The sequence below is a fragment of the Stenotrophomonas sp. GD03958 genome (assembly GCF_029839005.1).
GTDB lineage: Bacteria > Pseudomonadota > Gammaproteobacteria > Xanthomonadales > Xanthomonadaceae > Stenotrophomonas > Stenotrophomonas hibiscicola.
In genome coordinates this window covers 57346-108885 of sequence record NZ_JAOBZT010000006.1, presented here as the reverse complement: position 1 = coordinate 108885, position 51540 = coordinate 57346, and the positions used below count along the sequence as shown (strand labels likewise).

The window sequence follows — 51540 nt, the reverse complement described above, 5'->3', positions numbered from 1 at the left end:
CAGCCAACGGTTCCGCGTGCGCGGGCCGCTGCAGCAATGCATCGAGCGCCGGCGGCACCGCCACGGGTTCGCCGATCAACGGTTCGACCACAGCCTCGAACTTGGCCGGATGGGCGGTAGCCACCACCGCCCAGTCACCCTTGGCACCACGCGCGCGCAGGTCCTGCAGCACCTTCACCGCCGTGGCCGTGTGCGGGCAGAACAGTTCGCCGCGGCTCGCATGCGCTGCGGCAATCGTGGCGCGGATGGTCACGTCGTCCACCGCGAACGCACGGAACGCAGCGCGCAGTTCGGCATCATCTCCGTGGTAAAGCCAGCGCAGGCGTTCGAAGTTGCTTGGCGCCCCCACATCCATTGCGTTGGCAACCGTGGCCACACTGGCCTGCGGCTGGTAGTCGCCACCGTTGAAGTACGCCGGCAGTACCGCATTGGCATTGGTGGCCAGCACGATCTGCCCGATCGGCACGCCCAGCGCGCGCGCCAGTACTGCGGCCATCGCATTGCCCAGATTGCCCGTCGGCACCACCAGGTTGAGCCGGCGACGATGCAACGCGTAATGGGACAACGCCGCATGCGCGTAATAACTCATCTGCGGCAGCAGGCGGCCGAGGCTGATGCTGTTGGCCGAACTCAGCGGCACCTGCGCCTGCAGTTCGCGGTCAGCCAGTGCCTGCTTGACCATCGCTTGGCAATCGTCGAAGGCGCCGGCCACGCGCAGCGCCTGGATGTTGTCGCCGAAACAACCGAGCTGATGCGCCTGCCGCGGTGACACGCGGCCATCCGGATACAGCACCACCACGCGTACGCCGGGCTGGCGATGGAAGGCCGCGGCAACGGCGGCGCCGGTATCGCCGGAGGTGGCGACGACGATGGTCAGATCACGGTCCTTGCCGGCCTGCAGCCGCGACAGCGTACCGGCCAGGAAGCGCGCACCGATATCCTTGAACGCCGCCGTCGGCCCATGGAACAGCTCCAGCACATGGTCACCGCCGCCCAGTGGACGCAGCGGCACCTGAAAGTCGTACGCCTCGCGGCAGATCGATGGCAACGCAGACTCCAGCGTGTCGCCAGAAAAGAACGGCGCCAGCAGATCGGCGGCGGTATCGGCCAGCGTTGCGCCGGCTCGCAGCTCACGTGGCGCCGGCAGCACCTGCGGAACATACAGCCCTCCATCGGGCGCCAATCCTGCAGCGATCGCCGCACTGAGGCCAACGGCCGGGGGCTGACCCCGGGTCGAAACAAATTGCATGGGTTCGGTATCCAGTAAAGGGGAAGGATTCAGCACAAGCGGGCTCCCGGTGCATCCAGCGGCGACACCCAGGCATCGCTGTCGAAACCGGCGGCGGCAAATGCGGCCTGCACCGGTGCGGCAGCGGCGCGGGCCTGGTCGGCGTCCTCGAACCAGGCGAACACGCTGGGGCCAGCGCCCGAAATGCCCGCGCCCATCGCATGCGCAGACAGCGCCGCATCGCGTGCGGCCTCGAAGCCCGCAATCAGGCCGGCGCGGCGAGGCTCCACCAGCACATCACGCAGGCCTGCGCGGACCAGCGCGGCGTCGCTGCGATGGCAGCCACTGAGTACCAGCGCAAGGTTCGCACTCTGTGCCACGAATTCACCCAGCGCATAGCTGCCCTGCAGCGCCTGGCGTGCGCGGCGTGTTTCCAGGACCGCGTGCGGATGCACCAGCAGGCTGTGCCAGGTAGCCGGTACCGGAATCGGCAGCAGGCGGTCGGCCGTGCACAGTGCAAGCCCGCCCAGCAGCAATGGCCCCACGTTGTCACCGTGACGGCCACCACTGGCCACCGCCTCGCCATCCAGCGCAAATGGATACAGCGCCTCGCGCGTCAGCGGCGCATCCAGCAGCGCATTGGCGGCGACCAGCGCCGCGACACTCGACGCTGCCGAACCGCCCATGCCGGAACCGAACGGGATGCCCTTGTCGATCTCGACTGCGAAACCGAAATCCAGGCCCAGGCCTTCGCGCAGCGACATCAGCGCAGCCCCGGCGGTGTTGCCGGCTGCGTCCAGTGGCAGCGCGACAGCACTGCCACGGATCGCATCGATCCGCACCGCCGGCTCGTCGATGCGGCGCACGCTCACGGTATCGCCGATACCGGCAATGGCATGGCCGAGAATGTCGAAGCCCACCGCCACGTTGGCCACCGAGGCCGGCGCGAACGCACGTGCGATCACAGGCGCGCTCCTTCACCGGCCGCGACCCGCAGCAGGTCGGCGAACACACCGGCGGCGGTGACTTCCGGGCCGGCCCCCGGACCCTGCACCACCAACGGGTTGTCGCAGTAGCGACGGGTACGGAACTGCACCACGTTGTCGGTCAACCGAAGGTTGGCGAAGGCGTGGTCGGCGGGCAGTTCCTGCAGGCCCACCGAGGCACCGTCAGCGCCCAGCTGTGCCACGTAGCGCAGCACCGCGCCACGCGCCCGCGCGTCCTGCAACCGCTGCAACAGGCTGGCATCGGAATCGCCCAGCCTCGCCATGAAGTCATCCACGCTGCCGTCGCGCAGCAGCGCCGGCACCAGGCTTTCCACCTGTACCTGTTCCAGGCTGAGCGCGTGGCCGGCCTCGCGGGCGAGGATCACCAGCTTGCGCGCCACGTCCACGCCCGAAAGATCGTCACGCGGGTCCGGCTCGGTGTAGCCCATCGACCGCGCCTGCGCGACCAGCTGCGAGAACGGCTGGCTGCCATCGAAGCGGTTGAACAGCCAGGCCAGCGTGCCGGAGAAGATGCCTTCGATCGCCAGCACCTCGTCGCCCGTATCGACCAGATCACGCAGCGTGGTGATCACCGGCAGGCCCGCGCCCACCGTGGCTTCGTAGCGGAAGCGCGCACCACTGGCCGCCGCAGCAGCGCGGATGCGCTGGTAGCGCGGCAGTGGGCCAGCACCGGCTTGCTTGTTCGGGGTCACCACGTGGATGCCGGCTGCCAGCCAGCCCTCGTAGCGCTCGGCCACCTCGGCGCTGCCACTGCAGTCGATCACCACCGCATGCGGCAGGTGCGCGGCCAGCAGGTGTTCGGTGAAGCGATCCAGGTCGCTGGGCTCGCCCGCGTCCTGCAATGCCTCCCGCCAATCGGCGTGCAGGCCATCCACTTCCAGCCGCATGCGCGAACGCGAGGCCAGCGCGCGCAGGCGAAGATCCACATTGGCCTTGGCCAGCAGCTGCGGGCGGGCCGCCAGCAGCTGGTCCAGCAGTGCCGCGCCGACGTTGCCCGGCCCGATCACACCGACCGCGAACGTCTGCGGCGACAGCCAGAAGCCCGCATGTACGGCCCGCAATGCGCGGGTGGCATCGGCACTGTCCACCGCCACAGAAATATTGCGCTCCGACGAGCCCTGCGCGATCGCCAGGATGTTCACCTGCGCGCGTCCCAGCGCCTCGAACAGGCGCGCCGCCACACCGGGCTGGCCGGCCATGCCGTCGCCCACTGCCGCCAGCACGCTGACGCCCTCGCTGACCTGCACGCGCTGCACCTGCCCTACCGACAGTTCATGCGCGAACGCATGCAGCAGTGCCTCACGGCCACGCGCCGCTTCGGCGGCGCGAACCACGCAGCAGATCGAATGCTCTGACGAACCCTGCGAGATCATCACCACCGACACCTGCGCCTGGCGCAGCGCCGCGAACACGCGCTCGGCGGTACCGGGCACGCCGATCAGGCCGGTGCCCTCCAGGTTCAACAGGGCCAAGCCGGGGCTCAGGGTCAGGCCCTTCACCGGCCCGCGCGGCGAGCGCTCGGCGCTGATGCGCGTCCCCGGATGCGCCGGCTGGAAGGTATTGCGGATGAAGATCGGCAGGCCGAGGCGGATGGCCGGCGACATCGTCTGCGGGTGCACCACCTTGGCGCCGAAATAAGCCAGCTCGCAGGCCTCGTCGTAGCTCAGTGACTCCAGCTGCACCGCCTCGGGCACCAGCCGCGGGTCGGCCGACAGCACGCCGTCGACGTCGGTCCAGATGTGCAGTTCATCGGCATTGAACAACGCGGCGAAGATCGCGCCGGAATAGTCGCTGCCGTTGCGGCCTAGCGTGGTGATGCGGTCATGGCGGTCACGGGCAACGAAACCGGTGGCGACCAGGCGCATCTGCGGATGCCGCAGGCGCCACTTGGCCAGGCGGTCCGCGCTGGACTCCCAGTCGACATCCACACCCAGTTCGCCATGCCCGACCACCAGCACGTCGCGTGCATCGAGTACCGCACAGTCTTCGCCCAGGGCACGCAGGTGGCTGCCGAGCAGCTGTGCGGAAAACACTTCGCCCAGGCCCTGCACACGGTCGAGCACTTCGCGCGGCAGCTCGCCGATCACCGCCAGCGCCGCCAGCACTTCGGCCAGCTGATCGAAGCGGGCGTCGATCCATTCGACCGTCTCGCCGACCTGCTCGCCCAGCAGCGCCACGGCGGCGCCGCGATGGCGCGCGCGCAGGGCATGCCACGCCTCGCGCCAACCTTCGTCGCCCTTGGCCGCCAGCTGCGCCAGATCAATCAGCGCGTCAGTGACGCCCTTCATCGCCGAGACGACAGTGACCTGCAGCGGTTCGGGGCGGGCCAGCAGCAGGCCGGCAACATGGCGATAGCGTTCGGCATTGGCCACCGAGGTGCCGCCGAACTTGTGCACGACAGTGGACGGCGCAGCCAGATCGGCCGGGGCAACGGGATGGGCGGGGGCGTGGGAAGACATGCAGACCTCGGCAGGAGGCCCCGTCGCATGCAGGTGTCGAGTTTCCCCGCCACCTGTATGGTGCGGGGCCGTGGTTTTCGGGAGTTACACGAAGACGACGGGCCGCACCAGGGCAGTGGTGACGGTGGTGGTGGTAATGGTGGTGGTGGCGACCGGCGCAGTCGAACGGCCCGCAGTGGCGGGGGCGATCAGGCTGGCGTGGGCGGCATCAAGAACCATGACGCACAGAAAACACTGTGCGCCGGCCCGCTGTCAAGTGCTGCGATGCAAAAAACCATTGCGGCGATCATCGGCTAACGTGCGTACATTTGGTTGCAACTGAGACCAAGCGCGCATCAGCACGCTTGTCGACCGGATTCAGCCGGCATGTTCGGCGATCGCCCGCGGCGTGCGATGGGCATGCGCGCACAGCATCACGCCGGCCATCAGCAACACGATGGCCAGCGCTTCCAGCAGCGACGGCCAACGCTGTTGCCAGGCGAAGGCATACAGCAGTGCGAACAGCGTTTCGAACACGATCATCTGGCCAGTCAGGGTCAGCGGCAGCAGGCGGCTGGCGCGGTTCCAGAATGCGTTGCCGAGGATCGAGGCCACCACTGCCACACCGGCGCTGATCGCCCAGAACCCACTCCACTGCGCCGCCGAATGGCTGCCGGTGTGACCGATGAAGGCCATCGGCACCAGCAGCAGGGCCAGGCCGCCAGTCGTCACGCCGGTCAGCAGCGACCAGTCGTGGCTGGACAGATCCGGTCGGCGCGCCAGCCAGCGGCTGTTGCCGATCGAGTACAACGCCCACGAGAACAGCGCGCCGAACGCGCACAGCAGGCCGATCAGGCGCTGCCGCCACGGGGTGGCCAGGTGCTCGGACATCAGCGCTTCCCAGCCAACCAGTCCCACGCCGAGCACGCACAGGCCCAGCGCCGACAGCAGCTGCCTCAGCGGCACCGCCCCCTGCTCGCGCACGCCAACGAGGGTGACCACCACCGGGATCAGGCCGACAATCAAGGAGGCTGCAGCGCCACCAGCCCACTGCACCGCCACGGCCAGCAGCAGGAAATAGACCAGGTTGCCTGCCAGGCTCAGCCACAGCAGGCCGATCCATTCGGCACGGCCCAGCCGGGGCGCCAGCCGCTTCCATCGCGGCAGCAGCAGGGCTACGGCGATCAGGCCGTAGACCAGATAGCGACCGGCCGACAGTTGCAGGGCGTTGAACGACTGCAGCACGGCGGGCGCGAGGAAAACCACGCCCCACAGTGCGCCGGCGGCAACGCCATTGGCGATGCCCAGGGCCATCGGGTTGTTGCGCATTCGGGTTCTTCGGGGGAGAGAACGGGCCGCGCAGTGTAAGCGCTGGCCGGTAGGGGCTCTTGACCCAGGCTATTGCCTTGTCATCTCTGTAGAGCCGAGCCACTGCTCGGCTGCGATTGGCCGCTGTGCAGATAAGGGCAGCCGAGCGTGGGCTCGGCTCTATAGATCAGCCGGCGCTCCTGCGCCACGCAGCCGGGGTCTGGCCACACTCGCGGCGCAGCGCACGAGTCAGTGCGCTCTGCTCGGAATAGCCTGCGGCCAGCGCGATATCGCTGATCGGCGCCGTACTGGTGCGAAGCTGGTGCTTGGCCCAGCGCAGCCGGCACGCGCTGAGCCAGGCCTGCGGGCTCAGCCCGAACTCGCGCTGGAACAATGCGTGCAACCGGCTCTCGCTGACACCGACAAATCCGGCCATCCGGGCAACCGGCCAGGCCCGGCCGGGATCGGCCTGGACCGCCGCACACAGGCCCTGCATGCGCGCGCCACTGCCCGCCGGTGCAAACACCTGCAGCAGCTGCGGCAGCAGCGCCGGCATCGGCTGCCCTGTCTGCACGTCGGCCAGGCACCGGCGCAACGCCAGCGGCAGATGCAGCCAGCGCTGCCGGCACAGATGCTCCTGCGTGCCGTCATCAAGCACGCCTGGAGGACAATCAACGATCACGAAACCATTGGGGCCGTCCGCCATCTGGTCATGCGCTTCGCCGGCAGCAACAAATGCCCCCTGCAGCAGGTCCAGCCGACCGCCGCGCCCTTCCATCTCGAACTGCAGCTCGCCCTGCAGCGGCAGAACCCACTGCGCGTAGTCATGGCGGTCCAGGCCGGTGGCCTGCCCGTAGTGCCGCAGATGGAAGATGGCGCCCATCCGGGCAGTGTGCGCGTGTAACAACGGCCGTGCAAACCGCTGCTATAGTCGGTCCGTCATCCAACGCAGGGAGTGCAGGTCATGACCCATCAGCAGCTGTCCCTGGTGCTTGCCACCAGCCTCGGCCTGGCGCTTACCGCCCCGGCCTCCGCTCAGGAACGTACCCCACCGGCGCCGCACTGCATGGACGCGGTCGGCGTCCAGGAAGTGGAGCAGGCGTCACCGCGTTCAATCGCCCTGCGAGCCGCCTCGGGCCAGGCTTATCGGATCGACTTCAGCGAGGAGTGCCCCGGCGTCCGCGGTGCCACCACGCTGAAACTTGAGGCGCCCGCTGGCTGGGCCTGCGGGCGCCCCAGCGAGCGTGTGGTGGTCGATGGCCGCACCTGCGCGATCAGCGCGGTGACCCCCGTGCAGGATCGCGACTACGCCAACGTGGCCCGCGACAGCGACCGCCTGCGCATGGCCACCCTGCCCGCCCTGACCATCCGCGAGCGCAGGGACATCCGCCGCAGTTTCGGTGGTTCGCCGTCGTACTGCTTTGCCACGCGCAACGTGCGCGCGTGGTCGTCCGACCCGCAGGGCATGCTGGTGGAGACCAATCCGCATCGCAATGGTGGTCACCGCTACTATCGCGTGGAGCTTGGCAGCCACTGCCGCCAGCTCGACCGTGCGCCACAGCTGAGCTTCCACTCCGGGATGCAGAACGGCCTGATCTGTGGCAATCCGGGCGATCGCATCCTTACCGCCGGATTCGAGAAGGGTGACCTGCGCAACGATGCACTGGCGCCGCTGCCGCAGTACACCCACGGCGGCTGCACGATCCAGGCGGTCTATCCGGCTTCCAGCCAGGCGTCGAACTAACCGTCGACGCCGAGGAAGGTGAACGGTGCGCTGGGTACGAACTGGCCCAGCGCATCGCCGGCAAAGGTATTGCGCTGGTCCTTGCCGAGGTCCAGCTTGAGGACCTGGCCGCCGAAGTCGACCTTGTTCAGATCAACCCAGAAGGTGTTCGGGGTCAACGCCGACTCGAAGAAGTACAACCGCCGCCTGTGGTCGGCTACGGTGCGCCAGCGCGTGGAAGAAATGTTCGGCTCGCCTGGCGTGGTGATGCCATACGGCACCGATGCATTGCGGATCACGCTGAACACGCTGGCCAACGCCATCACCGGGTCTTCGGCCTTGGGAATGGCATTGATGTAGAACGAGGCGCGGGCGAAGCGGTCGGCGGAACGGTTGGTGCCGGGCAGCATCACCGTGCCACCGATCTGCTGCCAATAGCTGTTCAGCGCCAGCTGGTGCTCGAAGATCGGCGAGTTGGTCATCACCTGGTAGCGCCGGTCATGATGGATCACCTGGCGACCGCCGATGTATTCGACGATCGCGCTGTCGCCGCTGGCATCGGACAGCGACAGGTGCAGCGTCGCCTGGCGGTCTTCGCCGGGCACCTTGTCGGTGACGATCGAGTACGGCTCGCGCTTCAACGCGGTGACCGCCTCTTCAACGGTAGCGAAATTGTCCAGCACATACTGCGCCCACAGCGAAATCGCCAGGCCCGGCTTGTTGCCACGCTTCTGCGGATACTCCGATTCGACCAGCCACAGCAGGTTGGCCACCAGGCCCTTTTCGTTCATGCCGTCGGTGGTCGACACGTCGTAGCCGGTGGCCACCACGCTGCCGTAGCGCGCGGTCCACGCCAACGACTTCGGGCCGGCCAGCCCGGTACGCGCGATGCCACGCGGCAGCACATAGAGGTTGGTCGCGACGTCGACCTTCCAGTCCATCGAACGTGCGGTAATCACGTCCCCGTTGTCGCCCAGGTACACCGCGCGCGTGCAGGCCAGCGCCGGCGTGGTCGCGGACGCCAACGCCACGGCCAGCATCACCTTTCCTTTCCAGTTCATCCGTGCCATGCACTACGCTCCTTTCCCCGTGATGCATGATCTGATCCGATCCAGGGTGACACCGGAGTGAAGCCTCAGCGCGCGAACCGATCGTGCGCCCAGAAGCCCAGGACCATGGCAGGCACGAACCACAGCGCCTCGCGCGATGCCGCCGCCAGCCCCGCGATGGCCGGGCCCGGGCAGTAGCCGGCCCATCCCCAGCCGATACCGAACAGTGCGGCACCCAGCAGTAGACGCGTATCGACATCGCGCGCGGTGGGCAACTGGAAGCGCATCGCGAACCACGGCCGCGCGCGCCGCAGCGCCCAGCGCTGGCCGGCCGCACTGACCAGCAGCGCCGACCCCAGCACCCATAGCAGGGTGGGATCGAAATCCCCGGTGACATCAAGGAAGCCGAGCACGCGACGCGCATCGGTCATGCCGGAAAGGGCCAGGCCTGCGCCGAACAGCGCACCCGCTACAGCGGCAGCAGCCCTCGGACGACTCATACCAGGGCTCCACCGTGCCGGACCAGGAAGGTCGTCAGCATCGCGAACGCCATGAATAACAGCACCGCCAGCGACGATCGCTTCGAACCGCGCGCCAGGCCACACACGCCGTGGCCACTGGTACAGCCGCTGCCCAAGCGGGTGCCGAAGCCGACCAGCAGGCCGGCGCCGACCAACTGCCAGGCCGGCAATGCATCACGCAGCAGTGCGCGTGGCGATGCCGCGGGCACCGACTGCCACCACAGCACCAGCCCCGCCGATGCCAGCAGGCCGGCCAGGAATGCCCAGCGCCAGCCACGCTCGCCTTCGGCTGCCCGCAGGCTGCCCGCGGCGATGCCGCTGATGCCCGCCACGCGCCCGATGCTGGCCAGCAACAGCACCGCAGCGGCACCGATCAAGGCGCCGCCGGTGACCGCACCCCAGGGCAGGTTCATGCCCCACCCTCTTCGCCGCCGCACATGGAATTGCTCCTTAATTTAGACTGCTCTAAATTAGATTATCCTAAACAAAGGAGTCAACATGGTCCGGTCCCTGCCCGACGGCGCAGCCATGGCCGAACACGCTTCAGAGGCAGCCACGCTGCTCAAAGGCCTGGCCCACCCCGCCCGGCTGCGGGTGTTGTGCCGCCTGGTCGAAGGCGAGGCGGCAGTAGCGGAGCTGCAGGCGCTTACCGGGCTGAGCGCGTCGGCGCTGTCCCAGCACCTGGCGGTACTGCGCGCGATGAAGATCGTGGCAACCCGGCGCGAGGCACAGGCGATCCACTATCGGGTGGTCGAAGGGCCTGCGCTGGGTGTGCTGCAGGCCCTGCACGCTGCCTACTGCGGCCGGGCGTGTGGTTGAATGTCAGCCGGCATGCAGCGCCGGCTGCACCACCGTGTCCAGCAGGTCGACCGGTGTCGGCGCCGCGCGATCCCCCTCCAGCGCCCGGCTGAAACCGGCCCAGTCGCTGGATGACAACTGGCGCAGCAGCGCTGCCTCCACCGGCAACGCCCGCATCGACCAGTAGGGAAACTGGCGCTGGCCGAGGCGGCCTCGCGCCAGCTCGATGATGTCGATGTGACTGCCGGCCTGGAGAATGCGCTCATACACCGAGTCGATGCCATCCGGCGGCCCCTCGATGTACTGCAGGAAACGATTGCCATCGTGCAGCAGCACTCCGGTCACCCCCGCCATCTTGTTGAAACGCGCAGCGTCTTCGACCAGCGCCTGCAGGCGTTGGCTGGAGAGCTCCGGCAGCGCCCGGCTGATGTAGGCGATGGCGCGCAATGGCATGGTGCTTCCTTGGCTGGGTGTGAACGCACGGTAGCAGTTGCGGACGAGCCCGTCTCAATACGCCCGCCCGTTCCCTGAAGAATTCAGGTTGCGGTGGCGCCCGCCCCGTCCCACCGCCGCGGCAGCACGGCCTCGAACACGACCTGGCCTGCCTCGTTGCGCGCCCCGATCCGGCCGCCGTGCGCGCGCACGAACTGATCCACGATGTACAGGCCCAGGCCCAGTCCCTTGCTCTGGTGGAAACTGGCCTTGAACGGCTCGAACAAGCGCGGCAACAGCGCGTCATCGATATGGCCGGCATTGCTCACCCGCAGCACCACCGTGCGGGCATCGTTGCCATCCAGCTGCACGTGTGCCTCGCTGCCATGCGTCAACGCATTGCCCACCAGGTTTGCTGCGATCTGGCCCAGGCGGTCCATGTCGCCCTGCATGCGCGTGTCGCCGACGGCGTCGAAACGAATGCGCTCGTGACCGTGGGCACTGCCCGCTTCGGCGATCACCGCACGGGTGACCTCACGCAGGTCGCAGGCGGCAGCCTGCAGCCGCAGGCCACCACTGCGGATCCGCGAAAAGTCCAGCAACTGCTCGACCATCCGCGCCATGCGCAGGGTACTGGCCTCCAGATGCGCCAGTGTCTGCTGCGCGCTGCTGTTGTTCGCCGGAAGCTCCAGCGCCAGCTTGTCGGCACACAACAGGATCGCCGACAGCGGCGTGCGCAGGTCGTGGGTCAACACGGCGGCCATCGTCTCGTTGAGCTTCAGCGCCCGCTCGAGCGCCTCGTTGCGGGCCTTCAGCAGCTGGCGCTGCTGGTACAGCTCGATGAAGACGTTGACCTTGCTCAGGATGACCTGTGGTGCCACCGGCTTGTGCAGGAAATCCACCGCACCGGTTTCGTAGCCCTTGAACGCACGCAGCGGATCGTCCGGCGAGGCGGTCAGGAAGATGATCGGCACCGTGCGGCTGCGATGCGAGCCGCGCATCAGTTCGGCCAGGGTGAAGCCATCGATCTCGGGCATGTGCACGTCCAGCAACGCCAGCGCCACCTCGTGCTCCAGCAGCAGCTCCAGCGCCTCCGCGCCCGAACCGGCCAGCAGCAGGTTCACGCCCTCGCGCTGCAACAGCGCCTGCATGGCCACCAAATTCTGCGGCACGTCGTCGACGATCAGCAGGTTGACCGGGGACTGCGACTGCGCAGGGTCCGGCGGCAACAGGTTCATGCAAACAGCTCCTTCAGGCGACGACACATCAGTTCAAGGGGCAGCACGGCATCGGCACCAGCGTGCTGCAGGGCGGAGGCCGGCATCATCGATGCCTCGGCCTCCTCGGGACATTGCAGCCAGGCTCGACCACCGGCGCCGCGCACTGCGGCCACCCCTTCACTGCCATCGCTGCTGGCGCCGGTCAGCAGCAGGGCCAGCACCTGGTCGCCGAATACGGCCGCTGCCGATTCGAACAGCGGATCGATGGCCGGGCGCGAGAACAGCACCGGCGCGTCCACCGACAGCGCCAGCGAGCCGGCGTCTTCCACCAGCAGGTGGTAATCCGGCGGCGCGAAGGTCACCGTGCCACGCAGCAACGGCTGCTTGTCTTCGGCCTCGCGCACCGGCAGCGCGCAGTACGGTGCCAGCACTTCGGCGATGCGGCTGCTGCGATCGCGTGGCAGGTGCAGCACCGCCAGCACCGGCACCGGCAGCGTCGCAGGCAGCGCGCCGAGCACCGCCTGCAGGGCCGCGACGCCACCGGCCGAAGCCCCGATCACCAGTACGGCCGGGGGTGTCGGCGTGGCCATCAGGCCACCTTCCGGTACAGGCGATGCTCGCGCGAACAGACCTCGAACGCATCGTGGTGGCACCCGAACTGCAGCGACTCCTTGCTGCCCAGGCCCAAGAAGCCGCGGTGCACCAGCGCTTCACGGAACAGGCCCACCGCGCGGTCCTGCAGGTCGCGGTTGAAATAGATCAGCACGTTGCGGCACGACACCAGGTGTACTTCGGAGAACACCGTATCGGTGGCCAGGCTGTGGTCGGCAAACACCACGTTGCGGCGCAGCTGCCGATCGAACACCGCGCCATCGTAAGCCGTGGCGTAGTAATCGGACAGCGACGCGGCGCCACCGGCCGCCAGATAGTTGCGGCTGAACTGCGCCATCCGGTCGATGCCATAAGCCCCGGCTTCCGCGGTGGCCAGCGCCGCTGGATTGATGTCGGTGGCGTAGACGATGCTGCGCTCGAGCAGGCCTTCCTCGTGCAACAGGATCGCCAGCGACCAGACTTCTTCGCCCGTGCTGCAACCGGCCACCCACAGCTTCACCGACGGATAGGTGCGCAGTACCGGCACTACCTGCTCGCGCAGCTCACGGAAATAGGCCGGGTCACGGAACATCTCCGAGACCTGCACGGTGAAGAACTGCATCGCCTGCGCGAACAGGTCCGGCTCGTGCAGCAGGCGGTGCTGCAGATCGGCCAGCCGCCCGCACTCATAACGCTGCATGGCCTGGCGGATCCGTCGGCGCAGCGACGACACCGCGTAACTGCGGAAATCGTAGTGGTAGCGCTGGTACAACGCTTCCAGCAGCACCTTCAGCTCCAGGTCGAACAGGGCCTGCTCGTTCATTGCCGCGAGCACCAGACCCGGCACAGCGATACCAGCTTGTCGACGTCGATGGGCTTGGCGATGTAGTCGTTGGCACCGGCCTGCAGGCAGCGCTCACGATCGTCCGGCATGGCCTTGGCGGTCAGCGCGATGATCGGCAGGTCCTGCAGGTGGCGTTGCGCGCGGATCTCCCGCATTGCGGCCAGCCCATCCTTCTCCGGCATCATGATGTCCATCAGCACCAGGTCGACCTCGCGCTCGGCCAGGCGATCCACCGCTTCCTGGCCATTGCGCGCGATCTCCAGGGTCACGCCCAGCGGTTCAAGCACACTGGACAGTGCGAAGATGTTGCGCACGTCGTCCTCGGCCAGCAGCACCGTCCGACCGTCGAGCACAGTATCGCGACGGCGCGCCTCGCGCAGCAGGCGCTGCTGGTCGGTCGGCAGGCTGGCCTCCACGCTGTGCAGGAACAGGGTCACCTCGTCCAGCAGGCGCTCGGGCGAACGTGCGCCCTTGATGATGATGCTCTTGGAATAGCGACGCAGGCGCTGCTCTTCCTCGCGGCTGAGCGCGCGACCGGTGTAGACGATCACCGGCGGGAAACCGACATCGTCGTTGCCGGCCATGTGCTCGAGCAGGTCGTAGCCACTGCCGTCGGGCAGCGACAGGTCCATCACCATGCAGTCGAACGTGACCGTGCTGAGCTGTTCCAGTGCGCCGGCCAAGGTGCCCACCGCGACGATCTGCAGCTGGTCGCGGCCCAGCAGCAGTTCCAGGTTGCGGCGCAGCTCGCTGTCGTCCTCGACGATCAGCAGCCGCCGCACGTCGCGTTGGCTGGTCTGTTCCAGCTGCTCGATGGCCGTCACCAGCCGCTCGCGCGTGGTCGGCTTGATCGCAAACCCGATCGCGCCCAGCTCGCGCGCCACCTGGCTGCGATCCGTGGCCGAGACCACATGCACTGGGATATGGCGGGTATCCGGGTTGCGCTTCAGGCGCTCCAGCACGCTCAGCCCCGACACGTCCGGCAGGCCGATATCGAGCAGGATGCCGTTCGGGCGCAGTTCGCTGGCCAGGGCCAGCGCCTCTTCCGCCGTGCCCGCCACCACACAGTCGAAGTCCAGTTCATGGGCCAGGGCCACCAGCGCTTCGGCGAACGTGGCATCGTCCTCCACCGCCAGGATCAGGCGACCGGCGCGCTGCCGGCGACCACGGTCGTCGGCCACGCCGGCCGTCGCAGTGACCGGCGCTGCCGCGCTCGCAACGCGCACAGGCGCGGCTGGCAGCACGGCCGGTGCCGCCGGCGGCGCTGCCAAGGGACCCTCGGCAGCGTCAGCCGCGCTCGCGGCGGGCGCACCCTGCAACGGCAGCTCCAGGATGAAGCAGCTGCCGCGTCCGGGCTCACTGTCGACCTGGATGCCACCGCCCATGCGCTCGGCCAGATCGCGCGAGATCGACAGGCCCAGCCCGGTACCGCCGTAGCGACGGCGGGTGCTGCCGTCGGCCTGGCGGAAGGCTTCAAAGATGACGTCCAGCTGCTCGCGGGCAATGCCGATGCCGGTGTCGCAGACCTCGAACCGGATGCGGCCGTTGCCGCCGGCACGCACGTGCAGGCTGACCTTTCCATGCTCGGTGAACTTCACTGCGTTGGCCAGCAGGTTCTTCAGGATCTGCTGCAGCCGCTGGCTGTCGACCACCAGCTGGGTCGGTGCCAGCGCGTCGGCTTCGATCTGCAACGCCAGGCCCTTCTGCCGCGCCATCGGTTCGAAGGTCTCGCGCAGGCGCTGCAGCGCGCTCTCGACCACCACCACTTCATCGGACAGTTCGACGTGGCCGGCCTCGATGCGCGACAGGTCCAGGATGTCGTTGATCAGCGCCAGCAGGTCGTTGTTGGACGAGAGGATCGCACGCGCGTACTTCACCTGCTCCTCGGTGAGCGTGCCATCCTTGTTGTCGGCCAGCAGCTTGGCCAGGATCAGCGAGCTGTTCAGCGGCGTGCGCAGCTCATGCGACATGTTGGCCAGGAACTCGGACTTGTAGCGCGAGGTCGCGGCCAGCTCGTTGCTGTTGCGCACCAGCTGGCTCTGCGCCACCAGCAGCGCCTGCTTCTGCGCCTCCAGCTCGTGGGTGCGCTCTTCCAGCTGCACGTTGCTCTGTTCCAGCTCGGCCTGCTGTTCTTCCAGGTGGCTCTGCGACTGCAGCAGGCTGCGGCTCTGCTCTTCCAGTTCTTCGTTGGCCACGCGCAGCTCTTCCTGCTGGGCCTGCAGCTCTTCACCCTGGCGCTGCGACTCTTCCAGCAGCACCACCAGCTGCGCACGCAGCAGCGATGCGCGCAGCGCCATGCCGACGGTCTCCGCACAGCGCTCCAGAAGTTCGCGATCCAGATCACGCAGTTCGCCCACCTTGGCGCGACCCAGCTCGATGACCCCGACCACCGCGCCATCGCTGCTGATCGGCGCCAGGATGCGCTCGCGCACCGGCAACCGGCCGAGGCTGGTCTGCAGTTCAAGCACGGCGGCATCATCGCCGTGCAGGTGGCGGATGCGTTCATCACGGGCGACCTGCCCGGCCAGCCCTTCGTGAAGGGCCAGCGACGCTGGCGTTCCCGCAGGCAAGGCGATGCCACCGGTCAGCTGCAACCGCCCGCCTTCCAGTCGGTAGACCGCACCTACCTCCGCGCCGAGCTGCGCGGCCAGGCTTGTCGCTGCAGCCTCGGCGATCTGTTCCGGCCCCAGGTCACCGCGAAGGCTCATCGCCACCGCGTTCTCGGCTTCCTGCAGCCAGAGCGCGCGCATTGCCTGGCGCCGGGCCTGGATCGCGCGCGAGACGATCAGTGCGATCATCAGGAAGGCACAGCCGCCAATGGTCCGGTTGACGAAGGAGAACGCCGAGTTGGAACTGGCGGGCGCGACGTTGAAGCCGATGACCAGCAGGAGGCAGGACAGCAGGGCCACCACGAACGGCGCCCGCGCGCTGCGCTGGAACACCGTGACGCCAACAGCCAGGAAGTAGGCCAGCCATACGGCATAGCCGAGCGGGACGACCAGTTCCAACGCGATGGTCGCGGCCAGCAGCACAGCGGACGTCATCCAGATCCAGCGGTCACGCGTAGTCGCACCAGGACGCATGCAGGTCGGTTCCAGAAGGCAAAGGGTGGAAGATGGTACTCCGTGTCGCATTCAGCCGCACAGGACAAATGGCACGTGTCAGGTGTGCACGCATCCTTCACACTTGAATGCCTAGCTTCACGTCCCTCACAGGGGTAACACTTATTTACACGTGGACGCAGCTGCCTCTACGACGTCCGTGCTGACGGACCCTTCCCGACAACTGCGACTGCTGATCGACAGCGTGCGCGATCATGCGCTGTACCTGCTTGATCCTGAAGGCATCGTCTGCAGCTGGAACCCCGGCGCCGAACGCATCAAAGGCTATTCAGCCGACGAAGTGGTGGGAACCCACTTCAGCCGCTTCTATCTGGCCGCCGACCGCGAGGCCGGCGAACCGCAGCGCCTGCTCCGCGTCGCAGCGCAACAAGGGCATGTCGCCAGCGAGGGCTGGCGGGTACGCCGTGATGGCTCGTCGTTCCGCGCCAGCGTGGTCATCGAGCCGGTCGTCGAAGCGGGCGAACTGCTCGGCTTCGTCAAGATCACCCGTGACATCACCGAGCAGTGGCAGGCGCAACGGCTGCTGCGTGATGCCCAGCGTGCGCTGCGCAATACCCAGCAGTTCGAAACGGTCGGCCGGCTCAGCCGCGGCCTGTCGCACGAGTTCAACAACCTGCTGACCACCATCGGCAACGCGCTGGACCTGCTGTCGCTGCGCGTCAGCGGTGACGATGCACGCGCCGCCGAGCTGCTGGATGCCGCGCAGGCGGCCACTGACCGTGGCGCGCTGCTGACCCGCCAGCTGCTGGCCTTCAGCACCGGCCAGACCCTGATCCGCGAACCGGTGGACATCAATACGCTGGTGCGGCAGTGGCTGCCGGACCTGCAACGCGCCTGCCCGCCCACGGTGACGCTGGATGCCCATCTCACCCCCGGCCTGCCGCAGGTGAGCACCGATGCGATGCAATTGCAGACCGCCCTGGCAAACCTGGTGGCCAATGCCGTGGAGGCCACCGCCGATGGCGGCCGCATCCTGATCGGCACCGCACTGGAACATCGCCTCGACCCGGATGCGGACACCACGCTGCAACGCGGCTATGTCACCCTCAGCGTCTGCGACGAAGGCCACGGCATGGCCGCCGACATCGCCGAGCGGGCCAGCGAGCCCTTCTTCACCACCAAGGACATCGGCAAGGGCAGCGGCCTGGGCCTGAGCCAGGTGTTCGGATTCACTACCCAGAGCGGCGGCTTCGTCGATGTGTCCACCACCCCCGGTGTCGGCACCACGGTCAGCCTGCTACTCCCCGCAACAGAGGATGCAACCGATGACCGATGAACCGATCCGCGTACTGATGGTGGAGGACCAGAACGATCTGCGCGAGATGATCGGCATGGCCCTGCGCGATTTCGGCATCGAGGTATCCACCACCGCCGACGGCCATGAAGCTGCCGCGTTGCTGAAAGGCGACGCACGCTTCGACGTGGTGTTCAGCGATGTCAGCATGCCCAACGGCATGTCCGGTATCGAGCTGAGCGAGCATGTGGCGCGCGAACAGCCGCAGGCGCGGATGATCCTCTCATCCGGATACGCGCGCTCGCAGCTGCCGCCACTGCCCGATCAGGTGGAATTCCTGCCCAAGCCGTATCGTTTGCGCCAGCTGGTGGAGCTGCTGAAGCAGGATTGAGGAAGGCCGGTCAAGCGCTCGACGGCCCTCATCCCTGACGCCCCAACGGCTTGCAATTATCCTGCGGGCAATGGTGTGCCCTGAAGGCCGCCACGCCGGAGCAGCGTTCAGCCCGAGGTGCGCTGCATGAACAGAAGGTCGGGGGTCGAGAACGCTTCAACCTGCTGGAAACCGAGGTCCCGGTACAGCGCCACGGCAGCCGTGTTGTCACGATAGACGCGCAGGGTGAGCTGCTGCACATCCGCTTGGCCCAGGGCCTGTGCACTCAATGCCTGCATGAGCAGCCGGCCAAGGCCGCGCCCGCGTGCCAGCGGGGAAACGATGATGCGGCCCAGGTGTGCGGTGCGGGCGTCAGTCATCCAGTATTGGCCGAATCCAACGCAGGTACCCTGCTCGTCCAACAGCGCCCAGCCTGGGCGCGACCCGAGTTCGAGCACCTGCGCGAACCGTTCCGGCAGCAGGGGAAACGGCACACCGGGGCCTGCCCAGCGCCGGGTCGCCTCGGCTGATTCAGGCCAGTTGGCCACGATGGCGTAGTGCGACGGCTGGACGGGGCGAAGCTGGGGGCTCATGGCATTCATGGTGCGTCATCTGCGCCAGGCCTACACGCTGCGCGGCCGCATTTGGGATCTGCCATAGGCAATAGATTCCAGACGCGCCGCCATCACGCCCCGTGTGCCGCGGCACCCAGCCCAGCCCGGTTTCGCGTGTTCAAAGGCCTCGGCGGGTTTCCCGTTGCCCCGCCCTCTGAAGCGGGTGTTTTCGCGACTGATCGGGTGCGTGACCGGCAGCCACGCCCACGTGGATTCGCGTCATGGCCTGCGCGGCGGCGGCGCTGGGCTGTCTGGGGAGGACTGCCTGCCGCTGCCGTCCGGCGAGCGGTTGCCATGCGGCTGTAGCAGATGGTGACCCCGGCCCGATTCGAACGGGCGACCTTCCCCTTAGGAGGGGGACGCTCTATCCAGCTGAGCTACGGGGCCATTGGCAGCGGAGAAGGATACCTCGTCTGGCTGAATGGACCAAGCACCGGGCGTTCTGCAGTACGCCCACCGTCAGTAATCTGTGCGCTTCTCCCCGCTGCACTTGCCGTCGCCGCATGATGACCTTCTGGCAGAGCCTGTCTGCACTCGGCGACAGCCGCGCCTTGTTTCCGTTTGCCGCTGTACTCGCCTTGTTTCTGCCGCCTTCTCACCGACACCTGCTATGGCGCTGGGCAGCGGCAATGATTGTAGTTGCCGCAACCACGCTAGCGAGCAAGATTGCCTTCATGGGTTGGGGTTTCGGCTTGAAGCATCTGGATTTCACCGGCGTCTCCGGGCACGCCGCCATGTCCAGCACCCTCTATCCCGTGGCCTTCTGGCTGCTGGCCAGCGGACGCAGCCGACAGCTGCCGGCCTGGGCCGTCGTGGGCGCAGGCCTAGCGCTCGCGATCGGCTACTCTCGACTGCCATTGCGAGCCCACTCCCCATCCGAAATCGTCATGGGACTCAGCCTCGGCCTGGCCGCGTCGGCATGGGTGCTGCGTGGCGGAGATACTCTGGGCAACACGCTGGTCGTGCGTGGCCGCGCCGCGCTGCTGGCCATTGCCGCCGGCGTGACCTCCCCGATACTGCTTGCAGACTTGCACACCCATGACCTCGTGAAGGCCGCGGCGAAGACACTGTCCGGCCGCGCGCAAGCGTTCGAGCGCCACGGCCTACGCGGCCATTCGGTCCCAGTCAGCGGCCATCATGGCGATAGCAATCACAAACCTTGACAGCAAGGATTCATCCGAAGAACATGTGAAAGGAATTTTCCCTGACGGAGCAGGCCTCCCATGTTCAAGAAGACGATCGCAGTTGTGGCACTGGCGGCCCTGTCCGCCTCCCCGATGATGAGTTTCGCGCAGGAAGCGCAGGCTACGGCCGGCACGGAGGCCACTGCGGCGGAAGTTGCCGGAGCGGAAGCTGCAGGCGTCTCGACCGCTGCTGTCGTGGGCACCACCGTAATCGGCGTGGCCGCCGCGGCCGTTGCGTACAGCATCGGCGGCGACAGCACCAGCGGCAGCAATGACGGCGGCGGCGGCACTGATCCGGGCGGCCCGGGTCCGGGCGGCCCTGGCACGGGTGGCACCGGCGGTACGGGCGGCACCGGTGGTACAGGCGGCACCGGCGGCTGATCAGCGCACTGCGTACCACTCAGGCCCTCGCCGGGCGCGGCCCGGCGGGGGTTTTTTATGCCTGCCAGACTCTCATCCCCATGAATAACATCACCCCTCGCCTCCTTGCCGCTGCGTTGACCGCACTGGCACTGTCCAGCTGTGCGCTTGCGCCGGGACAGCACCTGCGCCGCAGCGACGTTGCCGTCGACCGCAAGAGCGGCGATGGTCAGCTGGAAATCGTCAGCATCACGCCGAAGCTGATCGCCCAGGAAAACGCCGCGCGGACGCAGAATTCACTGCCAGCTGCGTTGTTCGATTACCAGCCTGCACCGTACACGGTCGGGGCCGGCGACATTCTCTATGTCACCGTATGGGATCACCCAGAATTGACCGTGCCGGCCGGTCCCCAGCAGCAGGGTGCTCTGGCAGGGCGCCTTGTGCAGAGTGACGGCACGATGTTCTACCCATACATCGGCAAGGTCACGGCCTCGGGAAAGACGCCGATGCAGCTCCGTGAGGAAATCAGCACCCGCTTGGCCAAGTACGTGGAATCGCCCCAGGTGGACGTATCCGTCCTCACCTATGGCAGCCAGCGGGTCTGGGTGACAGGCGCTGCCCAGCGATCCTCGCCGATTGCCCTGGGCACCTCGCCGCTGACGCTGGCAGATGCTATCAGCCAATCCGGACTGGACAACCAGCAGGCCGACTTGTCGGGCATCCAGCTCAGCCGGGAAGGCATCACTTACACGATCAACCTGGAAACCCTGGCTCGCGAGTTTGGCGGCCGCCAATTACTCCTCAAGGATGGCGACTCCATCTTCGTGCCCTACCTTGATCGCAAAGAGATCTTCGTGGTGGGCGAAGTGAATCAGCCCGGCGCCTACAGCTTCCGAACCGGTGATGTCTCGCTGAACCAGGCACTCGGCCGCGCTCGCGGCCTGCTTCAACAGACCGCAAACGGCAATGCCGTGTATGTCATCCGCGGCAGCACGGACCTACAACAGGAGCCCTCGATGGTCTATCAGCTGGAGGCGCGCTCTCCGACCGCTTTTGCCGCCGGCAGTCAGTTCCATCTGCAGCCGGGCGACGTCGTATTTGTCGGCGCGGCCGGCGTCAGCCGTTGGAACCGCTTCGTGAATCAGCTGCTGCCCTTCACCAATATCCTGTACAACGCGGCGCGTACCGGAACCGAAATCAAGGACAACTGACATGGCTCGCATGGATGCGGCCTGCCACCGCCCTGCACATCGCGCCCATGGCGCGCTGTTGCTGGTCGCCGTCGCCGCCCTGCTGTTCACCGGGTGCACCACCGGCAGCCGCTCCACACTGGATACCTTCCGGCTGATCACCCATCGCCCGGCACAGGCGACCGCAGAAGGCGTGGCCAGCAACCGCTTCCCGCAGATGCAGGTGGAAACTCCCGATCTCACCGCAGTGGCTGTTCTGGGCTACGTCGATGGAGGCCGCCAGCAGTGGTTCGCGGGTTCACATGCGGTGTTCGAAATGGACGCCCACGGCCTGCTGCTGGGTGGCAGCGGCCTGGGGCAGCAATGGCACGCGCGTATCGATGGACCCTCGCCCTTCGATGACCTGCGTACAGTGACCACGCCCGTTGCGGTGCAGCGCCGGTATGACTGGATTCCCGCCTACCAGGTCGACGTAGCCGTGACCGGGATCCTGAGCAGGGGCGAACTGGAGCAGGTGGAGATACTGGGTTCGCGCCGGACCCTGCAGCGGTTCGACGAGCAGCTGCAAGGCGGTGGCATGAGTGGCCGCAATGTCTACTGGGCCGATCCTGCCACAGGCTTCATCTGGAAGAGCCGCCAGCATCTGGCGCCCGGTCGTGTTGCTGAGCTGACCCAGCTCAAACCCTATCGCCCGGCCAAGGACTGAGCCATGACGTTCAGATTTATCAACCTGGTAGTGCTTGCCGCGCTGTTCGCTGCCACTGGCGTCCAGGCCGCGCAGGTACATATCGAAGGTGCCGTTGAAGCAGCAGGGCAGTACGAGCTGCGTACCGGCGCCCGTCTGGCCGACGGCCTGCTGCTGGCCCGTCCCAAGGCCGACGCCTACCTGCTGGGGGCAAGTCTCGAACGCCTGCAGGCCCTGCCGGCCCAGGTGCGGCTGCGCGCGGGGCTGCAGTATGGCGCCGGGCAGCTGGCAGAGTCTGCCGACGCACAGGTTGTGACGCTCGCGCAGGCATTGCAGACCTGGCTGGAGACACATCCGGCCACCGGCCGGACGCCCATCGCCGGGCCCGCACGACTGATCCAGGTCCAGCCTGCGAACAACCCGGTACTAGCCACAGGTGACAGGCTGCGGTTTCCGCTACGGCCACGCACCGTCACTGTCATGGGCGCAGTGGACCAGGAGTGCGAGCTGCCACACGGTCCGCATCGCGATGCACGCGACTATCTGCGTGACTGTCATCCCAGCCCCCTTGCCGACCGCAACGACATCTACGTGATCCAGCCCGACGGGCGAATCCAGCAGTTGGGCATCGGCCTGTGGAACCGCGCAGATCCCCAGGCTGTCGCGCCCGGGGGTACGGTTTTCGTGCCCGTGCGCGCCTCCCTGATCAAGCGCATCGACCCGCTGTTCAACAGCGATTTCGCCGCGTTCATCGCCACCCAGCCCGTCAACCCGTGATGATCCAGTCCTGCCTGCGCGCGCACCCAGTGCGCCCCGCCCGTTTTGCACTGAGCGCGCTTGCGTTGTCGCTGTCCTGCGCACTGCATGCCCAGGAGGCACCGCTCCCCACTGCCAACGAATGGGGTGGGATCGGTCTTCTGCAGACACCTACCGCGCGCATGGCAAGCGACGGAGACCTGAGCTTCACTGCGTCGTACAACGCCCCCTACGCCCGCTACAACCTGACACTTCAGCCATTCCCGTGGCTGGAGGCCTCATTCCGCTACATCAACGTCAACAATTTGCTGTACGGGCCTAGCATTGCCGGCGATCAGCATTACAAGGACAAGTCGATCGACTTCAAACTGCGCCTGTGGCAGGAATCACGCCTGCTCCCGCAGCTTGCCTTTGGTGTGCGCGATCTGGGCGGCACCGGATTCTTTTCCAGCGAATACCTGGTTGCTAACAAGAATTTCGGCCCGATCGATGCCTCGATCGGACTTGCCACCGGGTACATCGGCAATCGCGGCGATTTCTCGAACCCACTGGGCGCCATCGATGATCGTTTCAAAGACCGGCGCTCCATTGCCAACAGCGACATCACGCAGTCCGGAAAGTTCGGCCTGAGCAACATGTTCAAGGGGCCGGTCGGTATCTTCGGCGGCATCACCTACCAGACGCCGATGGATGAGCTGCTGCTCAAAGTGGAATACGACGGCAACGACTACCGGCGTGAACCGCGAAACAACAACCTCCGCCAGCGCACGCCATTCAACGTGGGGCTGGTCTATGTGCCGAACCGCAATGTCGAACTGACTGCAGCCTGGGAGCGCGGCGACGCGGCGATGTTCTCGCTCACCCTGCGTGGCAATCCCGGCAACGCGCCAGCTGCGCCGAAGCCGTTCGACCCGCCACCGCAGCGGCTGTTGCCCGCGACAACCGCCGCCGATCAGCGCGCATCAGTCGCCAGCAGCGACGCTTCTGGTGCCGCTCCTGGCACCAGTACCGACTGGGCAGCAATCAGCACCGAACTGCAGCGCAATGCCGGGTTCCGTGTCGAACGCATTTCGCGCCGCGGCGACGAGCTCTATGTCGACGGTTACCAGACCCGCTACCTGCATCCTGCCAAGGGCCTTGGACGCGCGACGCGCATTCTTGCCAACGCGACCGGCGATGACTACGACTGGTTCACCCTGCGCACCACCCGCGTGGGCATGCCGATCGCCGATCTGTCAATCAACCGCGAAGCGTTCGCGGGGTACCTGGATGGCACCGTCAGCGAAGACGTACTGCGGCGGAGCACGGAACTGCAGGCGCCCGGCGCGCTCGCGCGCGAAACGCTGTACACGCCCAAGCGCAACCCATTCGGCGGCGGCTTCAACATCGGCTACCGGCAGAATCTTGGCGGCCCTGATGGCTTCATCCTGTACCAGATCGCAGCCAATTACTCGGGCAGCCTGTTCCTGCGCGACAACATCTGGCTGACCGGCACCGTCAGTGCTGATGTCACCAACAACTACCACAAGTTCAAGTACAACGCCCCAAGTCGCCTGCCACGCGTGCGGACGGACATCCGCCAATACCTGACCACCTCCGACATCATGCTGCCCAATCTGCAGGCCAACATCGCCGGACGGCTGGCACCGGACCTGTATGGCATCGCCTACGCAGGCTACCTGGAGTGGATGTATGCCGGCGTCGGCGGCGAACTGCTGTATCGCCCAAGCGGCGAGCGCTGGGCGGTTGGCGTGAATCTCAACCGGGTGCAGCAGCGCGACTACGATCAGCACTGGGGCCTCCGCGACTATAGGGTCACCACCGGCCACGCCACGCTCTACTATGCCTTCGACGCCCGTGAACGCATCATCGGCTCGCTGTCGGTGGGCCAGTACCTGGCCGGCGACAAGGGTGCCACTCTGGACCTGGCCCGTGTGTTCGACAACGGCGTGACCATGGGCGCGTATGCGACCAAGACCGATGTCTCGGCGCGTGACTTCGGTGAAGGCAGCTTCGACAAGGGCATTTACTTCAGCATCCCACTGGACGGATTCCTGCCTCGCTCCACACGTGGCCGCGCAGCGTTTAACTGGAATCCACTGATCCGTGACGGCGGAGCAATGCTGGGTCGGAAGTATGGGCTGTATGGCCTGACCGGCGATCAGGATGAGCGCTTCTTCTACGACAATCTGCGCGCCATCAGCGAATGACCATCCGGTACGACGTCTCTCAGATGAGATCACGTCCGTACGTGATATGAATCGTGCGCTGACGCAGAGTGGTTCTGCCCAGCGCCGCTGAAGGGGGGACGGCGGCAGTCATGCCATCAACGGACATCACTCGTTGGCGGCACTTGACGACGCGGATAGCAACGTTTCGTACTTGGCCAGGATGAAGTCCCAAGTGAACTCCGCCGAGAATCTGGCCTTGCTTTCCTGGCTCAGCCTGTCCCGCTCGGAAGGCTTTTCAAGAACTGTCGAGATATGGCCACTCAGCTCTTCAACATCATTGAAGTAGAGAGCCCCACTCCCCGCAACCCATCTGTTGAATCTATTGTCATGAGCGAGGATTGCGTTGCCTGCACCCATTGCCTCCACCAATGAGGGATTGGTACCGCCTACTTGGTGGCCGTGCAGGTAGAACGAAGAGAAGTAACGAAGCGCCTGCACCACATTTTTGTCATAGACCGCTCCAACGAAGCGGACCTCCGAACTTGCAGCTGCAATCACCGAGCGATGGTACGCAGAACCGTGGTCATACTTCCCGAGCACGATCAGCGGCATGCCACGCCGGGCCCGCGAGTAGGCCTGGACGATCTCAAGCAACGAGTTCTCTGGCTCTGGCCGAGCAATTACGGTAGCGAATTGGTGAGGTACAACATTGAACGGATCCAGCAGAGAACGATCCGCCCCCACTACCTCCTTGGCACCATAGGCAATGGTCGTGATCTTCTTCGCCGGCGCCCGCGTCTGCAGGTGCGTGGCGATTTCCGGATGATCCGCTACGAGCGCGTGGCATATATGGCAGCCGGCGCGTTCGTTGAGCCATAGCCACGACTTCGCCATGATTCCCCACTTGGCGCGAGACCATTCGATGCCGTCCATGTTCATAACGGTCCTGACACCGCGCGCGCGCAGAATCGCGGCGAAAGACGCGGTGTTGTAGCCAAGAATCAGGCAGAGATCGTTCTTGAACTCCGACGCGTGAATCGTAGAACGCAGATCGAACTTCACCGTAGCCAGCGCACCATCACCGGAAACGGGAATGTTCACAAGCTCAACGCCTTCCCAACTGCCGTTGTACGACTGCCCAGCACCTTCCTTCTGGCAGTACACCACAACCCGCCAGCCGCGATCGACGAGATACTTTGATAGGTGTTCGGCAAACGTTTCAAACCCGCCATGCGTGGCAGGCACGCCACGAATGCCAAGAATCCGCAACGTCTTCATACGCTTACTCTCCGCACCAGAGACGTCGCCACGGAATATCGCCTGATTGCAAAAGACTCTTTCAGACCAGGCATGCTACTTCTCTCTCCAAGCAATACAGCAACAATCACCAGAACATCACGAAAGCCCGCCAGCACCACATTTCCGGGACGATGCCTTCCCAATCGCCACTTCATCAGGAAGCGATTTCTTACACCCAGCAGATCAGGAATCACCTTACCCCTTTGAAAACCCCGGACCGAACGGACATGACCGAACCCCGGAAGCATCACCGACCGGCTACCGACGCCGACCTTGCTCGCGCGAACACAGAGTTCCGCGTCTTCACGATACGCAAGGAAGGTATCGTCGAAGAAATATCCCGTGGCGCTAACGATCGCGTCAAACCCTCTGGCCGAAACAAGCATGCAGGCGCCGGTAACGCCGCAGACGTCGGACACAGATCCATCGAGCCGAGGCAGCGGGCGGCCCTGATCGATATCAAAGTGTCGACCAGAGCGGGACCATGCAATTCCAAGACTATCGACCAGCGCAACCGAACTTGAATCGTCATCAATCCGCGCAAGTGCGGGGCCATACAGGCAATTCTCAGCCTGCCCTTCAACTACAGCCGACAACGCCGAGATCGCACCCGGGTCCAAAAGAACATCCGGATTGAGCACCAGCACACGGGCTGCGCCAGCCGAGAATGCCCGTTTCAGCAACCTGTTGTGCCCGGAAGCAAATCCCAGATTGTCGAAGCGATGTTCAACATTAACCGACTGACCGAGACCAACGTCGTCGATCATCGCCAACACGGAGTCACGGAGCGCAGATCTTCCGGAAATCAGAATCCATAGCTTCCCGAATTCATTCCGGACCGCCGCGAGAGAATGCAGCGTTCGCTGCAGATCTGCCAGGCTCGGCCTGAATACAACGAGTGAGATATCAAGCATACGATCCCTGAGCAATTAGCTGTGCAACCCTGCTAGCCCGTGACTTCCAGGAGTTTTTGTCCACGAAATCCAATCGCCAGCCGGTGGAGATGGACATGGCATTGTTCCAATCGCCTATCGCGCCAGTGTCGCTTCCGATGCCGTGGAGAAAGGCCATCGAGTCGTCAATACCATTGGGCCAGAGAAGGCGTGGACAAACCACCTTGATACCAAGCGAGAGCAGCTGGTAGACCTTCATCAGATCCTGGCTGAGCGTGTAGTCGGTGACAACATGCGGAACAAGGCCCACGGTCCTGGCACCAGTCATCGTGGCGAGCTCTTCCGATGACAACCAGCCAAATGTCCGGACCGGTCGATTGGCTGAAATCGATGCTTCCAGAATACCGAGTATCGCAGGGTCCGTGCCCGGTGCCCCGATCACGATGTCATCGAACGGCCACTCGAGAAGCGCAGAACGAAGGAGCTCCAGATCTGTCCGGCCCTTGAACAGATGGCCAAGGACAATAAGTCGCCTGCGGTCATCGCCGCCCGCCGGCAAGCGGGCCAAGTTGCAATCGACGCCATTGGGAACTATCGACTCCGGACCCAGTCCCAGCCTCGCCGCCATATAGGGCGTATTGCAGGTGACCGTCAACCCCCTCGCCCCGCCCTTCCGGATACGAGAGTAAGTCATGGACGCCAGGAGCCTGTGCCAGAGATTGATATCCGGCGCTATCGACCAGTCGTCATAGAAGTCGGCCCAGACCACGTCTTCCCGAGACCAGCCCTGGAACACCGGAGACAATATTGCAACCTTTCCGGCACCGGCTCTTGGCTTCGGATACCAGCGCCCCCTGTTCTCGTTGCGCTCCGAAGTCTCACCCCGACCGTGAAACTGATGAGCTACTGGCCTCGCAACCACGTTCAGCAAAGACAGCTCATGCACCAGACGCGCAGGCCGAGTCTCAACCTTCCGACATGGGGACTGGATTGCCCATGCAATCGAATCAATATTTGCATCCATTACCTGTATCCCATTCCACGACTGCAAGCGCGCCACGCAAATACATAGAAGATTGCGGCAGCAACCGGGAAGGTACTGGCACCAGCCAAGCCGGCCACCTGCGCCATGATTGCCCAGCATACGAAGAAGCCGTAGATGCAGGCAGCTACCGCCTTCGCATCACCGTCCGACTCCTTGACTGCGGTCGAGAATCTGCCAGCCACCGCACACAAGGCGAGAATCAGCAAGAAGCTACTGAAGAACGTACCGAAGTACCAGAAGTTCGCATATCCCTCGCCCATCAACGTGGGTGGTGTGCCGCCACCAATGAAATTCTTGCCGGAAAGCTCCTTGATTTCGCGATCAAGCGAAAGCTGTTCGCCAGGCAACGCAGAGATAAACAGCGTGAAATAGGTCTCACCAAATTTGAGGTTCATCTGGCCCGAATCAATCAGGTGCTTGGTCAGCACTGCATTGCTTGGAACAACGCCTGCATAATGGGTCAGGGCCGTCAGTGCCACGCCGACATAGTTCCCGGCAGCCAGATCCTCGCTGTACTCAGCGTAATCGTAGAACGCCTCTTGACTGACCACGCGATATCCGCCAATTGCGGCCACCATGAGAACCAGGGCAATGCCACCTGCCAGGACTCTCATGCCGGTGAGCTTGTAGAGTCCATACGCCCATGCCGCCAGCGCGATGGGACAGATCAGATACAGCAACGGGCTGCGGTTTGCCAAGCCAACGATGATAAGGAAGGCAATCCCTGCACTCAACCAGCCAAAGCGCCTTCTCAGTGCAACCAGCAGGGAAGATGCGGGGATGCTCATGTACGCCATCAGACGCAGATAGCCGGTTCCGGAAACCGCCGCGTCGACTCGTCCCTGCTCAACGTCCCCACCAAGGAAAGGTACGCCCTGGGTAGCGAAGAACACCAAGGCAGACACGACGCTGGCAGCAAGCGTCAACCAGCAGAGCATCGACAGGCGCCGTGGCAGGATCCACATAGGGCGGCCACCGGGACGAAGCTGCTTTGCGACAATCAGTCCTGCCAGCACACCGCTAACCTGCAGCCCCCACAGGAAGAGATACTCCAAGTAGTCATCACCTACCAGGAGATGAGCCGCGAGCGAGCCGACTACAATAGAAATGATGCCGATCGAGGCAGGAGTCAGCGGGTACGGAAGCCCATAGTTGCGACGGCCCTGCACGGAAAAGCACAGCAGCGCGGCAAGCACCGTAACCAAGAGATGCAGGGCAATGAGATAAGGCTTGTCCGTTTCAAACATAACCCTTACACCTTTCCTGCATCATTCTTCATCTGCCGCCCTCTGAGAACCAGGTAGAAGGCGAGCGAGGCGTACTCCGCGGCGAGAATTCCGACCACGGCAGACAGCGCACTGCTGAGGAAAGCCGAAACCACGGCTACACCAACCACCGCGCCCAACAAAGCTGGAAGGGTGGGCACCCAGAGTGACGCATGAAGTCGGAGCCACGTGGACAGCTGCGGGTTCATCCACAGAGGAACCAGGACCGGTGCGAAGAACGCCAGCACCATCAGCACTCTCCCATCGACCGGGACTGGCAGACCAGAGATTTTTACTGCGGCATAGCCCAGCCAGATGGCAACGGCGCATGCCGCTCCCATCGCGACCGTCGACCTGAAGTCCCCCCCCGGGCGGGCATCCTGTGCCCTACGAAGGAACAGCAGTGGCGCCGACAGTACCGAGATGCTGCTGAGGAGCAGAATGGGATAACTGGCAAGAGCAAGGAACCCTGCAGCCTCATAGTTGCCTGCAGCACCCAACATGAAGACTGGAAGTCTCCACACCACCGCTGCGCAGATCGTTGTCACCATGAAGGGCGCCGCCGACCTAAGCAACTTGAGCGTATCGCCTAAAGCGAACGCTACGAGCCCAAGCCTGCGCCCCAGTAGAGTGGCGAGGCAGCCAAGTAGACAGGTCGCAGGATAGATCCAGACGTGGTCAGCGAGACTGCCGCCTAGCGACAGCAGCGCCAGCAGGAAGAGCCCTCCACCAACAAGCTTCTCCCGCAGAAGCGCCGCGACTTCACCAGAGCCTCCAATCCTCAGCGAAATCCTGACGGCAGAGCAGTACGCCATAGCCGCTGCGGCTAGCGAGCAGGTCAGTACCAGCACAAGACCCGATCCGCCTCCTGCCAATGCACCAGCCTGCGGCGTGACGAGTGCGACCACCGCGGCAATCGATACGCAGACTCTCAACACAATCAGCGCAGAGAGAGTCTGGGCCGGGCTGGCGACTTCATCCGCGCCGGCAAGCAGCCACGTCGCAGCGGAATCCATCCCAGAGTCTGAGAGCAGCGAGGCGGTAGCCAGCGCAGTCACAACGATGGAAATCCGGCCAAATGCGTCATCCGTAAGCAGAATCGATGCCACAAGGAGGGCCAAGATTGGCACCCCTCGGGCAAGCGTCATCATCCCGCCGTAGACGAAACGATGTCTGCGGATGGAACTCCAAGCGGTTCGAGCTTTCATCTCATCACAATCCCGAACTGCAGCTGCCAGGTGACTCGGCGAGATGATCGACGTCGATACCAAACAGCAGTGCCGAAAACCTTCTCAGGAACGGGAAAGCCTGAATCTGCGGACCCATCAGTTGGCGTTCGACTTGTACTCGTAGTAGCCATAGCTGTAGTAGCCAACCGCGCGCTTCTCAACGGCATTGAAGATTGCGCCCTTCAGCTTTACCCCATTCTGTTCAAAGCGACGACGCGCCAACTCAAGCTCCTTCTTCTGGTTGAGCCCAAAGCGGGCAACCAGAAGCGAAGTCCCCGCGTGATGCGCCATGATCGCAGCGTCGGTCACGGCGAGGATAGGCGGCGTATCGATGATGACGATGTCGTACGCACCAGAAACCCCTGCAATGAACCGGGTAAAGTTCTCGTGCATCAACAGTTCTGATGGGTTTGGCGGAACATTGCCCCGAGGAATGAAGTCAAGTCCGTCAACCCCCTCGATCGGGCGAATGACATCGGAAAGCTCAGCGCGCCCCACGAGCAAATCCGGAAGGCCTGGCGCCTGCGTTACGCCAAATGCACGATGGAGGGTTCCCTTGCGCATGTCAGCATCGACGACAAGCACCCGTTGGCCAGTCTGGGCGATGACCGCCGCAAGGTTTGACGAAACGAAGGTCTTGCCCGCATTGGGGCTTGCACCGGAGATCAGCAAGACGTTGTTCTTCGCCTCGAGCCTCGCAAAGTGAAGACTCGTTCTGAGACTCCTCATGGCCTCAATGGCGAGATCTGCAGGTTCACGGATGGTGAGAAGATGCATCCTCCCATCTCCCTTGAAGTTGCCTCGAACGGAGTCGTTTCGCTGACTGACGCTCACCGGGATCGAGGCGTACACCGGCAGGCCTATATTCTCGATCTCAGCCGGATCCTCCACTCCCCGGCGCAGGAACTGACGCAGAATCACGAATCCAACGGAAAGCGCAAGACCAAGGACCAGGCCAATAAGGACCAGAAGCCCACGACGTGGCTTTACCGGCGTGGTTGCATCAACGTCGGACGGATCGACGATTCGGACGTTGCCAACGGTACCTGCCTTGGCAACATCCAGTTGCTGCGCCTGGTTCAGCATGGCGGTATACATCTCATTGCTGACCTGCAGGTCACGCGTGAGACGAAGAAGCTCCTGCTGTGCCTCCGGCAATTGCTTGACCTGCCCCTGGAAGCCTGCCTTGCGCGATTCCAGATCGCCAATCTGCTTCATGAGCGATTGGTAGGCAGGGTGATCCTTCGTGAACTTCCGATCCATCTCAGCCCGCTCGAGGCGAAGCTGTTGAATGCTGGTCTCGACCGCCACTTCCTGCTCGAGAAGTCCTTTGGTCTGCAACGTCAGATCCACGGAATTGGCACGGGTCTGGTAGGCGCTCAGGGACTTCTGCGCGGCATCCACCTGCTGACGGATGACGGGCAACTGTTTGTTGACGAACTCAAGCTGCGCGGAAGCCTCGGCAGAGTTCCTGTCGACATTCTGTCGCACATAAGCTTGCGCAACTTCCTGCAAGAACGATCGGGCAAGCCCAGGATCTGCATTATCGTAGGCAAGCTTCAGGATACCGGAATCCTTCCCGGCCTCGCCGATCATCAATGCCTCCTGAAGATCACCGACCACGGTCTGCAACCGCTGCTTGACCACGGAGAAGCGCGCACCCGGCACGGCACGCAACTGCTCGACCTGCATCAGGACGCCGTGCTCATTCAGCGTGTCGCCAACGCGCCCGGCAACGAGAACATCTCCATCGTCGTCAAGCAGAGTGAAGGCCCCCTCTTCACCTGCGACCAGTGTCAGCTCCTTTGCGACGAGCTTGTCTGGAACCTCAAGCCGGTAGATCTTCAGATCTTCACCACCCCAGCCATAGCTGGACATGCCCAGTACGGTGGAGGCAAGCGTTTCGGGCTCTTCCGCTTCGTGACGACGTGCAAGGTAGCCGCCAACAACTGGGAACCTGCGCGGCTTGACCTCGACTTCCAGACCAAGCTTCTGAACTGCAGTTCCAATGACGGTGCGTGAGCGCAGCAGCGCGATTTCCGTCGTGGATTCAGCAGTCCCCATGCCTAGCGATTGACTCAGGTCGTTGAGGCCCGGAATCGAGGGAGCCTTCGGCTCAACCTGGACAATTGCGTCGGCGCGATAGATCGGAGTTGCTAGCAATGCATATGCCGCTGTCACCACAACGAGCGAGCATGTGATCCCAGCGATCCACCACTTATTGTCAAGCAGCGTGCCAAGCATCTGCCGAAGATCAAAATCCTCACCTTCTTCAGGGCGCGAGCTGCGCGTATCACTAGTCATATTCAGTTCTGATCGTTAGAAGCAAAAGTCAAATGATGTGAAACATCATCAAAGATGACGCGCCCAGCTCTCCACACCCTCGGCCATCAACTTGTAGACATGCTCGAACGCCGGGCGCTGCTGGCGGTATGGGTCGGGAATCTCCCGATCCTGCTGCCATTTGCCCAGCAGAAAGGTTTTTCCAGAGGCCTGCGGTGCGATCTCGGCGATGCGGCGCACGTGCTTGCGCTCCATGGTCAGCACCAGATCAGCGGCTCCCAGGATGGCGTCATCGATCTGGCGCGCGCGATGGGCCAGGCCATCCATGCCCTGCTCAACCAGCAGCTCCTGCGCCGTGGGATCAATGCCATGCCCAACCAGCGCACCGAGGCCCGCGGAGGACACCTGGATCCCCTTGCCCTCGACCGCCTGGCGCAGCATCACTTCTGCGGAGGGGCTGCGACAGATGTTGCCGACACATACAAATAGAACGTTCTTGAACACTGATCTGGATCCTGTGGCATTCCTTGCGGCGCACGCGACCAGAACATCCGGAGTCGGCGGCAGCCGCACAGCATACCTTACAAACGCATTACAGGCGATGAAATCACCAACAGATTCATGGAATTACGTCGCAGTTCCAGAAATCCCCCCCTAGTACGCCGACTTCTGCCCCAGCACCTTCAGCGCGGTCAGCACAATGATCCGCACGTCAAGCGTCGGGCTCCAGCGCCGGATGTAATCGATGTCGTACTGCACGCGTTTCTTCATCGAGCGCAGCTCCGGCGTCTCACCACGCAGGCCGTGCACCTGCGCCCAGCCGGTAATCCCAGGCTTGACGTAGTGACGATGCATGTAGCGCTCGATCACGCGCTCGTAGTGGTTGTTGTGCTGAATCGCGTGCGGGCGCGGCCCGACCACCGACATGTTTCCACCCAGCACGTTGAAGAACTGCGGCAGTTCGTCCAGGCTGCTGCGGCGCAGGAAGGCGCCGAACCGGGTGACTCGCGGATCACCGCGCCTAGCCTGGGTAATCTGCCCCTCTCCCTCTGCATGCACGCGCATGGAGCGGAATTTGAGCATCCAGAACTCCTTGCCACCCAGCCCGTGACGCTTCTGGCGGAACAGCACTGGCCCGGGCGAACTCAGCTTCACGCCAATGGCGAGCACGACAAACAACGGCGCCAGCAGGACCACCGCGACACCAGCCACGAGGATGTCCTCGATCCGCTTGAACAGGCGAAACCGGTGGTCTGCCAAGCCCTGCCGCACACCGATCATCGGCACATCACCCACTTGGTGCAGACCGGGGTTGAGCGCCCCCAGGCCCGTGGTATCAGGGATCAGACGCACAGGCACCGGAAATCGCTCGATCTGCTTGAGCATGTCCCTGACCGCGGCGGCATCCCCCATCGGCATCGACACCCAGACTTGATCGAACTCACCCCGATGCTGATCCATGTACTGCGGGACCTCAGCCAGCAAGCCCAGTCGGCGCGGTGCATCACCGCCACGGCGGGTGGCGATATCGCCTGCACCGGCGAAGTAGCCAATGACTTCCTTGCCCAGCTCCGGCTTGCCACGCAGCAGGCGGTGCAGTTTCAGGGCCGGGGCGCGAAGTCCGACCAGCAGGACCCGCTCGCGGTCCATCCCACGCGAGCGCAGCCGATGCAACTGCACCCTCAGCAGCACACGCAGCGCCGCCATCGATCCCAGGCCAAAGGCATACCAGCCAATCAGCCACGTCGACGGCACCACATCGGCAAGCCCGACCAGGACGACGTAGAGCGAGAACAGCGCAAAAGTGGCAGACCACGCCAACAGCAGCAGCCAGAGATCAGCGAGAAGCCCTCGCATCCGCCAGTTCCGATACAACGGCGCGACCGAGAAGCAAACGACAGCGCTGAGAACCACCGCACCAAATACGATTCGCTGGGAAGAATCCGGCGCACCTGTTCCGTACAAAAGAAAGTGAGAAAGCACTGCCATCCCCGGCAGCAACAGCATGTCGCCCAAGCGCAACCCCAACTCCAGGGCAGCCCGCGCTTCAACACGGCGGCGGCCCGCCCGGGCCCGCTCTGCGGGAAGGTCTTCTACTGATCCATGTAGCAATGCACTTCTCCATATCTCGGCTCGAGGGGGCGCGGAACCAGCGCCCACGTGCATGGACTCCCCAGCCAGCACGGAATCATCGAGGTTGCGTCAATCAAATGTGGACGAATTGTGAATGAAGATTGAGCCAAAAGATAGAAATTTCGACAGAGTGCGCGCCCACCCAATCATGCCAAAATAGCACTAACTTGCTGAAATCATTAATGAATTTTCATTTGTCAATTTGAATCAACATGCGTCATTTCGCGTCAATAAAGGAACGCGATTGCGCGCCTCATGTCGGTCCGCTGGCGCCCGGGGCCCACCCCGCACCGCACCAAAGCCCCACCACCACCCTCTGCTACCATCGGCGGTTCTGTTCATCGCGTCCCCCACCTGCCCGCGATGGCGCCAAACAACGTAACGAAACACAGGAGTCTGCATGTCTTCCGAGCTGCTCAAGTCCCTTGGCCTGGACGCGATCAACGCTGGCACGTACCTGGGCAACGGGGAGTGGTCGAGCGCGACCAGCGGTGAGCTGATCACCCCGGTCAACCCGACCACCGGCGAGCCGATCGCACAGGTCCGCGCGACCACCGAGGCCGAGTACGAGACCGTCGTCGCCCGCGCGCAGGAAGCCTTCAAGGTCTGGCGCACCACGCCTGCCCCGCGCCGCGGTGAGGCCGTGCGCCTGTGCGGCGAAGCGCTGCGCAGGCACAAGGATGCGCTGGGTTCGCTGGTCGCCCTGGAAATGGGCAAGAGCAAGCCGGAAGGCGACGGCGAAGTGCAGGAGATGATCGACATCGCCGATTTCGCCGTGGGCCAGAGCCGCATGCTGTACGGCTACACCATGCATTCCGAGCGCCCCGGCCACCGCATGTACGAGCAGTACCATCCGCTGGGTCTGGTCGGCATCATCTCGGCCTTCAACTTCCCGGTCGCGGTGTGGAGCTGGAATTCGTTCCTGGCCGCCGTCTGTGGCGACGTCTGCATCTGGAAGCCGTCCAACAAGACCCCGCTGACCGCCATCGCCTCGCTGAAGATCTGCAACGAGGCCCTGCGCGAAGCCGGCTTCCCGGATATCTTCTTCCTGATCAACGATGCCGGCACCGCGCTGTCGGAGAAGCTGGTCGATGACCGTCGCGTGCCGCTGATCAGCTTCACCGGCTCGACCCAGGTCGGCCGCACCGTCAACGAGAAGGTCGCGCGCCGCCTGGGCCGCTGCCTGCTGGAACTGGGCGGCAACAACGCCATCATCCTGGACGAAACCGCCGACCTGAAGCTGGCCGTGCCGGGCATCGTGTTCGGTGCGGTCGGCACCGCCGGCCAGCGCTGCACCACCACTCGCCGCCTGATCGTGCACCGCTCGATCTACGCCGACGTACTGGCCACCCTGGTCAAGGCTTACAAGCAGGTGGAAGGCAAGATCGGCGACCCGACCGATGCCGCCAACCTGATGGGCCCGCTGAACAGCGAAGGCGCCGTACAGCAGTTCCTCGATGCCATCGCCCAGGCCAAGGCCGCCGGCGGCACCATCGAAACCGGCGGCACCCGCATCGATCGACCGGGTAACTTCGTACTGCCCGCCATCGTCTCTGGCCTGAAGAACAGCGACGCCGTGGTCCAGCACGAGACCTTCGCGCCGATCCTGTACGTGATGCCGTACGACAGCATCGACGAAGCCATCGACATGCAGAACGGCGTGCCGCAGGGCCTGTCGTCCTCGATCTTCACCCAGAACCTGAAGACCGCCGAGAAGTTCCTGTCGGCCGCCGGCAGCGACTGCGGCATCGCCAACGTCAACATCGGCACGTCCGGTGCGGAGATCGGTGGCGCCTTCGGTGGCGAGAAGGACACCGGCGGTGGCCGCGAGTCCGGTTCGGATGCGTGGAAGGTCTACATGCGCCGTCAGACCAACACCATCAACTATTCGGACTCGCTGCCGCTGGCCCAGGGCATCAAGTTCGACCTGTAACGCTATCTGTAGTGCCGGGCCATGCCCGGCAGGATGCGCCATGAACACCGCAGGAAATGCAGCCGAGCATGGCTCGGCTCTACAGGGTGGCAAGCCGGTGATTGATTTCACCGGCCGCCGCGTGCTGATCGCCGGCGGCACCAAGGGTATTGGCCGTGAAATGGCACTGGCCTTTGCCGGTGCCGGTGCGCAGGTCTCGGCCTGCGCCCGCGGCCAGGCCGGCCTGGATGTCCTGCGTGCCGATGCACGGGCGCAGGGCTTCGAACTGCACGCGTTCTCTACCGATCTGGCCGATCCCGGCCAGATCCAGGCCTGGCTGCAGGCCGCCGCCGATGCCCTCGGCGGTATCGATGTACTGGTCAACAATGCCACGGGCTACGGCATGGTCGACGACGAGGACGGCTGGGCCGCCAGCCTGCAGATCGACCTGATGGCGGCCGTGCGTGCCTCACGCCTGGCACTGCCGTGGCTGCGCGCATCCAGCGATGCCTGCATCCTCAACCTGTCCTCGATCGCCGCCCAGCAGCCGCGTCCCGGTGGCGCGCCCTACGCTGCCGCCAAGGCCGCGCTGTCGCACTACACCACCTCGCAGGCACTAGCCCTGGCCAAGGACCGGATCCGGGTCAATGCCATCGCCCCGGGCTCGATCGAGTTCGATGACGGCCTGTGGGATCGCCGCCGCACCGAAGATCCCGCCCTGTACCACGGCACCCTGGCGAAGATCCCGTTCGGCCGCTTCGGCCACCCGCGCGAGATCGCCGACGCTGCCCTGTTCCTGTGCTCGCCGCTGGCGCGCTGGATCACCGGTCATGTGCTCAACGTGGATGGCGGCCAGGTGTTGATGGGCTGAATCTGTAGAGACGAGCCCATGCTCGGCTTGCACGCAAGACGCGGTCGATCCCGCATCAGCCCAAGGGGGCAGCCGAGCATGGGCTCGGCTCTACAGGGCACTGCCCATGGGATTGCCCCGGCAGACGCACTATCATGTGCACACTGCCAAGGAGGACCCCGATGAGCGTGGCACCCCGACAGACAAGCGCCCTGGCCGTGGTCAGCCTGGTCATGGGCATCGCCAGTTGGACCGTCCTGCCCTTCGTGGCCAGCATCGTGGCCATCATCACCGGCCACATGGCCCGCGCCGAGATCCGCCGCCGCCCGCATGAACTGGAAGGCGATGGCCTCGCCGTCACCGGCCTGGTGCTGGGCTGGGTGATGGTCGGCGCCGTGATCGCCGCCATCCTGGTCTTCATCCTGTTCTTCGGCGGCCTGGCGTGGCTGGCGGCAGTGTCGAAGTGACGCCATGACTGCCTCCGACAGCACTGAACGCTTCAGCAGCCGCGTCGCCGACTACGTCCGCTACCGGCCCGATTACCCGCCCGCCCTGTTGGAGTGGCTGCATGGCCCGATGGGCGTCAGCCACGAGGCCGTGGTCGCCGACATCGGCGCCGGCACCGGTATTTCCAGTGGCCTGTTCCTGGCCAGCGGCCATCCAGTAGTCGCGGTTGAACCCAACGCCGCCATGCGGGGCGCGGCCGAGGAATGGCTGGCACCGCAGTACCCGCAGTTCCGTGCGGTGGACGGCCGCGCCGAGGCCACCACACTGGACGATGCCAGCATCGATCTGGTCAGCGTCGCGCAGGCCTTCCACTGGTTCGACACCGTGGCGGTGCGCGCCGAGTGGCAGCGCATCCTGCGCCCGGGTGGCCTGGCACTGATCTACTGGAACTCGCGCCTGCTCGATGCCAGCCCGTTCCTGATCGGCTACGAGCAGCTGCTGCTGGACTACGGCACCGACTACACCGCCGTTGCCGAGCGCTACCAGGACGACGCCACCATGCAGGCGTGGTTCGGCCCCGGCCTGCGCGGCATGGTGGAGCTGCCGAACGTGCAACATCTGGATTTCGACGCCCTGCGCGGGCGCCTGCTGTCCTCCTCCTACGCACCCCAAGCCGGTCATCCGCGCCATGCGCCGATGATCGCCGCCCTGCAGGACCTGTTCGCCGCCCACGCGGTCGACGGCCAGGTTGCTTTTGAATATCGAACCCGAGCCTTCCTCGGCACGCTGGACTGAACCGACGCATGTATTCGCTTGCCCGCCCCTTCCTGTTCTCGCTCGACGCCGAGCGCGCCCACGGCCTCGGCCTGTCCGCACTGGACCTGGCCTATCGCACCGGCACCACGCCGCTGCTGGCCGCACGCATCGCGCCGATGCCGAGCACAGTGTTCGGGCTGACCTTCCCCAATCCGGTCGGCCTGGCCGCCGGCCTGGACAAGAATGGCGAGCACATCGATGCATTGTTCGCGCTGGGTTTCGGCTTCGTCGAAATCGGCACCATCACCCCGCGTCCGCAGGCCGGCAATCCGCAGCCGCGCCTGTTCCGGCTGCCAGCGCACAACGCAATCATCAACCGCATGGGCTTCAACAATGCGGGCGTGGACGCGCTGGTGCGCAATGTCGAGCGCGCGCGCAACCGCCGCGGCCTGCTCGGCATCAACATCGGCAAGAACAAGGACACGCCCAACGAACAGGCCGTGGACGATTACATCGCCTGCCTGGACAAGGTCTATCCGCTGGCCGACTACATCACCGTCAACATCTCCTCGCCCAACACTGCCGGCCTGCGTGAACTGCAGGAGGAAACCGCGCTGCGCCAGCTGGTCAGCCAGTTGCGCGACCGCCAGGAAGCACTGGCCGCGCAGCATGGCCGCCGCGTCCCGATGCTGGTGAAGGTGGCACCGGACCTGAGCGAGCGCGACATCGATGCCGCCGCCCGCGTACTGGGCGAACTGCAGGTGGACGGCGTGATCGCCACCAATACCACCATCGACCACAGCAAGGTGGCCGGCGATCCGCAGGCCAACGAAGCCGGCGGCCTGTCCGGCGCGCCGGTGCTGGAGCAGTCCACGCTGGTACTGCGCCGCCTGCGTTCGCGCCTGCCCGAATCGGTCCCGCTGGTCGGCGTCGGCGGCATCCTGTCCGGTGCCGATGCGGTGGCCAAGATGGCCGCAGGCGCGGCGCTGGTGCAGTGCTACAGCGGCTTGATCTTCCGTGGCCCGGCGTTGGTCTCTGAATGCGTGGAGGCGATCCGTCGCCGCCGCGAAGCGCCGAGCCGCGGCGCGGTGGCCCCACTGTGAGCGCGCCCATGGACACCGTCGACGGCAACGCCCCGCTGCGCTGGACGCTCACCCGCAATGCGCCGCTGCAGGCGCTGAACACCTTCCACGTGCAGGCCAGCGCCGCGCAGCTGCTGGAACTGCACGATGCCGCACTGCTGCCGGACGTGCTGGCGCTGCCCGAGGTGGCCAGCGGCCCGCTGCTGGTGCTGGGCAGCGGCAGCAACGTACTGATCGCCGAAGACCTGCCTGGCACCGTGCTGGTGTTCGGCAACCGGGACATCAGCTTCCTGGAGCACCGCGCCGACCATGCGGTGATCCGCGCCGGCGCTGGCGTGTCCTGGCATGGCCTGGTGATGTGGTCGCTGCAGGAAGGCCTGTCCGGCCTGGAGAACCTGGCGTTGATTCCCGGCACGGCCGGTGCCGCGCCGATCCAGAACATCGGTGCCTATGGCGCGCAGGTCGGCGAGTTCATCCAGGCCGTTGAAGCCTGGGACTGCCAGGAGCAGGCCTGGGTGCGGCTGGACAACGAACAGTGTGGCTTCGCCTATCGCGACAGCGTGTTCAAGCAGCAGCCCGATCGCTACCTGATCACCGCCATCGAGCTGAAGTTGCCGCTGCTGCACGACCTGCGCATGGACTATGCCGGCATCCGCGAGGAACTGCAGGCACAGGGCGTGGAGCTGCCCAGTGCCGTGGACGTGGCCAATGCGGTGATCGCGATCCGCCGCCGCAAGCTGCCCGATCCGGATGTGCTGGGCAACGCCGGCAGCTTCTTCAAGAACCCGGTACTGCCACTGGAACAGGTGAACGTACTGCTGCAGCACTTCCCCGAGCTGCCGGTGTTCCCGGCCGAACAGGACGACAAGCGCAAGGTCTCTGCGGCCTGGATGATCGAGTCCTGCGGCTGGAAGGGCTTCCGCGAAGGCGATGCCGGCGTCGCGCCGAGCCACGCGCTGGTGCTGGTCAATTACGGCAACGCCACCGGTGCTGAGCTGCTGGCGCTGGCGCGACGCATCTCGGCCTCGGTGCTGGAAAAGTTCGGCGTGCCGATCGAACCGGAGCCCCGCCTGCTCGGCGCACAGTGGTGAACACCCCCGCCCTCTCCCCCAGCGCCACCCCGATGCGGGCGGCGCTGCTGATGCTCGGCAGCACGATGGCATTCGGCCTGATGGCCGTCGCCATCCGCTACGCCACCCGGTACGTACCAACCCAGGAAGTGGCGTTCTTTCGCAATGCCTTTGGCCTGCTCGCGTTGCTGCCGATGCTGCTGCGCCCCGGCCATGCACCACTGAAAACGCAGCAGCTGCCGCGTTATTTCGTGCGCAGTGCGATTGGCCTGGGTTCGATGCTGTGCGCATTCTGGGCACTGGGCCATCTGCCACTGGCGCAGGCGGTTTCCCTCTCGTACTCCACGCCGTTGTTCGTCACCATCGCCGCCGTGCTGTGGCTGGGCGAGACCGTGCGTGTACGCCGCTGGGCTGCGGTGGTGGTTGGATTCATCGGTGTGCTGGTGATCGTGCGCCCCGGTACCGCCGGCTTCACCGCGGGCAGCCTGGTAGCGGTGGCAGCCGCCGTGCTCAGCTCATTGGTGGCGATCCAGATCAAGCAGCTGACCCGTGTCGACAGCGCTGACACCGTGGTGCTCTACACCTACGTGTTCTGGGTGCCGCTGTCGCTGGTCCCGGCACTGTTCGTCTGGGTCTGGCCCTCCGGCATGGCGTGGCTGTGGCTGCTGGCCACCGGCGTGCTCGGCACCGTCGGCCAGCTGTTGTGGACCCGCGCGCTACGGCTGGGCGAAGTCTCCGCCCTGACCCCGATCAGCTTCCTGCAGCTGCCACTGGTAACGCTGTTCGGCTGGCTGCTGTTCAACGAAACGGTGGACCGCTGGACGATCATCGGTGCCGGCATCATCCTCGCCGCCAACGCCTACATCGCCCACCGCGAAGCCGTGCTGTCACGCCGCGCTGCAAGCGCGGCGGCCTCTGCAGCGGCCAAGCCCGCCGAATAAGAACCACCTGCATCGACAAGCCAATGGACCGTGCATGGAAAGGCCCTGGGTAGAGTCGACTGCTAGTCGACCCTCGCGCGCAGCGCGGGCTTCGCCTGTTCCAATCGAAGAGCAGTCGACCAACAGTCGACTCTACCCGGGGCGATCCTGGCAGCGGCCCAGAACCTGATCCAGTGCGCGATACACCCGCTCCGCCGCATCGAACACATTGCCCGGCGCGAACTGCTCGCCCAGATAGTGCAACGACTGCCGGCGCAACTGCGGCGAACGCTCCTCGCCATCGCTGCCCAACAGCACCTGCTGGAACTCGATCAGGTCCTGCAGGATGCGCCAGTGCCGGTACCAGGCGATCCAGCGCGGATCGCCGCGGTCGCTGCCGTAGCCCTCCTCGAAGCCCAGCGGATTCTCGCGCCCCCAGCGCCCACCAACCGCCGCACCAATGAACATCAGGTCGCGCTCGCGCGGGGCCAGCGAAAGGCCGTCCCAATCGATCAGGTGCAGGCCCCCGTCATTGCCCATCAGCAGGTTGCCGGCATGCAGGTCGGTGTGACACAGATGCAGATCTACCGGTACGTCCTGCAATGCCACGAGCAGCTCCCGTGCCTGCGCATGCAGCGCCGCGATGCGCGCATGCTGCTGGTCCCATACCGAAACAAATGCGCGGCCCAGCCCGTCCTTCGCGGCCGCCAGGCCTTCGCCGGCCAGCCATTGACCGACCGTCTCCAGCGCCGCGGTTTCCAGCCGTACGATCGGCAGCGCCTGCTGCAGTTGCGCTGGCAGTTGCGCGCCGTGCAGGCGCCGCAGTACCTCGCCCAACCGCTTCCACTGCGTGCGGCTCAACGCCGCCTCGAATCCGGACTGCCCTTCCACATAAGGGAACAGGGTGAACTGCAGCCCCCACCGCTGTACCGATGCGCCGCCGGTCAATGCTGGCCACGGCGCAACGATCTCATCGATGCCCAGCGTGCCGCGCAGCCAATGCAGGCTGTCCCACACCGCTGGGGCGACCTGGTAGGTGCGGCATTTCAACCACCACTGCCCGTGCCGCGCATCGACGCGATACACGCTGGCATTGGCGTCGGCACCCACCGGGCGTGGCACCACGGCGGTGGCAGTGATGCCATAGGATTGTTGCAGGACTTCGCCGAGATGCTGCGCCGAAGCGAATGACATGGATGCAAGCGGAAAGTATTGCCTGCTGCCACTATCGCAGATGCATTCGCCGCGACACAGACATGTCCGTCACAACATCAGCTCGCCGCGACCAGAGAACTAGCCTGCGATGCGTCGCATCACCACTTCCAGCGGGCCGCGTGCGAACTGCCACGACCACAGCCATGCCGCGCCCGTCGCCAGCATCAGGAACAGCGTCGCCCACAGCAGCACCGATGCGAGCGACGCGCTGCCATCGAGCAGGCCCAGGCTTTCCAGCGTGCCCATGCCCAGCAGGATGTGGCCCACATACAGGGTCAGGGTCATGCGCCCGGCCGCAGTGAACGGCTCCAGCCAGTCCCTCGGTCGCACACGCGTCAGCCACAGGCAGGCGGCAATGACACTGCACGCCGCGCCCGCACCCGTGAGTACGTAGGCTGGTCCCGGCGGCATCGGTTGCGTTCCCAGCCACACCTGCCAGGGCGTTCCCTGCGCAAGCTGCTGCACGCCATGGCCGGCCGCGATCAGCAGCAGCCCCAGCACCAGCAATGCTCGCTGCACCCGCGGTTGCGACAGCTGAAGGCGTGCCAGCAGCATCCCCAGCAGGAAGAAGCACAGCCACGGCAGCAGCGGATGGAAGCCGTTGAACAACAGGTTGCGGGCCGCGCCCGGCCATTGCCACAGGTCGGCGTATTCCAGCGTCTGCCAGTTCCATCCCTGGCTGTAGTCCCAGTGCAGCAACGCCCAGAACGAATACGCCGCCAGGCCCACGATGCTGGCCAGCAACACCCGCGGCGACGCACGCAGCCACACCACCGCCAACGCGAAATACACCGCGTAGTAGTGCAGGATATCGGCCGGGAACAGAGTCAGGTTGAGCAGGCCCAGCACCATCAGGAACAGCGCGCGCCTCCAGGTCTGCACGCTGGCCGGCCACCACCCCTGCCGCTGCGTGGCCAGCACCAGGCCAAGACCGGCCAGAGTGACGAACGTCGCCGAGGCTTTGCCTTCCAGCAGATGGAAGAACCCTGCCAACCAACTCTCACCCTCTGCCGGCACGGCCATCGCCAGGCGGAAGTTGACCAGCACCATGCCGGCCAGGGCCAGGTAGCGCGCCAGATCAAGGCCGTGCAATCGCCGGTCAACGGCACTCATGCGCGTGCCCCGAGCAGCAGCGCGAGCAGGCCAAGATCCAGCGAGGCCTCATCGATGCCATCGGCTTCGCCCAGCCCCCGACGCAGCGCATCGCTTTCAATGGCATCCAGCAGCACCTGCGCCTGCAATGCCGAGGCCAGCACGGGACGCCGACGTTCGCGCCGTGCCACCTGCTGCAGGGCTTCGGCCAGGGTCGCCTGCAATTGCCTGCGATTGGCCGCAAATGCCTCGGCCACGGCCGGATTGCGTGCGCTCTCGGCCAGCACTTCGACGGCAAGCGTCGCCCATTCCGGCTGGCGGCACAGTGCGTGGAAGTCCTGAAGGAAATCCAGTACCTGTGCGCGCTCGCCTTCGGACGCGGCCAGTCGACGCAGCAACGGTGCCAGTTCTTCGCTCTCGGCCACTGCCACTGCAAGGATGATCGCTTCCTTGCCCGGGAAGTGGTTGTAGAGGTTGCCCAGGCTGACGCCAGCCGCCTGCGCGATGTCACGCATGCTGGTCTGGTGGAATCCCTTGGCGAGGAAGCACCGCAGGGCAGCCTGCAGGATCAGGGTCACGCGCTGCTCATTGCGGTCGATTCGGCTCATGCCACAAGCATGAACGAACGTTCGTTTATTTTGTAGATGTCGACCTGGCCACCATCGGGCTCCGTTCAGCCAGCCTTGACCTCAACTGCGGTTGAGGCCCGATGCTGCGCGACCTGTTCCATGCCCAACCCGGAGTTCCTGCATGCCACGAATGATCTCCACCCTGCTCGACAGCCGCGTGATGTGGTTCCTCGCCCGACTGCTGCTGGCCGTGGTGTTCCTGTCCTCGGGTCTGGCCAAGCTGCTGGCGTGGGACAACAGCGTGGCCGAAATGCAGGCGGCCGGGCTGCAACCGCCCGCGCTGTTCAACATCGCCAGCGCGGTGGTGCTGCTGGGCGGCGTACTGTGCCTGCTGCTTGATCGCCTGCTCTGGCTGGGCAGCGGCGCGCTGGCAGTGTTCATGCTGCTGACCATCGTCGTCGTGCATACCTTCTGGACCAAGCACGGCGCGGAACAGCAGCTGGCCCTGTTCTTCGCGCTGGAACACTTGAGCGTGGTCGGTGGCCTGATCTGCGCGGCCATCGCCAGCCATGCACGGGCTCAGAAGAACTCGTCGAGCAACCGGTAGAACGCCAGCCGACGCTCGTCGGCCACCGCGCCATAGCGCTGGAACAACGGCGCCACCCAACGCGTGTCGCCGAAGTTGTGGACCAGGCTGCGCGCGGCCAGCGCCAGGTCCTGGTAGCGGTCGGCAACACCCAGTCGCCCACAGTCGATGAAACCGCTGAAACGCCCCTCGACCACCATCAGGTTCGGCAGGCAGGCATCGCCATGGCTGACCACCAGGTCTTCATGATCGGGCCGGGTGCTGCACAGTTCGGCGAAGACCTGCTGCGGACTCTGGCCCAGGCGCTCATCATCGAAATCATCGGCATCCACCAAGCCCGCTTCGACGCGGGCCTGCGCGGCCTGCAGGCGCGAGGCCAGTCGCTGGTCGAACGGGCAGGCTGCCACCGGCAACGCATGCAGCCCGCGCAGCGCGTCGGCCAGCAGTTCCACCAACTGCTGCGGCGCGAGTTCCGGCGACGAAGCCAGGTCGCGGCCGGGCAGCGCGCTCATCAGCAACCAGCGCCGGCCCGCTTCTTCGGCGGTGGCAATTACCGTTGGCGCCGGTTGTCCCTGTTCCTGCAGCCAGCGCAGGCGCGCGATCTCATCACCGAGCTCACTGAAGGCGTCGATCACTTCCGACTTCACGAAGGCATCGGGCTGGCCTGGTCGCTGCACCCGGGCTACATACGCGCGCGATACGCCGATCGACTGCCGCTCGATGCGCGCATCGGCCAACGCTTCCTGCCATGCCCACGGTAGCGGCAGCGGCAGGCCATCAGTGAAGGGATTGGGTGCTTCCATGCCGGGGTGTTCCTGTTGCCGGTGACCCCGCCGATTTTCGCTCATCCTGCACGGACCGCGGCCAACAGCAGCGCGGAAAGGTACATGCCCACGCCGAACACGCTGTGCGCCACCAGGCTGCGCAGGCGTGCCTTGCCCGGCGCCAGGGTCTTCGAAGCGGCAATGCCTGCACCCATGCCCGGCTGCAGGATGAAGAACGGCGCAGCAACGCTGAGGATGCCGAAGGCCAGCGCCGGCCACAGGGTGGGTGCGTGCACCCAATCGCTCCCTGCCACGGCCAGCAACAACGCTGCGAAAACCACCCCGGTCACGTAATGCGCGGTCCAGCCCAGCGCGCGCTCGCCACCGACCGCTGCCGCGCAGCCGATGCCGTCGTGGCGGAATTGCCCGCGGGGCAGGTGCCCCAGCCAACGGCCCACCATCGCAAAATCCAACGAGGGAATGCCGAACAGCCGCCGCTGCACCACCGCCCACAGGTCCATCACTGCGGTCGCTCCCACGCCGACTACCACCGCATCCATCGCGAATGTCGCCTGGCCAGACATATCCCATACCTTCAATTATTTGCTTGAATGATAGAGCGATGCTAGCGTGCCCCGCATGAACGCTGCAACAGAGCCACCACCCTCGCCGCTTGAGGCCTTGGCCGAGATCGCCCGCACGCTCGGCCATGCCCATCGCCTGGCCCTGCTGGAGCACATCGCCCAGGGCGAGCGCGCCGTAGAACGCCTGGCCGAACTGACCGGCCTGTCGGTGGCCAATACCTCCCAGCACCTGCAGCAGCTGCGCCGTGCCGGCCTGGTACAGACCCGCCGTGACGGCAAGCGCATCCTCTACCGCAGCGGTTATGGCCCGCTGGGCAACCTGCTGGCCGCACTGCGCGACTATGCCGATCACCAGCGCAGCGAAATGCACGGCGTGATCCACGACAGCCTGCAGCGCCGCGATGCGCTGGAAGGACTGACCGTGGAGCAGCTGCTGGAACAACGCAGTAGCGTGGTGCTGCTGGATGTGCGGCCGCGCGAGGAATTCGATCTGGGCCACCTGCCCGGAGCGCTGAACATTCCCGTTACAGAACTGCGCGCACGGATGGACGAACTGCCGCGTGCCGTCCACATTGTCGCGTACTGCCGCGGTCCCTACTGCGTGCTGTCCAACGATGCGGTGGCGATGCTGCGCGAGGCCGGACTGACCGCGCAGCGGCTCGCCGCCGGTTACCCCGAATGGAAGGCCGCCGGCCTGCAGGTGGACCTGCCCCGGCACTGAGCGAGACACCGGTCATGGATGATGTGTTTGCCCCGTTGATCGATGCGACCTGGCGCGGCGTGTTCTCCGGGCAGCGCACGCTGCGGGACGATCCACAGCTGCAGTTGGCGTGCAGCGATGATTTCGATGAGGGCGAGGACGGCATGCTGCTGCAGCCGGTCGTGGGCCCCGCTCGCGCACTGTTGCGCCCTGCCCTGGCGGCTCGCCTGCACCTGCACGCGCAACCGCACTGGACACTGGCACAGCTGCAACAGCGCCTGCAGCAGCTCGGCCAGCGCACGCATGGTGCGGATCGTGTCTTCTACTTCCCTGCCGCAGAACTTGCGGCCCTGGCCGCGCGCCCTGCACCACCACATATCCGCCGTCTCGACCCGGCCGACGCAGCCGCGTTCGATGTGTTCCAGGCCAACGCCAGCGAAGAGGATCTCGATGCCGCCTGGGTCGAGCTGGACCACTGGCAGGTGTTCGGCGCCTTCGATGGCGAGCGGCTGGTTGCCGCGGGAAGCATGTACCCGTGGAGCCTGGATCCAGCCCTCGCCGACATGGGCGTGCTGACCCTGCCCGATGCCCGCGGTCGCGGGCACGCGCGCCAGCTGGTACACGCCATGGCCGTGTCCGCGCAGGCGGCCCGGCTGCAGCCTCAGTACCGTTGCCAGCTCGACAACACCGCCTCGATCATTACCGCCGAGCGCAGCGGCCTGCGCGCGTTCGCCGACTGGGACACCGTTCTGGCAGCCAATTGAGGCTGCCGCAGTACAACAAGGAAGCAACATGAAACTGATGGTCATCGGCGCCAGCAGGGGCCTCGGTCGGGCATTCGTGGAAGGCCTGTGCAGTGCGGGCGACACCGTCATCGGCGTTTCGCGCAGCCGTCCGCGCGACCTTGAATGCCTCGAGGGTGTCACCCTGCAGTGGATCGAGGCCGATCTGTCCCAGCCTACCTTGGCCGCCAATCACATCGCAGCGCAGGCGCCGGCCGATCTGGATGTGCTGATCCACAACCTGGGCATCTGGGAAGAGACCGCCTTCAGCGACGAGTACGCCTTCCTCGACGAGAGCGATGCCGCGCTCACCCAGCTGGTCGACGTCAACATCACCGCCACCCTGGTGCTGCTGCAGCGCCTGCTGCCGCGGGTGCTGGGCGCACCACGCCCGCAGCTGGTGCTGACCGGCTCGACCTCGGCGCTGCCACGCAGCGGCCGCCCGGAAGTGGCGTTCGGCGCATCCAAGTTCGCGCTCAACGGCATCGCCGATGCACTGCGCGAGGGTTTCCGCGATCGCCGCCTGGCGGTGACCAGCCTGCAGCTGGGCTACCTCAACACCGACGATGCACTGTCGGTGCCGGTGGCAGAGGCCGCAGCACGCGGGGATGGCGAACTTGTCCCGGTACACGACGTGGTGACCATGGTGCGTGCGCTGCTGCAGCTGTCGCCGTCCGGCTTCGTGCGCGAACTGGTGCTGCCAGCCATCGCCGACCCACGCTACTGACTGCCCCTGCTCAGTCCAGGCTCGACCTCTCGCGCAACAGGTACCCAAGCACGATGGCGGTCAGCACGGTCGCCATCGCCAGGACAAAAAGCTGGCCACGGACGGCCTCCACGTATGCCTGGGCAAGCGCCGTTCTCGAAACGCCGGGCAATGCCTCCACCGCTCCGCCAAGGTCGCCCGTGGACAGCCTGTGCACGGCGGCACGGGCCACGACGCCGGCCTCCGGCATCATGTTCCCGCCAATCCGGGCCGAGAGCATGATGCCGACAAGCGCGAGGGCAATGGAATCGCCTGCCAGTCGCATCGCGTTGAAGATGCCAGCGGCCATGCCGGCCTGCTCCTTGCCGACCACGCTGACCGCCAGGCCATCCATGATCCCCCAGGGAAGGCCGATGCCGATTCCGATGACCAGCATCGGCATCCAGCGCACCGACGGGAACTGGAACACCTGCGCCAGCCATGCCAGCCCAAGCGCGCCGATCAGCAGGCCCGCACAGCACAGCGTCCGCGCCGGAATCCAGCGCAGCAGGTAGCCGGCAACCAGGGGAACAACCAGCAAGGGTGCAGACAGTGCTGCCATCGCCAGTCCAGCCTCGGTGGGTCGCAGTCCTTCAACACCTATGAAGCCAGCCGGCAGCACGACCAGAAGGACGACGTAGGAGAACGCAGGGGCAGCGGCCAGAATCTGCACGCCAACGAAACGCCGGTTGCGGAACAACCCGAGATCCAGCAGCGGTGTTCGATGGGAGCGCTCAACCGCAATGAACACGCCCAGCAACACCACCGAGAGCGCCAGCAGTACCAGCGTCTGCGGATGCAACAGGCCACGTTCCGGCAGCACGATCATGGCGTAGGTGAGTGAGCCCAGCGCCAGCATGAAGGTGATGGCCCCCAGCCAATCCAGGCGTGGCGAACCGGCGTTTCTCGATTCGGCGGATGACAGGGCGACCAGCGGTACGGTCAGTGCCGCCAGCAACGCAGGCAGGAAGAACACCCATTCCCAGCCCAGCGCATCGATCAACCCGCCCGCCAGCAGCGGTCCGCCTGCGGCCCCTGCACCAAAAGTGGTGCCGATCAGGCTGAACACCCTTGCCCGCGCCTGGCCGTCGAACACCTGCGCCAGCGACGCCATCGCGCCGGCAAACGCTGCCGACGCCGCCATCCCCTGAAGCAGTCTCAGGACATTGATCCACGCCACATCGGGCATCAAGGGAATCAGGCCGGTGACGAGTGCAAACAACGCGCCGCCCAGAATCCAGATCCGGCGCCTGCCATGCAGATCGGCCAGTCCACCGGCCACCAGCGTGGTGCAGCCGTAGGTCAACAGATAGGCGTTGATGATCCAGGACAACGCCGCAGGGGAACCGCCCAGCGCGTCCCGGATGGCAGGAATGCCCACGGCAGGGCTGGCAATGCTCAAGGGAATGGTGAGCGCCGTCAGACAGCCTGCCAGCACCACGCCAAAGCGTGATGATCCGGCCGTCTCAGCAGAGGCAACAGGCATGTCGATGAGACTCGAGCGTGGCGAAGCGCCACCGCATTGATGCTATCGACGACGCTATTGCGTAAGAATCCGTCATTCGCTCCATACTTTAATGACACAAACGTCATCAATGGCCACGTCATGGACAGCTTTGCTGGTCTCAGCCTCTTCGTTCTGGTTGCCGAAGCACGCAGCTTCGCGGCCGCAGCACGACAGCGTGGCATCACCCCTTCGGCCGCAAGCAAGACCATCGCCCGGCTGGAAGAGCGCCTGGGCGCCCGCCTGCTGAATCGCAATACCCGCAGCGTCAGCCTGACTGCCGAAGGCGAGCAGTTCCTTGAACGCTGCCGCCGCATCATGATCGAGGTCGCCGCGGCAGAACGCGATCTGACCGATGCCCAGGCCGCGCCCAGCGGTCGCCTGAAGGTCAGTCTTCCACTCGCCAGCGGTCTGATGCTGCCGGTGCTTTCGGCGTTTGCGCACAGCTTCCCCGCCATCGAACTCGACCTGCACTTCAGCGACCGCCTGGTCGATGTCATCGAGGAAGGCTTCGATGCCGTCGTCCGCACAGGCAGCCCCGCCGACTCCCGGCTGCACGGCCGCAACCTCGGCAGTACCCGCCTGCTGTGCGTGGGCGCCCCTGCGTACTTCGCCCAGCGCGGCACGCCGCAGCACCCGGACGAGCTGAGCGGCCACGCATGCCTCCTCCATCGCTTTCCCGGCACCGGCCTGATCGAACGCTGGCCACTGCCCGTGCATGAGGGAAGCTCTGGAACGCGGCTGACTGCAGCGATGACCGCCAATCATCTTGAGACGATCCTGCACATGGCCATCGATGGCCATGGCATCGCGTGCCTGCCCGACTTCGCCACGCGTGATGCGCTGGACCGCGGTTCGCTCGTCAGCGTTCTGGACCCATGGAGCACCGAGCGAAGCACCTTCTGGGCCCTCTGGCCAAGCCATCGCCATCAGCAGCCGCGTGTACGCGCGTTCGTGGATTTCATGGCCG

Annotated in this window: 51 protein-coding genes and 1 tRNA gene (1 of these 52 only partly in view); 23 read left to right on the top strand and 29 right to left on the bottom strand. The window is 65.2% G+C overall.

Annotated features, from left to right (window positions below; translation table 11 throughout):
• From thrC to thrA, 3 genes are all read right to left on the bottom strand, one after another.
• A partial coding sequence (thrC, locus tag N5C25_RS03645) for a threonine synthase (RefSeq protein WP_279936449.1) occupies window positions 1-1249 on the bottom strand: 1249 nt, incomplete at its 3' end.
• A gap of 29 nt (window positions 1250-1278) precedes the next feature.
• Window positions 1279-2193 carry a homoserine kinase gene (locus N5C25_RS03640; protein WP_019661408.1) on the bottom strand — a complete coding sequence of 305 codons (915 nt, stop codon included), beginning with the start codon at window positions 2191-2193 and terminating at the stop codon, window positions 1279-1281.
• Window positions 2190-4694 carry a bifunctional aspartate kinase/homoserine dehydrogenase I gene (gene thrA, locus N5C25_RS03635; protein ID WP_279936448.1) on the bottom strand — a complete coding sequence of 835 codons (2505 nt, stop codon included), beginning with the start codon at window positions 4692-4694 and terminating at the stop codon, window positions 2190-2192. The genes N5C25_RS03640 and thrA overlap by 4 nt, the downstream gene beginning before the upstream one ends.
• A gap of 27 nt (window positions 4695-4721) precedes the next feature.
• On the opposite strand from thrA, the gene N5C25_RS03630 reads away from it, so the two are divergent.
• Complete coding sequence (locus N5C25_RS03630; RefSeq protein ID WP_171952063.1) at window positions 4722-4991, top strand: hypothetical protein; 270 nt, start codon at window positions 4722-4724, stop codon at window positions 4989-4991.
• A 60-nt stretch (window positions 4992-5051) separates the two neighbouring features.
• Here the strand turns inward: N5C25_RS03630 and N5C25_RS03625 are convergent, their stop codons facing one another.
• Together N5C25_RS03625 and N5C25_RS03620 are read right to left on the bottom strand one after the other, a co-directional pair.
• Window positions 5052-6002: a DMT family transporter gene (locus N5C25_RS03625; RefSeq protein ID WP_279936447.1), complete on the bottom strand. Its 951-nt coding sequence runs from the start codon at window positions 6000-6002 to the stop codon at window positions 5052-5054.
• 166 nt (window positions 6003-6168) lie between these two features.
• Window positions 6169-6864 (bottom strand): AraC family transcriptional regulator, encoded by a 696-nt coding sequence (locus N5C25_RS03620; RefSeq protein ID WP_021202843.1) that lies wholly within the window; start codon window positions 6862-6864, stop codon window positions 6169-6171.
• Window positions 6865-6945: 81 nt separating this feature from the next.
• On the opposite strand from N5C25_RS03620, the gene N5C25_RS03615 reads away from it, so the two are divergent.
• The gene (locus N5C25_RS03615; RefSeq protein WP_021202844.1) at window positions 6946-7725 is read left to right on the top strand and encodes a DUF6491 family protein; all 780 of its coding nucleotides are present in this window, start codon (window positions 6946-6948) and stop codon (window positions 7723-7725) included.
• Here the strand turns inward: N5C25_RS03615 and N5C25_RS03610 are convergent.
• The 3 genes from N5C25_RS03610 to N5C25_RS03600 form a co-directional block, all read right to left on the bottom strand.
• On the bottom strand, window positions 7722-8774 hold the full coding sequence (locus tag N5C25_RS03610; protein ID WP_279936446.1) for a linear amide C-N hydrolase: 1053 nt from the start codon (window positions 8772-8774) through the stop codon (window positions 7722-7724). The two genes, N5C25_RS03615 and N5C25_RS03610, sit on opposite strands and share 4 nt — an antisense overlap.
• A gap of 65 nt (window positions 8775-8839) precedes the next feature.
• On the bottom strand, window positions 8840-9253 hold the full coding sequence (locus tag N5C25_RS03605) for a DUF6691 family protein (RefSeq protein ID WP_134731443.1): 414 nt from the start codon (window positions 9251-9253) through the stop codon (window positions 8840-8842).
• Window positions 9250-9687, bottom strand: coding sequence for a YeeE/YedE family protein (locus tag N5C25_RS03600; protein WP_279936445.1), 438 nt, complete (start codon window positions 9685-9687; stop codon window positions 9250-9252). Before N5C25_RS03600 ends, N5C25_RS03605 begins: the two co-directional genes overlap by 4 nt.
• Before the next feature lie 85 nt (window positions 9688-9772).
• Between N5C25_RS03600 and N5C25_RS03595 the strand changes: the two genes are divergently transcribed.
• A complete protein-coding gene (locus N5C25_RS03595) occupies window positions 9773-10093 on the top strand; it encodes a metalloregulator ArsR/SmtB family transcription factor (RefSeq protein ID WP_279936444.1) in 321 nt (106 codons plus the stop codon).
• Window positions 10094-10096: 3 nt separating this feature from the next.
• Here the strand turns inward: N5C25_RS03595 and N5C25_RS03590 are convergent, their stop codons facing one another.
• The 5 genes from N5C25_RS03590 to N5C25_RS03570 form a co-directional block, all read right to left on the bottom strand.
• Complete coding sequence (locus N5C25_RS03590) at window positions 10097-10525, bottom strand: BLUF domain-containing protein (RefSeq protein WP_019661399.1); 429 nt, start codon at window positions 10523-10525, stop codon at window positions 10097-10099.
• Window positions 10526-10608: 83 nt separating this feature from the next.
• Window positions 10609-11742, bottom strand: a complete 1134-nt coding sequence (locus N5C25_RS03585; RefSeq protein ID WP_279936443.1) for a hybrid sensor histidine kinase/response regulator — start codon at window positions 11740-11742, stop codon at window positions 10609-10611.
• The gene (locus N5C25_RS03580) at window positions 11739-12314 is read right to left on the bottom strand and encodes a chemotaxis protein CheB (protein WP_019661397.1); all 576 of its coding nucleotides are present in this window, start codon (window positions 12312-12314) and stop codon (window positions 11739-11741) included. Before N5C25_RS03580 ends, N5C25_RS03585 begins: the two co-directional genes overlap by 4 nt.
• Window positions 12314-13138, bottom strand: coding sequence for a CheR family methyltransferase (locus N5C25_RS03575; RefSeq protein ID WP_019661396.1), 825 nt, complete (start codon window positions 13136-13138; stop codon window positions 12314-12316). Before N5C25_RS03575 ends, N5C25_RS03580 begins: the two co-directional genes overlap by 1 nt.
• Complete coding sequence (locus N5C25_RS03570; RefSeq protein ID WP_279936442.1) at window positions 13135-16242, bottom strand: response regulator; 3108 nt, start codon at window positions 16240-16242, stop codon at window positions 13135-13137. Before N5C25_RS03570 ends, N5C25_RS03575 begins: the two co-directional genes overlap by 4 nt.
• A gap of 178 nt (window positions 16243-16420) precedes the next feature.
• Here N5C25_RS03570 and N5C25_RS03565 point away from each other — a divergent pair, with 178 nt between their 5' ends.
• Both N5C25_RS03565 and N5C25_RS03560 read left to right on the top strand, forming a co-directional pair.
• Entirely contained in the window at window positions 16421-17557 is a 1137-nt protein-coding gene (locus tag N5C25_RS03565) for a PAS domain-containing sensor histidine kinase (protein ID WP_019661394.1), read from the top strand.
• Complete coding sequence (locus N5C25_RS03560; protein WP_021202849.1) at window positions 17547-17906, top strand: response regulator; 360 nt, start codon at window positions 17547-17549, stop codon at window positions 17904-17906. The genes N5C25_RS03565 and N5C25_RS03560 overlap by 11 nt, the downstream gene beginning before the upstream one ends.
• Before the next feature lie 107 nt (window positions 17907-18013).
• On the opposite strand, the gene N5C25_RS03555 is transcribed toward N5C25_RS03560, so the two are convergent.
• Both N5C25_RS03555 and N5C25_RS03550 read right to left on the bottom strand, forming a co-directional pair.
• Window positions 18014-18478, bottom strand: coding sequence for a GNAT family N-acetyltransferase (locus N5C25_RS03555; RefSeq protein ID WP_111099126.1), 465 nt, complete (start codon window positions 18476-18478; stop codon window positions 18014-18016).
• Between the two features lie 331 nt (window positions 18479-18809).
• Window positions 18810-18886: transfer RNA gene (locus tag N5C25_RS03550), tRNA-Arg, on the bottom strand.
• Window positions 18887-19002: 116 nt separating this feature from the next.
• Between N5C25_RS03550 and N5C25_RS03545 the strand changes: the two genes are divergently transcribed.
• From N5C25_RS03545 to N5C25_RS03520, 6 genes are all read left to right on the top strand, one after another.
• The gene (locus N5C25_RS03545; protein WP_279936441.1) at window positions 19003-19662 is read left to right on the top strand and encodes a phosphatase PAP2 family protein; all 660 of its coding nucleotides are present in this window, start codon (window positions 19003-19005) and stop codon (window positions 19660-19662) included.
• Between the two features lie 60 nt (window positions 19663-19722).
• Window positions 19723-20064 carry a hypothetical protein gene (locus N5C25_RS03540; protein ID WP_058982656.1) on the top strand — a complete coding sequence of 114 codons (342 nt, stop codon included), beginning with the start codon at window positions 19723-19725 and terminating at the stop codon, window positions 20062-20064.
• An 80-nt stretch (window positions 20065-20144) separates the two neighbouring features.
• Window positions 20145-21254 carry a polysaccharide biosynthesis/export family protein gene (locus N5C25_RS03535; protein WP_058982655.1) on the top strand — a complete coding sequence of 370 codons (1110 nt, stop codon included), beginning with the start codon at window positions 20145-20147 and terminating at the stop codon, window positions 21252-21254.
• A 1-nt stretch (window position 21255) separates the two neighbouring features.
• On the top strand, window positions 21256-21939 hold the full coding sequence (locus tag N5C25_RS03530) for a YjbF family lipoprotein (protein WP_058982654.1): 684 nt from the start codon (window positions 21256-21258) through the stop codon (window positions 21937-21939).
• A 3-nt stretch (window positions 21940-21942) separates the two neighbouring features.
• Window positions 21943-22695: a capsule biosynthesis GfcC family protein gene (locus tag N5C25_RS03525; RefSeq protein ID WP_279936440.1), complete on the top strand. Its 753-nt coding sequence runs from the start codon at window positions 21943-21945 to the stop codon at window positions 22693-22695.
• The gene (locus tag N5C25_RS03520) at window positions 22695-24884 is read left to right on the top strand and encodes a YjbH domain-containing protein (RefSeq protein ID WP_279936451.1); all 2190 of its coding nucleotides are present in this window, start codon (window positions 22695-22697) and stop codon (window positions 24882-24884) included. The genes N5C25_RS03525 and N5C25_RS03520 overlap by 1 nt, the downstream gene beginning before the upstream one ends.
• Window positions 24885-25010: 126 nt before the next feature.
• Here the strand turns inward: N5C25_RS03520 and N5C25_RS03515 are convergent, their stop codons facing one another.
• From N5C25_RS03515 to N5C25_RS03480, 8 genes are all read right to left on the bottom strand, one after another.
• Window positions 25011-26123 carry a DUF1972 domain-containing protein gene (locus N5C25_RS03515; protein ID WP_279936439.1) on the bottom strand — a complete coding sequence of 371 codons (1113 nt, stop codon included), beginning with the start codon at window positions 26121-26123 and terminating at the stop codon, window positions 25011-25013.
• Window positions 26120-26911, bottom strand: coding sequence for a hypothetical protein (locus N5C25_RS03510; protein WP_279936438.1), 792 nt, complete (start codon window positions 26909-26911; stop codon window positions 26120-26122). The genes N5C25_RS03515 and N5C25_RS03510 overlap by 4 nt, the downstream gene beginning before the upstream one ends.
• A 139-nt stretch (window positions 26912-27050) precedes the next feature.
• Window positions 27051-27842 carry a hypothetical protein gene (locus N5C25_RS03505; protein WP_279936437.1) on the bottom strand — a complete coding sequence of 264 codons (792 nt, stop codon included), beginning with the start codon at window positions 27840-27842 and terminating at the stop codon, window positions 27051-27053.
• A 218-nt stretch (window positions 27843-28060) separates the two neighbouring features.
• Window positions 28061-29329 (bottom strand): hypothetical protein, encoded by a 1269-nt coding sequence (locus N5C25_RS03500; protein ID WP_279936436.1) that lies wholly within the window; start codon window positions 29327-29329, stop codon window positions 28061-28063.
• A gap of 5 nt (window positions 29330-29334) precedes the next feature.
• Window positions 29335-30555, bottom strand: coding sequence for an oligosaccharide flippase family protein (locus tag N5C25_RS03495; protein WP_279936435.1), 1221 nt, complete (start codon window positions 30553-30555; stop codon window positions 29335-29337).
• 117 nt (window positions 30556-30672) lie between these two features.
• Entirely contained in the window at window positions 30673-32880 is a 2208-nt protein-coding gene (locus N5C25_RS03490; protein ID WP_279936434.1) for a polysaccharide biosynthesis tyrosine autokinase, read from the bottom strand.
• A 48-nt stretch (window positions 32881-32928) separates the two neighbouring features.
• On the bottom strand, window positions 32929-33363 hold the full coding sequence (locus N5C25_RS03485; protein WP_279936433.1) for a low molecular weight phosphotyrosine protein phosphatase: 435 nt from the start codon (window positions 33361-33363) through the stop codon (window positions 32929-32931).
• Window positions 33364-33513: 150 nt separating this feature from the next.
• On the bottom strand, window positions 33514-34866 hold the full coding sequence (locus tag N5C25_RS03480) for an undecaprenyl-phosphate glucose phosphotransferase (protein ID WP_227844668.1): 1353 nt from the start codon (window positions 34864-34866) through the stop codon (window positions 33514-33516).
• A gap of 526 nt (window positions 34867-35392) precedes the next feature.
• Here N5C25_RS03480 and N5C25_RS03475 point away from each other — a divergent pair.
• The 7 genes from N5C25_RS03475 to N5C25_RS03445 all read left to right on the top strand — a co-directional run bounded on the left by N5C25_RS03475 (window position 35393) and on the right by N5C25_RS03445 (window position 42050).
• Window positions 35393-36925, top strand: coding sequence for an aldehyde dehydrogenase family protein (locus N5C25_RS03475; RefSeq protein ID WP_279936432.1), 1533 nt, complete (start codon window positions 35393-35395; stop codon window positions 36923-36925).
• A 40-nt stretch (window positions 36926-36965) separates the two neighbouring features.
• Window positions 36966-37775 (top strand): SDR family oxidoreductase, encoded by an 810-nt coding sequence (locus tag N5C25_RS03470; RefSeq protein WP_279936431.1) that lies wholly within the window; start codon window positions 36966-36968, stop codon window positions 37773-37775.
• Between the two features lie 161 nt (window positions 37776-37936).
• Complete coding sequence (locus tag N5C25_RS03465) at window positions 37937-38221, top strand: DUF4190 domain-containing protein (protein WP_279936430.1); 285 nt, start codon at window positions 37937-37939, stop codon at window positions 38219-38221.
• A gap of 4 nt (window positions 38222-38225) precedes the next feature.
• Window positions 38226-38996 (top strand): class I SAM-dependent methyltransferase, encoded by a 771-nt coding sequence (locus tag N5C25_RS03460; RefSeq protein ID WP_279936429.1) that lies wholly within the window; start codon window positions 38226-38228, stop codon window positions 38994-38996.
• A gap of 8 nt (window positions 38997-39004) precedes the next feature.
• Window positions 39005-40060, top strand: coding sequence for a quinone-dependent dihydroorotate dehydrogenase (locus N5C25_RS03455; protein ID WP_279936428.1), 1056 nt, complete (start codon window positions 39005-39007; stop codon window positions 40058-40060).
• Window positions 40061-40068: 8 nt separating this feature from the next.
• Window positions 40069-41130, top strand: a complete 1062-nt coding sequence (gene murB / locus N5C25_RS03450; RefSeq protein WP_279936427.1) for a UDP-N-acetylmuramate dehydrogenase — start codon at window positions 40069-40071, stop codon at window positions 41128-41130.
• 32 nt (window positions 41131-41162) lie between these two features.
• A complete protein-coding gene (locus tag N5C25_RS03445) occupies window positions 41163-42050 on the top strand; it encodes a DMT family transporter (RefSeq protein WP_019661359.1) in 888 nt (295 codons plus the stop codon).
• Between the two features lie 132 nt (window positions 42051-42182).
• Here the strand turns inward: N5C25_RS03445 and N5C25_RS03440 are convergent, their stop codons facing one another.
• From N5C25_RS03440 to N5C25_RS03430, 3 genes are all read right to left on the bottom strand, one after another.
• Complete coding sequence (locus N5C25_RS03440; RefSeq protein ID WP_180832251.1) at window positions 42183-43223, bottom strand: aminoglycoside phosphotransferase family protein; 1041 nt, start codon at window positions 43221-43223, stop codon at window positions 42183-42185.
• Between the two features lie 99 nt (window positions 43224-43322).
• On the bottom strand, window positions 43323-44357 hold the full coding sequence (locus N5C25_RS03435) for a heparan-alpha-glucosaminide N-acetyltransferase domain-containing protein (RefSeq protein ID WP_279936426.1): 1035 nt from the start codon (window positions 44355-44357) through the stop codon (window positions 43323-43325).
• Complete coding sequence (locus tag N5C25_RS03430) at window positions 44354-44944, bottom strand: helix-turn-helix domain containing protein (protein WP_279936425.1); 591 nt, start codon at window positions 44942-44944, stop codon at window positions 44354-44356. Before N5C25_RS03430 ends, N5C25_RS03435 begins: the two co-directional genes overlap by 4 nt.
• Before the next feature lie 142 nt (window positions 44945-45086).
• Between N5C25_RS03430 and N5C25_RS03425 the strand changes: the two genes are divergently transcribed.
• The gene (locus N5C25_RS03425; RefSeq protein ID WP_279936424.1) at window positions 45087-45512 is read left to right on the top strand and encodes a DoxX family protein; all 426 of its coding nucleotides are present in this window, start codon (window positions 45087-45089) and stop codon (window positions 45510-45512) included.
• On the opposite strand, the gene N5C25_RS03420 is transcribed toward N5C25_RS03425, so the two are convergent.
• Complete coding sequence (locus N5C25_RS03420) at window positions 45485-46294, bottom strand: APH(3')-II family aminoglycoside O-phosphotransferase (protein WP_279936423.1); 810 nt, start codon at window positions 46292-46294, stop codon at window positions 45485-45487. The two genes, N5C25_RS03425 and N5C25_RS03420, sit on opposite strands and share 28 nt — an antisense overlap.
• A gap of 41 nt (window positions 46295-46335) precedes the next feature.
• Window positions 46336-46839 (bottom strand): DUF2938 domain-containing protein, encoded by a 504-nt coding sequence (locus tag N5C25_RS03415; protein WP_279936422.1) that lies wholly within the window; start codon window positions 46837-46839, stop codon window positions 46336-46338.
• A 55-nt stretch (window positions 46840-46894) separates the two neighbouring features.
• Here N5C25_RS03415 and N5C25_RS03410 point away from each other — a divergent pair, with 55 nt between their 5' ends.
• From N5C25_RS03410 to N5C25_RS03400, 3 genes are read left to right on the top strand one after another with little or no spacing between them, the layout of a single operon-like run.
• Complete coding sequence (locus tag N5C25_RS03410; protein WP_279936421.1) at window positions 46895-47560, top strand: metalloregulator ArsR/SmtB family transcription factor; 666 nt, start codon at window positions 46895-46897, stop codon at window positions 47558-47560.
• A 14-nt stretch (window positions 47561-47574) separates the two neighbouring features.
• Window positions 47575-48303, top strand: a complete 729-nt coding sequence (locus N5C25_RS03405) for a GNAT family N-acetyltransferase (RefSeq protein WP_279936420.1) — start codon at window positions 47575-47577, stop codon at window positions 48301-48303.
• Window positions 48304-48331: 28 nt separating this feature from the next.
• Window positions 48332-49048 carry an SDR family NAD(P)-dependent oxidoreductase gene (locus tag N5C25_RS03400; RefSeq protein ID WP_279936419.1) on the top strand — a complete coding sequence of 239 codons (717 nt, stop codon included), beginning with the start codon at window positions 48332-48334 and terminating at the stop codon, window positions 49046-49048.
• 10 nt (window positions 49049-49058) lie between these two features.
• Here N5C25_RS03400 and N5C25_RS03395 read toward each other — a convergent pair whose 3' ends face one another.
• The gene (locus N5C25_RS03395) at window positions 49059-50468 is read right to left on the bottom strand and encodes an MFS transporter (RefSeq protein WP_279936418.1); all 1410 of its coding nucleotides are present in this window, start codon (window positions 50466-50468) and stop codon (window positions 49059-49061) included.
• 123 nt (window positions 50469-50591) lie between these two features.
• On the opposite strand from N5C25_RS03395, the gene N5C25_RS03390 reads away from it, so the two are divergent.
• Window positions 50592-51540: the 5' portion of a LysR substrate-binding domain-containing protein gene (locus N5C25_RS03390; RefSeq protein ID WP_251102379.1), read on the top strand. Its footprint extends 35 nt past the window's final position; only the first 949 of its 984 coding nucleotides appear in the window; it begins with the start codon at window positions 50592-50594; its stop codon lies off the right edge, out of view.

What these genes read in the sequence shown, in the direction of transcription:
- N5C25_RS03480 (WP_227844668.1), bottom strand. Translation starts at nt 34,866, where the DNA reads ATGCTGTTGCTGCCGGGGATGGCAGTGCTTTCTCACTTTCTTTTGTAC.
- murB (WP_279936427.1), top strand. Translation starts at nt 40,069, where the DNA reads ATGGACACCGTCGACGGCAACGCCCCGCTGCGCTGGACGCTCACCCGC.
- N5C25_RS03440 (WP_180832251.1), bottom strand. Translation starts at nt 43,223, where the DNA reads ATGTCATTCGCTTCGGCGCAGCATCTCGGCGAAGTCCTGCAACAATCC.
- thrA (WP_279936448.1), bottom strand. Translation starts at nt 4,694, where the DNA reads ATGTCTTCCCACGCCCCCGCCCATCCCGTTGCCCCGGCCGATCTGGCT.
- N5C25_RS03420 (WP_279936423.1), bottom strand. Translation starts at nt 46,294, where the DNA reads ATGGAAGCACCCAATCCCTTCACTGATGGCCTGCCGCTGCCGCTACCG.
- N5C25_RS03580 (WP_019661397.1), bottom strand. Translation starts at nt 12,314, where the DNA reads ATGGCCACGCCGACACCCCCGGCCGTACTGGTGATCGGGGCTTCGGCC.
- N5C25_RS03530 (WP_058982654.1), top strand. Translation starts at nt 21,256, where the DNA reads ATGGCTCGCATGGATGCGGCCTGCCACCGCCCTGCACATCGCGCCCAT.
- N5C25_RS03545 (WP_279936441.1), top strand. Translation starts at nt 19,003, where the DNA reads ATGATGACCTTCTGGCAGAGCCTGTCTGCACTCGGCGACAGCCGCGCC.
- N5C25_RS03535 (WP_058982655.1), top strand. Translation starts at nt 20,145, where the DNA reads ATGAATAACATCACCCCTCGCCTCCTTGCCGCTGCGTTGACCGCACTG.
- N5C25_RS03510 (WP_279936438.1), bottom strand. Translation starts at nt 26,911, where the DNA reads ATGATCGACGACGTTGGTCTCGGTCAGTCGGTTAATGTTGAACATCGC.
- N5C25_RS03410 (WP_279936421.1), top strand. Translation starts at nt 46,895, where the DNA reads ATGAACGCTGCAACAGAGCCACCACCCTCGCCGCTTGAGGCCTTGGCC.
- N5C25_RS03445 (WP_019661359.1), top strand. Translation starts at nt 41,163, where the DNA reads ATGCGGGCGGCGCTGCTGATGCTCGGCAGCACGATGGCATTCGGCCTG.
- N5C25_RS03630 (WP_171952063.1), top strand. Translation starts at nt 4,722, where the DNA reads ATGCAGGTGTCGAGTTTCCCCGCCACCTGTATGGTGCGGGGCCGTGGT.
- N5C25_RS03570 (WP_279936442.1), bottom strand. Translation starts at nt 16,242, where the DNA reads ATGCGTCCTGGTGCGACTACGCGTGACCGCTGGATCTGGATGACGTCC.
- N5C25_RS03475 (WP_279936432.1), top strand. Translation starts at nt 35,393, where the DNA reads ATGTCTTCCGAGCTGCTCAAGTCCCTTGGCCTGGACGCGATCAACGCT.
- N5C25_RS03590 (WP_019661399.1), bottom strand. Translation starts at nt 10,525, where the DNA reads ATGCCATTGCGCGCCATCGCCTACATCAGCCGGGCGCTGCCGGAGCTC.
- N5C25_RS03495 (WP_279936435.1), bottom strand. Translation starts at nt 30,555, where the DNA reads ATGAAAGCTCGAACCGCTTGGAGTTCCATCCGCAGACATCGTTTCGTC.
- N5C25_RS03595 (WP_279936444.1), top strand. Translation starts at nt 9,773, where the DNA reads ATGGTCCGGTCCCTGCCCGACGGCGCAGCCATGGCCGAACACGCTTCA.
- N5C25_RS03615 (WP_021202844.1), top strand. Translation starts at nt 6,946, where the DNA reads ATGACCCATCAGCAGCTGTCCCTGGTGCTTGCCACCAGCCTCGGCCTG.
- N5C25_RS03525 (WP_279936440.1), top strand. Translation starts at nt 21,943, where the DNA reads ATGACGTTCAGATTTATCAACCTGGTAGTGCTTGCCGCGCTGTTCGCT.
- N5C25_RS03435 (WP_279936426.1), bottom strand. Translation starts at nt 44,357, where the DNA reads ATGAGTGCCGTTGACCGGCGATTGCACGGCCTTGATCTGGCGCGCTAC.
- N5C25_RS03455 (WP_279936428.1), top strand. Translation starts at nt 39,005, where the DNA reads ATGTATTCGCTTGCCCGCCCCTTCCTGTTCTCGCTCGACGCCGAGCGC.
- N5C25_RS03470 (WP_279936431.1), top strand. Translation starts at nt 36,966, where the DNA reads ATGAACACCGCAGGAAATGCAGCCGAGCATGGCTCGGCTCTACAGGGT.
- N5C25_RS03620 (WP_021202843.1), bottom strand. Translation starts at nt 6,864, where the DNA reads ATGGGCGCCATCTTCCATCTGCGGCACTACGGGCAGGCCACCGGCCTG.
- N5C25_RS03500 (WP_279936436.1), bottom strand. Translation starts at nt 29,329, where the DNA reads ATGTTTGAAACGGACAAGCCTTATCTCATTGCCCTGCATCTCTTGGTT.
- N5C25_RS03465 (WP_279936430.1), top strand. Translation starts at nt 37,937, where the DNA reads ATGAGCGTGGCACCCCGACAGACAAGCGCCCTGGCCGTGGTCAGCCTG.
- N5C25_RS03540 (WP_058982656.1), top strand. Translation starts at nt 19,723, where the DNA reads ATGTTCAAGAAGACGATCGCAGTTGTGGCACTGGCGGCCCTGTCCGCC.
- N5C25_RS03400 (WP_279936419.1), top strand. Translation starts at nt 48,332, where the DNA reads ATGAAACTGATGGTCATCGGCGCCAGCAGGGGCCTCGGTCGGGCATTC.
- N5C25_RS03575 (WP_019661396.1), bottom strand. Translation starts at nt 13,138, where the DNA reads ATGAACGAGCAGGCCCTGTTCGACCTGGAGCTGAAGGTGCTGCTGGAA.
- N5C25_RS03425 (WP_279936424.1), top strand. Translation starts at nt 45,087, where the DNA reads ATGCCACGAATGATCTCCACCCTGCTCGACAGCCGCGTGATGTGGTTC.
- N5C25_RS03520 (WP_279936451.1), top strand. Translation starts at nt 22,695, where the DNA reads ATGATCCAGTCCTGCCTGCGCGCGCACCCAGTGCGCCCCGCCCGTTTT.
- N5C25_RS03600 (WP_279936445.1), bottom strand. Translation starts at nt 9,687, where the DNA reads ATGAACCTGCCCTGGGGTGCGGTCACCGGCGGCGCCTTGATCGGTGCC.
- N5C25_RS03430 (WP_279936425.1), bottom strand. Translation starts at nt 44,944, where the DNA reads ATGAGCCGAATCGACCGCAATGAGCAGCGCGTGACCCTGATCCTGCAG.
- N5C25_RS03585 (WP_279936443.1), bottom strand. Translation starts at nt 11,742, where the DNA reads ATGAACCTGTTGCCGCCGGACCCTGCGCAGTCGCAGTCCCCGGTCAAC.
- N5C25_RS03415 (WP_279936422.1), bottom strand. Translation starts at nt 46,839, where the DNA reads ATGTCTGGCCAGGCGACATTCGCGATGGATGCGGTGGTAGTCGGCGTG.
- N5C25_RS03555 (WP_111099126.1), bottom strand. Translation starts at nt 18,478, where the DNA reads ATGAGCCCCCAGCTTCGCCCCGTCCAGCCGTCGCACTACGCCATCGTG.
- N5C25_RS03460 (WP_279936429.1), top strand. Translation starts at nt 38,226, where the DNA reads ATGACTGCCTCCGACAGCACTGAACGCTTCAGCAGCCGCGTCGCCGAC.
- N5C25_RS03605 (WP_134731443.1), bottom strand. Translation starts at nt 9,253, where the DNA reads ATGAGTCGTCCGAGGGCTGCTGCCGCTGTAGCGGGTGCGCTGTTCGGC.
- N5C25_RS03625 (WP_279936447.1), bottom strand. Translation starts at nt 6,002, where the DNA reads ATGCGCAACAACCCGATGGCCCTGGGCATCGCCAATGGCGTTGCCGCC.
- N5C25_RS03560 (WP_021202849.1), top strand. Translation starts at nt 17,547, where the DNA reads ATGACCGATGAACCGATCCGCGTACTGATGGTGGAGGACCAGAACGAT.
- N5C25_RS03515 (WP_279936439.1), bottom strand. Translation starts at nt 26,123, where the DNA reads ATGAAGACGTTGCGGATTCTTGGCATTCGTGGCGTGCCTGCCACGCAT.
- N5C25_RS03490 (WP_279936434.1), bottom strand. Translation starts at nt 32,880, where the DNA reads ATGACTAGTGATACGCGCAGCTCGCGCCCTGAAGAAGGTGAGGATTTT.
- N5C25_RS03610 (WP_279936446.1), bottom strand. Translation starts at nt 8,774, where the DNA reads ATGGCACGGATGAACTGGAAAGGAAAGGTGATGCTGGCCGTGGCGTTG.
- N5C25_RS03405 (WP_279936420.1), top strand. Translation starts at nt 47,575, where the DNA reads ATGGATGATGTGTTTGCCCCGTTGATCGATGCGACCTGGCGCGGCGTG.